This is a genomic window from Shinella sumterensis (genome assembly GCF_004514425.2).
Lineage (GTDB): Bacteria > Pseudomonadota > Alphaproteobacteria > Rhizobiales > Rhizobiaceae > Shinella > Shinella sumterensis.
On sequence record NZ_MYFN02000001.1, the window covers coordinates 566,963 to 622,783 of the forward strand.

Annotated in this window: 55 protein-coding genes and 2 pseudogenes (2 of these 57 only partly in view); 27 read left to right on the forward strand and 30 right to left on the reverse strand. The window is 62.9% G+C overall.

Annotated features, from left to right (window positions below; translation table 11 throughout):
* Nucleotides 1–122, forward strand: partial view of a four-carbon acid sugar kinase family protein gene (locus B5M41_RS02725; RefSeq protein WP_134648650.1) — the final stretch only. 1,192 nt of this gene lie to the left of the window's left edge; only the last 122 of its 1,314 coding nucleotides appear in the window; the start codon falls outside the window, past its left edge; it ends in the stop codon at nt 120–122.
* Nucleotides 123–161: 39 nt separating this feature from the next.
* Here the strand turns inward: B5M41_RS02725 and B5M41_RS02730 are convergent, their stop codons facing one another.
* From B5M41_RS02730 to B5M41_RS02750, 5 genes are read right to left on the reverse strand one after another with little or no spacing between them, the layout of a single operon-like run.
* Complete coding sequence (locus B5M41_RS02730; RefSeq protein ID WP_134648651.1) at nt 162–974, reverse strand: ABC transporter permease; 813 nt, start codon at nt 972–974, stop codon at nt 162–164.
* Entirely contained in the window at nt 967–1,755 is a 789-nt protein-coding gene (locus B5M41_RS02735) for an ABC transporter ATP-binding protein (RefSeq protein ID WP_134648652.1), read from the reverse strand. The genes B5M41_RS02730 and B5M41_RS02735 overlap by 8 nt, the downstream gene beginning before the upstream one ends.
* A gap of 21 nt (nt 1,756–1,776) precedes the next feature.
* Nucleotides 1,777–2,493 carry a M24 family metallopeptidase gene (locus tag B5M41_RS02740; protein ID WP_134648653.1) on the reverse strand — a complete coding sequence of 239 codons (717 nt, stop codon included), beginning with the start codon at nt 2,491–2,493 and terminating at the stop codon, nt 1,777–1,779.
* Nucleotides 2,494–2,509: 16 nt separating this feature from the next.
* Entirely contained in the window at nt 2,510–3,505 is a 996-nt protein-coding gene (locus B5M41_RS02745) for an ABC transporter substrate-binding protein (RefSeq protein ID WP_134648654.1), read from the reverse strand.
* The gene (locus B5M41_RS02750) at nt 3,502–4,815 is read right to left on the reverse strand and encodes a Zn-dependent hydrolase (RefSeq protein ID WP_134648655.1); all 1,314 of its coding nucleotides are present in this window, start codon (nt 4,813–4,815) and stop codon (nt 3,502–3,504) included. Before B5M41_RS02750 ends, B5M41_RS02745 begins: the two co-directional genes overlap by 4 nt.
* Nucleotides 4,816–4,985: 170 nt before the next feature.
* Between B5M41_RS02750 and B5M41_RS02755 the strand changes: the two genes are divergently transcribed.
* The 3 genes from B5M41_RS02755 (at nt 4,986) to B5M41_RS02765 (ending at nt 7,368) form a co-directional block, all read left to right on the forward strand.
* Nucleotides 4,986–5,594, forward strand: a complete 609-nt coding sequence (locus B5M41_RS02755) for a cupin domain-containing protein (protein WP_134648656.1) — start codon at nt 4,986–4,988, stop codon at nt 5,592–5,594.
* Between the two features lie 97 nt (nt 5,595–5,691).
* Nucleotides 5,692–6,462, forward strand: coding sequence for a glutamine amidotransferase (locus B5M41_RS02760; protein WP_134648657.1), 771 nt, complete (start codon nt 5,692–5,694; stop codon nt 6,460–6,462).
* 27 nt (nt 6,463–6,489) lie between these two features.
* Nucleotides 6,490–7,368, forward strand: a complete 879-nt coding sequence (locus tag B5M41_RS02765) for a nitrilase family protein (protein WP_134648658.1) — start codon at nt 6,490–6,492, stop codon at nt 7,366–7,368.
* 25 nt (nt 7,369–7,393) lie between these two features.
* On the opposite strand, the gene B5M41_RS02770 is transcribed toward B5M41_RS02765, so the two are convergent.
* The 7 genes and pseudogenes from B5M41_RS02770 to B5M41_RS02800 form a co-directional block, all read right to left on the reverse strand.
* Nucleotides 7,394–8,263 carry a shikimate dehydrogenase family protein gene (locus B5M41_RS02770; protein ID WP_134648659.1) on the reverse strand — a complete coding sequence of 290 codons (870 nt, stop codon included), beginning with the start codon at nt 8,261–8,263 and terminating at the stop codon, nt 7,394–7,396.
* A gap of 1 nt (nt 8,264) precedes the next feature.
* Entirely contained in the window at nt 8,265–9,488 is a 1,224-nt protein-coding gene (locus B5M41_RS02775; protein ID WP_134648660.1) for a M20 aminoacylase family protein, read from the reverse strand.
* A 98-nt stretch (nt 9,489–9,586) separates the two neighbouring features.
* Nucleotides 9,587–10,414: pseudogene (locus tag B5M41_RS02780) on the reverse strand (ATP-binding cassette domain-containing protein); the annotation flags it as partial.
* Nucleotides 10,411–11,391, reverse strand: coding sequence for an ABC transporter ATP-binding protein (locus tag B5M41_RS02785; RefSeq protein WP_134648662.1), 981 nt, complete (start codon nt 11,389–11,391; stop codon nt 10,411–10,413). The pseudogene B5M41_RS02780 and the gene B5M41_RS02785, both read right to left, overlap by 4 nt.
* An 11-nt stretch (nt 11,392–11,402) precedes the next feature.
* Nucleotides 11,403–12,353, reverse strand: coding sequence for an ABC transporter permease (locus tag B5M41_RS02790; RefSeq protein WP_134648663.1), 951 nt, complete (start codon nt 12,351–12,353; stop codon nt 11,403–11,405).
* On the reverse strand, nt 12,353–13,327 hold the full coding sequence (locus tag B5M41_RS02795) for an ABC transporter permease (RefSeq protein ID WP_134648664.1): 975 nt from the start codon (nt 13,325–13,327) through the stop codon (nt 12,353–12,355). The genes B5M41_RS02790 and B5M41_RS02795 overlap by 1 nt, the downstream gene beginning before the upstream one ends.
* An 89-nt stretch (nt 13,328–13,416) precedes the next feature.
* Nucleotides 13,417–15,027, reverse strand: coding sequence for an ABC transporter substrate-binding protein (locus tag B5M41_RS02800; RefSeq protein ID WP_230639958.1), 1,611 nt, complete (start codon nt 15,025–15,027; stop codon nt 13,417–13,419).
* A 160-nt stretch (nt 15,028–15,187) separates the two neighbouring features.
* Here B5M41_RS02800 and B5M41_RS02805 point away from each other — a divergent pair, with 160 nt between their 5' ends.
* On the forward strand, nt 15,188–16,087 hold the full coding sequence (locus B5M41_RS02805) for a LysR family transcriptional regulator (RefSeq protein ID WP_167718968.1): 900 nt from the start codon (nt 15,188–15,190) through the stop codon (nt 16,085–16,087).
* Nucleotides 16,088–16,128: 41 nt separating this feature from the next.
* Here B5M41_RS02805 and B5M41_RS02810 read toward each other — a convergent pair whose 3' ends face one another.
* Nucleotides 16,129–17,334, reverse strand: a complete 1,206-nt coding sequence (locus B5M41_RS02810) for an ROK family transcriptional regulator (protein ID WP_134648667.1) — start codon at nt 17,332–17,334, stop codon at nt 16,129–16,131.
* Between the two features lie 197 nt (nt 17,335–17,531).
* Between B5M41_RS02810 and B5M41_RS02815 the strand changes: the two genes are divergently transcribed.
* The 6 genes from B5M41_RS02815 (at nt 17,532) to B5M41_RS02840 (ending at nt 23,571) form a co-directional block, all read left to right on the forward strand.
* A complete protein-coding gene (locus B5M41_RS02815) occupies nt 17,532–18,770 on the forward strand; it encodes an extracellular solute-binding protein (protein WP_134648668.1) in 1,239 nt (412 codons plus the stop codon).
* Nucleotides 18,771–18,837: 67 nt separating this feature from the next.
* Nucleotides 18,838–19,722: a carbohydrate ABC transporter permease gene (locus B5M41_RS02820; protein WP_134648669.1), complete on the forward strand. Its 885-nt coding sequence runs from the start codon at nt 18,838–18,840 to the stop codon at nt 19,720–19,722.
* Complete coding sequence (locus B5M41_RS02825; RefSeq protein WP_134648670.1) at nt 19,722–20,567, forward strand: carbohydrate ABC transporter permease; 846 nt, start codon at nt 19,722–19,724, stop codon at nt 20,565–20,567. The genes B5M41_RS02820 and B5M41_RS02825 overlap by 1 nt, the downstream gene beginning before the upstream one ends.
* Before the next feature lie 2 nt (nt 20,568–20,569).
* Nucleotides 20,570–21,586 (forward strand): SIS domain-containing protein, encoded by a 1,017-nt coding sequence (locus B5M41_RS02830; RefSeq protein WP_134648671.1) that lies wholly within the window; start codon nt 20,570–20,572, stop codon nt 21,584–21,586.
* On the forward strand, nt 21,587–22,510 hold the full coding sequence (locus tag B5M41_RS02835; protein ID WP_134648672.1) for a PfkB family carbohydrate kinase: 924 nt from the start codon (nt 21,587–21,589) through the stop codon (nt 22,508–22,510).
* Nucleotides 22,507–23,571, forward strand: coding sequence for an ABC transporter ATP-binding protein (locus B5M41_RS02840; protein WP_134648673.1), 1,065 nt, complete (start codon nt 22,507–22,509; stop codon nt 23,569–23,571). The genes B5M41_RS02835 and B5M41_RS02840 overlap by 4 nt, the downstream gene beginning before the upstream one ends.
* Before the next feature lie 15 nt (nt 23,572–23,586).
* On the opposite strand, the gene B5M41_RS02845 is transcribed toward B5M41_RS02840, so the two are convergent.
* Genes B5M41_RS02845 through coxB form a run of 3 tightly spaced genes read right to left on the reverse strand, consistent with a single transcriptional unit; the run spans nt 23,587 to nt 27,052 of the window.
* On the reverse strand, nt 23,587–23,904 hold the full coding sequence (locus tag B5M41_RS02845; protein ID WP_134648674.1) for a hypothetical protein: 318 nt from the start codon (nt 23,902–23,904) through the stop codon (nt 23,587–23,589).
* Entirely contained in the window at nt 23,901–26,402 is a 2,502-nt protein-coding gene (gene ctaD, locus B5M41_RS02850; RefSeq protein WP_134648675.1) for a cytochrome c oxidase subunit I, read from the reverse strand. The genes B5M41_RS02845 and ctaD overlap by 4 nt, the downstream gene beginning before the upstream one ends.
* Nucleotides 26,399–27,052: a cytochrome c oxidase subunit II gene (coxB, locus tag B5M41_RS02855; protein WP_134648676.1), complete on the reverse strand. Its 654-nt coding sequence runs from the start codon at nt 27,050–27,052 to the stop codon at nt 26,399–26,401. Before coxB ends, ctaD begins: the two co-directional genes overlap by 4 nt.
* A 78-nt stretch (nt 27,053–27,130) precedes the next feature.
* Here coxB and B5M41_RS02860 point away from each other — a divergent pair, with 78 nt between their 5' ends.
* The gene (locus tag B5M41_RS02860; protein ID WP_370340779.1) at nt 27,131–27,631 is read left to right on the forward strand and encodes a DUF2231 domain-containing protein; all 501 of its coding nucleotides are present in this window, start codon (nt 27,131–27,133) and stop codon (nt 27,629–27,631) included.
* On the opposite strand, the gene B5M41_RS02865 is transcribed toward B5M41_RS02860, so the two are convergent.
* From B5M41_RS02865 to B5M41_RS02900, 8 genes are all read right to left on the reverse strand, one after another.
* Complete coding sequence (locus tag B5M41_RS02865; protein ID WP_134648678.1) at nt 27,609–28,109, reverse strand: CopD family protein; 501 nt, start codon at nt 28,107–28,109, stop codon at nt 27,609–27,611. The two genes, B5M41_RS02860 and B5M41_RS02865, sit on opposite strands and share 23 nt — an antisense overlap.
* Complete coding sequence (locus B5M41_RS02870) at nt 28,106–28,843, reverse strand: cytochrome c oxidase assembly protein (protein ID WP_134648679.1); 738 nt, start codon at nt 28,841–28,843, stop codon at nt 28,106–28,108. The genes B5M41_RS02865 and B5M41_RS02870 overlap by 4 nt, the downstream gene beginning before the upstream one ends.
* Before the next feature lie 192 nt (nt 28,844–29,035).
* Nucleotides 29,036–30,109 (reverse strand): AI-2E family transporter, encoded by a 1,074-nt coding sequence (locus B5M41_RS02875; RefSeq protein ID WP_134648680.1) that lies wholly within the window; start codon nt 30,107–30,109, stop codon nt 29,036–29,038.
* A 112-nt stretch (nt 30,110–30,221) separates the two neighbouring features.
* The gene (locus B5M41_RS02880) at nt 30,222–31,031 is read right to left on the reverse strand and encodes a transglutaminase-like domain-containing protein (protein WP_134648681.1); all 810 of its coding nucleotides are present in this window, start codon (nt 31,029–31,031) and stop codon (nt 30,222–30,224) included.
* Between the two features lie 76 nt (nt 31,032–31,107).
* Entirely contained in the window at nt 31,108–31,488 is a 381-nt protein-coding gene (locus B5M41_RS02885) for a DUF6481 family protein (protein ID WP_134648682.1), read from the reverse strand.
* Between the two features lie 36 nt (nt 31,489–31,524).
* Nucleotides 31,525–31,749, reverse strand: a complete 225-nt coding sequence (locus B5M41_RS02890) for a hypothetical protein (RefSeq protein WP_134648683.1) — start codon at nt 31,747–31,749, stop codon at nt 31,525–31,527.
* A 130-nt stretch (nt 31,750–31,879) separates the two neighbouring features.
* Nucleotides 31,880–32,089 carry a cold-shock protein gene (locus B5M41_RS02895; protein ID WP_134648684.1) on the reverse strand — a complete coding sequence of 70 codons (210 nt, stop codon included), beginning with the start codon at nt 32,087–32,089 and terminating at the stop codon, nt 31,880–31,882.
* 171 nt (nt 32,090–32,260) lie between these two features.
* On the reverse strand, nt 32,261–32,512 hold the full coding sequence (locus B5M41_RS02900) for a hypothetical protein (protein WP_134648685.1): 252 nt from the start codon (nt 32,510–32,512) through the stop codon (nt 32,261–32,263).
* Nucleotides 32,513–32,563: 51 nt separating this feature from the next.
* Between B5M41_RS02900 and B5M41_RS02905 the strand changes: the two genes are divergently transcribed.
* The 4 genes from B5M41_RS02905 (at nt 32,564) to B5M41_RS02920 (ending at nt 36,472) form a co-directional block, all read left to right on the forward strand.
* A complete protein-coding gene (locus B5M41_RS02905; RefSeq protein WP_167718971.1) occupies nt 32,564–33,640 on the forward strand; it encodes an MraY family glycosyltransferase in 1,077 nt (358 codons plus the stop codon).
* Between the two features lie 10 nt (nt 33,641–33,650).
* Nucleotides 33,651–34,484: a glycosyltransferase family 2 protein gene (locus tag B5M41_RS02910; protein WP_134648687.1), complete on the forward strand. Its 834-nt coding sequence runs from the start codon at nt 33,651–33,653 to the stop codon at nt 34,482–34,484.
* A gap of 117 nt (nt 34,485–34,601) precedes the next feature.
* The gene (locus B5M41_RS02915) at nt 34,602–35,882 is read left to right on the forward strand and encodes a hypothetical protein (protein ID WP_167718974.1); all 1,281 of its coding nucleotides are present in this window, start codon (nt 34,602–34,604) and stop codon (nt 35,880–35,882) included.
* Nucleotides 35,879–36,472: an LbetaH domain-containing protein gene (locus B5M41_RS02920; RefSeq protein WP_134648688.1), complete on the forward strand. Its 594-nt coding sequence runs from the start codon at nt 35,879–35,881 to the stop codon at nt 36,470–36,472. The genes B5M41_RS02915 and B5M41_RS02920 overlap by 4 nt, the downstream gene beginning before the upstream one ends.
* 13 nt (nt 36,473–36,485) lie before the next feature.
* Here B5M41_RS02920 and B5M41_RS02925 read toward each other — a convergent pair whose 3' ends face one another.
* From B5M41_RS02925 to B5M41_RS02935, 3 genes are read right to left on the reverse strand one after another with little or no spacing between them, the layout of a single operon-like run.
* Nucleotides 36,486–37,682, reverse strand: a complete 1,197-nt coding sequence (locus B5M41_RS02925; RefSeq protein ID WP_134648689.1) for a glycosyltransferase — start codon at nt 37,680–37,682, stop codon at nt 36,486–36,488.
* On the reverse strand, nt 37,679–38,911 hold the full coding sequence (locus tag B5M41_RS02930; protein WP_134648690.1) for a glycosyltransferase family 4 protein: 1,233 nt from the start codon (nt 38,909–38,911) through the stop codon (nt 37,679–37,681). The genes B5M41_RS02925 and B5M41_RS02930 overlap by 4 nt, the downstream gene beginning before the upstream one ends.
* Nucleotides 38,908–40,170 carry a glycosyltransferase family 4 protein gene (locus tag B5M41_RS02935; protein WP_134648691.1) on the reverse strand — a complete coding sequence of 421 codons (1,263 nt, stop codon included), beginning with the start codon at nt 40,168–40,170 and terminating at the stop codon, nt 38,908–38,910. The genes B5M41_RS02930 and B5M41_RS02935 overlap by 4 nt, the downstream gene beginning before the upstream one ends.
* A 272-nt stretch (nt 40,171–40,442) precedes the next feature.
* Between B5M41_RS02935 and gmd the strand changes: the two genes are divergently transcribed.
* Both gmd and B5M41_RS02945 read left to right on the forward strand, forming a co-directional pair.
* Nucleotides 40,443–41,513, forward strand: a complete 1,071-nt coding sequence (gene gmd, locus B5M41_RS02940) for a GDP-mannose 4,6-dehydratase (protein WP_134648692.1) — start codon at nt 40,443–40,445, stop codon at nt 41,511–41,513.
* Entirely contained in the window at nt 41,497–42,486 is a 990-nt protein-coding gene (locus tag B5M41_RS02945; protein WP_134648693.1) for a GDP-L-fucose synthase family protein, read from the forward strand. The genes gmd and B5M41_RS02945 overlap by 17 nt, the downstream gene beginning before the upstream one ends.
* On the opposite strand, the gene B5M41_RS02950 is transcribed toward B5M41_RS02945, so the two are convergent.
* Entirely contained in the window at nt 42,477–45,152 is a 2,676-nt protein-coding gene (locus B5M41_RS02950) for a response regulator (RefSeq protein ID WP_230639959.1), read from the reverse strand. The genes B5M41_RS02945 and B5M41_RS02950 overlap by 10 nt on opposite strands.
* A 30-nt stretch (nt 45,153–45,182) precedes the next feature.
* Nucleotides 45,183–45,725: pseudogene (locus B5M41_RS27125) on the reverse strand (chemotaxis protein CheB); the annotation flags it as partial.
* Nucleotides 45,726–46,131: 406 nt separating this feature from the next.
* Between B5M41_RS27125 and B5M41_RS02960 the strand changes: the two are divergent.
* The 4 genes from B5M41_RS02960 (at nt 46,132) to B5M41_RS02975 (ending at nt 50,791) form a co-directional block, all read left to right on the forward strand.
* The gene (locus B5M41_RS02960; protein WP_230639961.1) at nt 46,132–46,779 is read left to right on the forward strand and encodes a LuxR family transcriptional regulator; all 648 of its coding nucleotides are present in this window, start codon (nt 46,132–46,134) and stop codon (nt 46,777–46,779) included.
* Between the two features lie 104 nt (nt 46,780–46,883).
* Nucleotides 46,884–48,260 carry a glutamate-1-semialdehyde 2,1-aminomutase gene (locus tag B5M41_RS02965; protein ID WP_134648696.1) on the forward strand — a complete coding sequence of 459 codons (1,377 nt, stop codon included), beginning with the start codon at nt 46,884–46,886 and terminating at the stop codon, nt 48,258–48,260.
* 131 nt (nt 48,261–48,391) lie between these two features.
* Nucleotides 48,392–49,462, forward strand: coding sequence for an NAD-dependent epimerase/dehydratase family protein (locus tag B5M41_RS02970; protein ID WP_134648697.1), 1,071 nt, complete (start codon nt 48,392–48,394; stop codon nt 49,460–49,462).
* 9 nt (nt 49,463–49,471) lie between these two features.
* Entirely contained in the window at nt 49,472–50,791 is a 1,320-nt protein-coding gene (locus tag B5M41_RS02975; protein ID WP_134648698.1) for a DUF4910 domain-containing protein, read from the forward strand.
* Here B5M41_RS02975 and rfbC read toward each other — a convergent pair.
* Nucleotides 50,782–51,327: a dTDP-4-dehydrorhamnose 3,5-epimerase gene (rfbC, locus tag B5M41_RS02980; protein WP_134648699.1), complete on the reverse strand. Its 546-nt coding sequence runs from the start codon at nt 51,325–51,327 to the stop codon at nt 50,782–50,784. The two genes, B5M41_RS02975 and rfbC, sit on opposite strands and share 10 nt — an antisense overlap.
* Before the next feature lie 288 nt (nt 51,328–51,615).
* On the opposite strand from rfbC, the gene B5M41_RS02985 reads away from it, so the two are divergent.
* The 5 genes from B5M41_RS02985 to B5M41_RS26985 all read left to right on the forward strand — a co-directional run.
* The gene (locus B5M41_RS02985; protein WP_134648700.1) at nt 51,616–52,911 is read left to right on the forward strand and encodes a class I SAM-dependent methyltransferase; all 1,296 of its coding nucleotides are present in this window, start codon (nt 51,616–51,618) and stop codon (nt 52,909–52,911) included.
* Nucleotides 52,908–53,720 (forward strand): glucose-1-phosphate cytidylyltransferase, encoded by an 813-nt coding sequence (locus tag B5M41_RS02990; protein WP_134648701.1) that lies wholly within the window; start codon nt 52,908–52,910, stop codon nt 53,718–53,720. The genes B5M41_RS02985 and B5M41_RS02990 overlap by 4 nt, the downstream gene beginning before the upstream one ends.
* Complete coding sequence (locus tag B5M41_RS02995) at nt 53,717–54,370, forward strand: PIG-L deacetylase family protein (protein ID WP_134648702.1); 654 nt, start codon at nt 53,717–53,719, stop codon at nt 54,368–54,370. The genes B5M41_RS02990 and B5M41_RS02995 overlap by 4 nt, the downstream gene beginning before the upstream one ends.
* Before the next feature lie 67 nt (nt 54,371–54,437).
* Nucleotides 54,438–55,238, forward strand: a complete 801-nt coding sequence (locus B5M41_RS03000) for a response regulator transcription factor (protein WP_134648703.1) — start codon at nt 54,438–54,440, stop codon at nt 55,236–55,238.
* Nucleotides 55,239–55,264: 26 nt separating this feature from the next.
* Nucleotides 55,265–55,821 carry the start of a GumC family protein gene (locus B5M41_RS26985; RefSeq protein WP_134648704.1) on the forward strand. Its footprint extends 1,627 nt past the window's final position, so 557 of the gene's 2,184 nt are visible here — the first part of the coding sequence; it begins with the start codon at nt 55,265–55,267; its stop codon lies beyond the right edge, outside the window.

Genomic DNA, 55,821 nt, shown 5'->3' on the forward strand with positions numbered 1-55,821 from the left:
CGCTCTGCATTGCGCATGGCGGCGCCGCAGACGGCCTGCAGATCGCCCTGAAGGGCGGCCAGGTCGGGGGCGACGACTATTTCAGCATGATCAGGGCCGGTGGGGCAGGCGGGCAGATGTGACAGGGCCCACGCGGGATCGCGCACGCCGCATCCGCCCGTTTACTCCTGCCAGTACGATCGCGACCACCGGCGGGCCTTGTGGCCGCTTTTCCAGGGTGTCAGCAGATATTCCACCGCGACCACCAGCAGGAAGCTCACGATACCGAGCGCGGCGAGGAAGGTGATCGCCGAAAAGGTGCCGGCCGTATTCAGGCGGGAATTCGCCTGCAGCAGATAGGCGCCGATGCCGCCGCTGGTCGAGGCCGTCCATTCCGCGATGACCGCGCCGGTAACGCTGAAGGTGGCAGAGAGTTTGAGGGCGGAGAACAGCGGCGAGTAGGTCGCGGGCAGTTTGACGTGGCGGAATGTGCTGAACTTCGACGCGCCCATGGAGCGCACCAGATTGAGCACGTCCTTGTCGACGGAAGCAAGGCCGTCGAGCACGTTGACGACGACGGGAAAGAAGACGACCAGCGCAACGATGACAAGTTTCGGCGCGAGCCCGAAGCCCAGCCAGATCGTCAGCGCTGCTGAAATCGCGATGATCGGGATGGCCTGGCTGAGGATCAGGATGGGATAGAGGATGCCACGCACCGTCCGCGACATGTCCATCAGCACCGCGAAAACGAAACCGGTCCCGGCGCCCAGCGTGAAGCCGAGCAGGAATTCCAGGAAGGTCACGCCGAAGCCTTTGACCAGTGTCTGCCAATCCTCGGAAATGTGGTTCGCGACGTCCGACGGCGACGGCATCACGTAGCGCGGCACCTCATAGAACCAGACGAGGAAAGCCCAGGCGCCGACGACGAGCACGAGTGCGGCGACCGGATAGAAGATCTTGAGAAGCACGCTTCTGTTTTCCGTCAGATCATGCATGGGGTGCGGCCTCCTCGTTGGCAGGCGATGCATTGTTGTAGATGGTGCCCAAGATGCGCTGCTTGAGCGCAACGAATTCCGGGCGCGTCAGGCTTGAGACGGGCCGCGGCCGTTCGATCGGCACATCGATGATCTCGTGAATGCGGCCCGGCCTGGGCGTCATCACCACGACACGGTCAGCCAGGAAGATCGCTTCGTCGATGTCATGGGTGACGAAGACGATGGTCCGTTTTTCTTTTTCCCACACGCTGAGCAGCCATTGCTGCATGGACAGACGCGTCTGGCTGTCGAGCGCGCCAAAGGGTTCGTCCAGCAGCATCACGTCGTGATGCATGGCGAGCGTCCGCATCAGCGCCACGCGCTGGCGCATGCCGCCGGAAAGGGCGGCCGGATAGTGGTTGATGAAGTCGCCGAGGCCGTAACGCCGGGCGAGGGCCACGCCCTCATCGCGCTCGGCACGCGAAGCGCCGCCCTTGAGCACTGCGCCGAGCACGATGTTGTCCAAGACGGTCCGCCACGGCAGCAGCAGGTCCTTCTGCAACATGTAGCCGACATGGCCGGACTGGTTCGTGACGTCCTTGCCGTCGATCAGCACCTTTCCGGTGCTGGGCTGGAGAACACCTGCGATGATGTTGAACATCGTGCTTTTGCCGCAGCCGGACGGGCCGACAACGGAGATGAACTCTCCGGGCTTGACCGCAAGCTCGGTCGAGGAAAGCGCGGTCAAGTCGCCGAAGGTGCGTGATACGCCCATCAATGCGAGTTTTGGAGCCTGTTCCATGTCGTTCAAGTTCCCGATTCCCTAGAGCGTGATGCAGCGTTCGCGGCCGAACCACACGAGGTCCTCCACCTTTACGGCGATGCCGTCTCGGGCCGCAAAGGGCTCGATCGCCCATGCGCCCCACATCGGCGTCGCATTGCCGGCATCGATGAACTGGTGAAGATAGGCCGCCCCGGCGGTAAGCGAGTGGCCGATATTGCCGAGTTGGTCGAGCAGCACATATCCTTCCGAGACAAGCCGTTCGTGGCTCATGCCGAAAAGTTCGTTCGCCGGCATGCCGGGCCGGCATTTCTCCAGCGTTTCGTAATGGATCGCTTCGAGGTCCGACAGCGCCTTGCGCGCCTCCGGCCAGTCGCCGATCACGCTACAGCGCGTGCAGTCGCCCCAGGAGCCATCGGCAGTTATGGGGTGGACATCGACCATGAGCACATCCCGCTCGGCGGCCTTGAGCGTCGTCGGCGGGTTGGTCGGAAAGCAGACGAGCGTGTTCTCGCCCAGACCGACATTGGTGATCGTCCAGACATGGGCGATGCCCTGGGCGGTGAGATAGTCGCTCACGGCAAGCTCGACATCCTGCTCGCTGATGCCGGCGGCGGCGGCGGCGAGACCTGCCGCCGCCGCGCCCTTTGCGATCCGTTGTGCCGCCACCAGTCCGGGCGGCGGCAGGTCCGAGACGTCGGGACCGGGCCGATAGGTCCAGGCGGGAACGACGCGGCGCGAAGAGGCGGTGGCGGTCATGGCGGTCTCCCGTCGCTTACTGGGCGATGTACTCGTTGGTATAGTAGGCCGAGGGGGCCTCGATCTTCTTCACCACATCGAATTTCTTCAATGCCGCGAGAAGTGCCGTCCAGTCGGCCTCGTCGTTCACCATCAGGCTCGCATCCATCGCGCCGAAGAGCGGGATCGTGTCCTTCCACTGCTGGTCGATGAACTTGCCGTCATAGGCCTTCGCATAGAGTTCGGCGAACGCGGCGATGGCCTCCTCGGGATTAGCGACCGCATATTCGATGCTCTTGCGGGTGGCGCGCAGGAAGGCCTTGGCTTTTTCAGGATTTTCCTTCAGCCACGGCTCGTTGGCGGCAAGCATGAAGATCGGCGTGTTCGGCACGCCGTGCGCGGTGGCGGGCAGGAATTCCGCCTTCTGGCCACCTGTCGTCAACATGCCGGTGCCCTCGGCATTGGTGATACCCGTGATCGCGTCGACCCGGTTCTGCAGAAGCAGCGGTACGGTGTCATCGGAGGCCGCGACGGTCTTGACGTCGTCGATCGTCATGCCACCATCGGAGAGCATTATGGAGAGCTGCGCCAGCGTCCAGGCGTCGTTGTAGATGCCGATGGTCTTGCCCTTGATATCGGCGATCGTCAGCGGCTTGCCCTCCGGGCTGAGGATGCCCCAGTTGTTGCTACGCCCATAACGGCCGATCGCGACGACAGGCGCCTGCTGCTCCTTGGCGAAGATGACATCCATGACGGTGGTGAAGGCGACCTGTGCCTGGCCGGTGCCGAGGAACTTCATCGTGTCGGCGACGGTCGGCGGCGTCACGATCTCGATTTCGAGGCCCTCTTCGGCGTAGAAGCCCTTCTTGGACCCGAGAATCCAAGGGATCCAGAACCCGTCCGGCACGGGCCATTCCTGGATGAAGGTCAGTTTCGTCAGGTCCTGCGCGAATGTCTTCTGCGGCATAGCGATCATCGCCGCCAGCGCCATGGCGGCGGCAGCGAAGCTTCGGCGTGTCAATGTCATGCTCATGTTCCCACTCCTTTATGGTTGTTGGAGATTGCTGTTGTTTTTATGCCTGGTTCGGCCGCTGATACGGTCATCTCGCTCGCGCGCAGGGCCGCGTGGAAGAGAATGTCGGCGCCCATGATGCAGAATTCGGGCTCGACGAATTCGCGTGGATTGTGGCTTATGCCGTCACGACAGGGCACGAAGATCATCGCCGTCGGCGCGACGCGGCTGACGAACAGCGCATCGTGGAAGGCACCGGAGACCATGCGCGTGCTGGCGACGCCGCGCGCTTTCGCCACATCCTCTATGGCGTTGATCAGGGTGTCGTCGAACCGGGCGGGCTCCATGTCGAAGACCCGTTCGATGGCGATCGTGCAACCGGTCCCGGTCGCGGCGTCGCGAAGGGTGCCGGTGATCTGCGCCTCGATCGCATCAAGCTCTTTGAGACCCGGATGGCGGATGTCGATGTAGAAGACGACCGCCGAGGGAATGGCGTTGATGCTGCCGGGCTCCGCCGTCATGCGGCCGACCGTGAAGCGTGCATGCGCGTCGTGCCGCATGATCGTTTCATAGAGGCGGGCAAGGCCCATGCTGGTCGCGTGCATGGGGTCGCGTCTGGCAGAAAGCGGTGTCGTGCCCGCATGTCCTGCCTCGCCGGTAACGCTTACCTGAAGCCAGCGCGTGGCCTGCACGCCCGTCACCACGCCGATCGGTATTCCCGCGCGCTCCAGGTGCTGCGCCTGTTCGATATGCAGTTCGAGATATCCGGCGATCGGCTTGCCAAGCGTGCATGGGCGCGCTTGCGGCAGGGCTTTCAGCGTGGCCGCAAGTTCGTCGGCGAGCCGCAAGCCATCGGTCGATCGGCTTTTAAGCAGCGTATCGGAGAGCGCGCCATCGACAAAGGCCTGCGCGCCCATGCTGCCCGGGGCAAAGCGGCAGCCCTCCTCGTTCGTCCACACCACCAGCTCGATCGGCGCGGCGGTCTGGATATCCGCATCTTCAAGGCTTTCCAGGACCTCAAGGGCGGCAAGAACACCGAGCGCGCCGTCGAAACGGCCGCCTGTCGGCTGGGTATCGAGGTGGCTGCCGATCAGGAGGGGCAGTGTGCCGACGTGCCCGCCTGGCCGATGGATGAAGAGGTTGGCGGCTCCATCCTGGGACACGGCAAATCCGCGCGCGAGGGCGATTTCGGTGATGGCGGCGCGTGCGCGCCGGTCCCCTTCCGTCAATGCCTGCCGGTCGACACCACCGTCAGCCGTCGCGCCGATTGCGGCGAAGGCGTCGAGCCTACCGAGCAACCGGGTGCCGTTGATCGAGGGTGTGATAAGCATGGCATAGTCCCGGCTCGCATCAGGGGCACCAGCGCAATGCCCATTCTCAATATTCAAGAGACTTGAATTCATGTCAATACGTTTGAATTGCATTCCGCTTCGATTTCAGGAATATGGATTCGGTGCGGCTTGTCGTCCGCCTGAACGGACGGCGGGGATGTGAGGACTTGATGAAGCGCAACGACTTGAACGATGGTGACGGCACGGCGCTGCCGACCAATGCGGCCCGTCTCGGCACGCGCCTGCGGCTCGCCCGCCAGACGCGCGGCCTGACGCTCAAGGCGCTGGCAGACGAGGCGCATTGCTCCGAGAGCCTTCTCTCCAAGATCGAGAACGGCAAGGCCTCACCGTCGCTGCCCATGCTGCACAAGCTGGTAAAGGTGCTGGGTACGAATATCGGCTGGATGTTCGAGGAGGCGGATGGTGAAGAGGGCATCGTCTTCCGCGCCGGAACGCGACCGCTGATTTCCCTCGATCCGCTTCGCCGCGGCGAAGGCATCTCGCTCGAGCGGATCATTCCCTATTCTCCGGGCCATCTGCTCCAGTGCAATATCCACCATGTCGAGGAGGATGGCGAAAGTGCCGGGCCGATCGAACATGTGGGCGAGGAGGTCGGTTATGTGATCGCTGGCGAGATCGAGCTCATCGTCGGGGACGAGGTGTTCCGGCTCAATCCGGGCGACGCCTTCGTCTTCAAGTCGGAATTGCCGCATCACTATCGCAACGTGGGAAAGGGGCGGGCCAGCATCTTCTGGGTCAATACACCGCCGACCTTCTGACATTTCATTCAAGTCTCTTGACAAAAATTCAAGCAGCTTGCTTGATGGGCCATGAACCGGCGCTCGCGCCACAAGCAATCCGAATTCGGGGAAAGTCATGTCCGCTCACAAAGTCCTGCTCGCAGGTGAATCCTGGGTTTCGACCTCCACCCATATCAAGGGCTTCGACCAGTTCCCGACAGCGACCTACCACACGGGCGCCGACGAACTTCTCGCGGCGCTGAAGGGCGGGCCGCTCGACGTGCGCTTCATGCCCTCGCATGAGGCCCAGGCCGATTTCCCGCAATCGCTTGAAGCCATGCAGGAATATGACGCCATCGTGCTGTCCGACATCGGCGCCAACACGCTGCTTCTGCATCCCGATACCTGGATCAAGTCGAAGCCGACGCCGAACCGTCTGCGCCTGCTGCGCGATTATGTGCGCGAAGGCGGTGCGCTGCTGATGTTTGGCGGATACTACAGCTTCCAGGGCATCAATGGCGGCGCGCGCTATCATAAGACCGCTATCGAGGAGATACTTCCGGTCTCCTGCCTGCCGGTCGACGACCGCGTCGAGGTGCCGGAAAGCTTCCTGCCTGTCGTCACAGGCTCCTCCGACCACCCGATCCTGGCCGGTCTCGGCACGGAATGGCCGATGCTGCTCGGCTTCAACGAGGTCGTGGTCAAGGACGGCGCCGAGGTGCTGGCCACGGTTTCCACCGATTACGGTTCGCTGCCGCTGCTCGTATCCGGCACATATGGCAAGGGGCGCACGGTCGTCTGGACGTCCGATGTCGGTCCGCACTGGCTGCCGCCGGAATTCATCGCCTGGCAGGGCTACAAGAAACTCTTCGAACAGCAAATTCTCTGGGCGATCGGCCGCGACTGATCTTCAACTCAAGCCGGCAGGTGCGCAATGGCCAAACACGTGAAGGAAGCGGCCCTCAAGGTCGCCAGCATCCAGATGGAACCGGTCTTCGGCGAGACTGCCGGAAACGTTGCGCGCTCCATCTCGCTTCTCGAGGAGGCGGCGGAGAAGGGTGCAAGGCTTGCGGTGCTGCCGGAGCTTTGCAACACCGGTTATGTTTTCGAGAGCCGCTCCGAACTGCGCGCGCTGGCGGAGGAAATCCCGGCTGGCCCGTCGACGGCGGCATGGATCGAAGCCGCCCGCCGCCTCGACATGCACATCGTCGCCGGCATCACCGAACGTGACGGGGAGGTATTCTACAACTCCGCCGTCATCGTCGGGCCGTCCGGATATATCGGGCGTTACCGAAAGGTTCATCTCTGGGGCGAGGAAGCGCTCTACTTCACGCCGGGCGATCTTGGATTTCCTGTTTTCGATACTCCCGTCGGCAAGATCGGCTGCCAGATCTGCTATGATTGCTGGTTCCCGGAAAGCTTTCGCCTGGCGGCGCTTCAGGGGGCCGAACTCATGTGCGTACCAACCAATTGGGTGCCGATCCCCGGACAGGACCCCAAGCGCGAGGCGATGGCGAACATCCTCGTCATGGCGGCCGCGCACAGCAATTCCCTCTTCATCGTGGCGGCCGACCGGGTCGGAACCGAACGCGGCCAGCCCTTCATCGGCCAGAGCCTGATCGTCAGCCACACCGGCTGGCCCGCCGCCGGTCCCGCAAGTTCCGACAGGCAAGAGGTTTTGGTCGCCGAGGTAAACCTTGCCGACGCCCGCCGGAAGCGCAACTGGAACGACTTCAACCAGGTCCTGCGCGACCGGCGCACGGACGTCTACGACCGTATGCTCGGCACAGGCTATAAGCCGGGCTGGTATTGATCGCGTAGCGGCGGGCGAATCCGCTCTAGGCGCGGCCAGCTTCTCTGTGTTCCGGGGCGAGCATAGCGGCACGCAAGGCCGCTTCGTCCGGTTCCTGACCGGTGAACAGCCGGAATGCCTGGACGCCCTGGTGAAAGAACAGTTCGTAGCCTGAGAGGATTTCGGCCTTGGCTGTTCGCGCGGCCGCGAGGAACCGCGTTTCGACGGGCGTATAGACCGCGTCGAATGCCCAGCGGCTATGCCTGAGGTCAAGGCCATCGAACACGTTGCCGTCATGGCCGACCATGCCGATCGGGGTGCAGTTGATCAGTCCGTCCGCACTGTCCACGGCCTCGGCAAGCGTTTCCGGCCGGCTGACCTCAAGGTCCGGAAAATGGGCCGTCAGGGACGTCGCGAGCGCCTCGGATTTCGACTGATCAGGATCGACCAGCGCGAGGTGCGAGGCGCCAAGCCTGCCGAGCGCGAAGGCGATCGCCTTGCCGACCCCGCCAGCGCCGGCCATCGCGACGCGACCAGGCGAAACGTTGCCAAAAGCGGCCAGGAAGGCGCTGGCAAAGCCGCTGCTATCCGTGTTGTGGCCGCGCGCACCATCCGGCTCAAAGAGGATCGTGTTGCAGGCGCCCAGCGCCCGCACCGCGGGCTCGTCCACCTTCACCTTGTCGAGCACGGTTTCCTTGTAGGGATAGGTGATGTTGATACCGCGAAAGCTTTCCGCCCTGCATCGCTCGAAGACCGCGTCGAAGTCCATTTCGAGATCGGCGGGGATGAGGGAGGCATAGCTGACGTCCAGTCCGCACATGCGGCCCGCCAGCCGATGCAGGCGGGGCGATTGGGAACGGGCGATGTTGTCGCCGATCAGGCCGAGCCGGATGCGCGGCGCTTCAGATGCGCGCATGTCACGCGACCTCGCCGTCTTGCGTCGGCGTCTCGTCGGAACGCAGCTCGGTATGAACGAGATTGACCCAATAGGACACGCCATAGGGGATCGATGCATCGTTGAAGTCGAAACGGTCCGTATGGACATCGTGCACCAGACCATCGGGGCCGACGCCGCCGCCCATCCACATATAGGTGCCGGGCACCGTATTGGCGAAGTAGGCGAAATCTTCGCCCCCTGTCGACAGCGGACGTTCACGTTCGACCTTGTCCTTGCCGAAGGTCTTTTCGGCCGCGGCAAGCGCGCTCTCGAACGCCTCGGGGTGGTTCACCAGCGGCGGTGTGCCTTCATTGATCTGGATGTCGACGCTGCAGTTGCTGGCCTTTGCGAAGAGTTCCGCCTGGTCGCGCAGGCCGCGCAGGATGATCTGCTGCACGTCGTCGCGGAAGTAGCGTGCGGTGCCGGAGACCAGCATTTCCGCCGGCATCACATTCGGCGAGCCCTTCGAACCGCCGGAAATGTGCCCGATGGAAATGACCGCGGCATCGATTGCCGCGACCTTGCGGCCGACGATCGACTGGAGCCCCAGAATGAAATGGGCAACGGGGATGGTGCAATCGTCTGCCAGATGCGGGGCGGCGCCGCCATGGCCGGCCGTGCCCTTGAAGGTAACGTGGAACGACATCGAGCCGGCGAGCGCCGGTCCGATGCGCGAGGCGATTTCGCCGACGGGGCGACCCGGCTCCGTATGCAGGCCATAGACGGCATCGCAAGGGAAGCGGTCGAACAGGCCATCCTTCATCATGGCCGGTGCGCCGCCGGCGCTTTCTTCTGCCGGCTGGAAGATGAAGTGCACGGTGCCGGCGAAATCCGGATCCTGCGCGAGATAGCGGGCCGCGCCGAGAAGCATGGTCGTGTGGCCGTCATGGCCGCAGGCATGCATCTTTCCTTCGACGGTAGAGGCATAGTCGAACGCGTTGCGTTCGAAGATGTGCAGGGCGTCGATATCGGCGCGCAGGCCGATGCGCCGCTGGCCGGGGCGCAACCCCTTGAGGACGCCGACCACGCCGGTCCGGCCGATGCCCTCGTGAACCTCGATGCCCCATTCCCTAAGTTTCTCGGCAACCAGTGCAGAGGTGCGCACCTCCTCGAAAGCCGTCTCTGGATGGGCGTGGATGTCGTGGCGCAGGGCGATCAGGTCCGGCATGTAGGCGTCGAGCTTGCTGCGGTCGATGGAGGACATGGAAGGTCATTTCCTTGAATTGGAGGACGACAAGGTCTTGCGCCGTGGCGAGACGGCGAGAGGCAGGATTGTTTTGCGGGTCACCGGTTGCGCGGTTATCTGCGGGTTGCCGCAGAAATGTCCGGTACCGCGTCGATCAGCATGCGCGTGTAGGATTGGCGGGGATTCTTGAACAGGGCCCGGGATTCCTCCACTTCCACCAGTTTGCCGAAGTGCATGACGCCGATGCGCGAGGACATGTGGCGCACGACCGCAAGGTTGTGGCTGATCAAAAGATAGGTCAGGCCGAACTGCTCCTGCAGGTCGCGCATGAGGTTGAGGATCTGCGCCTGGACCGACACATCGAGCGCCGAGGTCGGCTCGTCGCAAACGATGAATTCCGCTTTGGCCGCAAGGGCACGTGCGATCGCGATGCGCTGCCGCTGGCCGCCGGAGAATTCGTGCGGGTATTTGCGCCCGTCGAGCGGATTGAGGCCGACGACCTTGAGAAGTTCGCCCGCTTCGTGCTGTGCCTCGGCCTTCGATTTCGCGATGCCGAGGGCAAGCATCGGCTCGGCGATGATGCTGGCGACGCGCCAGCGGGGATTGAGGCTGGCATAGGGATCCTGGAAGATCATCTGGATACGGCGGCGCAGCGCGCGCATCTGTGCCCGGTCATGCTTGCCGGTGATCGAAACGCCGTCGATTTCCACGGTGCCGGACGTGGCCGGCAGGAGCCCCACGACCATCTTTGCCACCGTCGACTTGCCCGAACCGGACTCGCCGACAAGCGCGAAGGTCTCTCCCTTGGCGATCGAGAAGCTGACATCGGTCGCGGCATGGACGAAGCGCTTGGGTTGGCGCTCGATGATGCGATTCAGAAGCGGCTTCGATACGTCGAAGACCCGGTTGAGCTTCTCGACCCTGACGAATTCGCTGTTGCTCATGCTGCCACCTCTTCGCGCTCGTAAAGATGGCAGGCGACCTTGTGGTCGATGGCGCCAAGAAGGGCGGGTGCGCGCTGGCGGCAGATATCCATGGCGCGCTCGCAACGCGGATGGAACGAGCAGCCGTCCGGCAGCGCCGTCAGTGATGGCATGGAGCCGGGAATCTGGCGAAGCCGCGGCTCCTCGTTGTCGAGCGAGGGAATGGCGCCCATCAGGCCCTGCGCATAGGGATGGAGCGGCGCGCCAACGACCTGGCTGACCTTTCCGATCTCTGCGACCTTGCCCGCATACATGACGGCCACGCGATCGGCCGTCTCCGCGATCATGCCCATGTCATGCGTGATGAGCATGAAGGCGGTGCCGCGCGTGGAGCACAGCTTGCGGATCAGCTTGATGATCTGCGCCTGAACCGAAACGTCGAGCGCCGTCGTCGGCTCGTCGGCGATGACCAGTTCCGGCTCGGCGCAAAGCGCCAGCGCGATGACCACCCGTTGCCGCTGTCCGCCGGAAAACTCGTGCGGGTAGGAATCGATGCGCACCGCCGGGTCGGGAATGCCCACTTCCTCGAGCAGTTCGATCGCGCGGGCGCGTGCCTGACGCCGGTTGAGCGGCAGATGCACCCGGATCGTCTCGGTCAGGTGATCGCCGACGGTCATCAGCGGGTTGAGGCTGGTCAGCGGGTCCTGGAAGATCATGCCGATGCGCCGGCCGCGAATGGCTTCGATGCCCGTTCGGTCCAGGTTGTCGATCCGCTGGTCGCCCAGCAGAATGCGGCCGCCGGCGATGCGGCCCGGGCGCGGTATGAGATGCATGATCGCAGCACCCGTCATCGATTTGCCCGCACCGGACTCACCGACGACGCCAAGAACCTCGCCCTTGGCGATGGAGAAGCTGATGTCGTCGAGGGCGACGAGCGTTCCGCGGCGCGTCTCGAATTCGACGCGCAGGTTTTCGACCGAAAGAATCGTCTCGGACATGGTTCTCCTCCTTACCGCAGCCGGGGATTGAGCGCGTCGCGCAGCCAATCGCCCAGGAGATTGATGGTCAGGACCAGTGCCGCCAGCGCGATGCCGGGGAAGGCGACGATCCACCATTCGCCGGAGAACAGGAACTCCTGGCCGATCCGGATGAGCGTGCCGAGCGAAGGCTGCATCGGGGGCAGGCCGACGCCCAGATAGGACAGCGTCGCTTCGGTGATGATCGCCAGCCCGAAATTGATGGTCAGGATTACGAGGACCGGTCCCATCACGTTCGGCAGGATGTGGCGCGCCATGATGGCGACGGGCGGCAGGCCGAAGAGACGGGCGGCGTTCACATAATCCTTCTTGCGCTCCACCATGGTCGAGGAGCGGATCGTTCGCGCATATTGCACCCAGAAGGACAGGCCGATCGATATGATGATCACCCAGGACGCACTGCTCTCACGCGTCAGCGACGGCAGCATGCCATGCAGCAGGCCATCGATCAGGAGCGCGATCAGGATGGCGGGGAAGGTGAGCTGGATATCGGCGACGCGCATGATGAAAGCATCAAGGAAGCCGCCGAAATAGCCGGCGAGCACGCCGAGACAGATGCCGATGGCTGCGGCGAGAAACACACCGAGCGCGCTGATGATGATCGAGACGCGCAGGCCGTAGAGCACGGCCGACAGCATGTCGCGACCCTGGTCGTCGGTTCCAAGCAGGAAAGGCCATTGCCCGTCGGCCTGCCAGACCGGCGGCAGGTTCGAGTTCATGATGTCGAGCGATAGCGGGTCGAACGGGTCCGTCGGTGCGATCCATGGGGCGAGAAGCGATGCGCCCAGGATGACCACCAGCAGCGCCGTGGCGAACATGACAAGCCGGTTGCGCCTGAAGTCGATGAAGATGTCGTTGTCAGCGATCCGCGCGCGCAGGCTCTGCTCGGCGGGCTTTGTCGTATCGGAAGAGGCCTCTGCCATCAGCTTGCAGCGTCCTTGAGGCGCGGATCGATGAAGTTGTAGATCAGGTCGACGATGAGATTGACCGTGACGAAGAGCAGCGCGATCAGGAGCAGGTAGGTGGAGATGATGGGGATATCGACATTCTGCACGGCTTGCAGGAACAGGAGCCCCATGCCCGGCCACTGGAACACGGTCTCCGTGATGATCGAAAACGCGATGATCGAGCCGATCTGAAGGCCGACGACGGTGATGACGGGCACCAGCGTATTCTTGAGCGCGTGACGGAAGTAGAGCCGGGCGCGCGGCAGGCCGCGGGCGACGCCGAACTTGATGAAATCAGTGCGCAGAACTTCCAGCATTTCGGAGCGCACGAGGCGCATGATCAGCGTCATTTGGAACAGCCCGAGCGTGATCGCCGGCAGGAACAGCGATTTCCAGCCTTCGATCGTCAGAAGGCCTGTCGACCAGTTTTCGGTCACGGGGATGAGACCGTTGCGGCCGAAGGCGGGCAGCCAGCCAAGCGAGACGGAAAAGATGTAGATCAGCAGGATGCCGATCAGGAATGTCGGCAGGCTCACGCCGACCAGCGACACGCTCTGCAGCAGCGACGAGATGCGGCCGCGCGGATTGAGCGCGCTGTAGACACCGAGCACGATGCCGGCAAAGAGCGAGATCAGCGCGGCAACGAAGGAGAGTTCCAGGGTGGCGGAAAGCCGCTCGGCGAGCAGTTTCGTCACCGGCTGGCGGAACTGGTAGGAAACGCCGAAATCCAGCGTGACGACGCGGCCGACATAGCGGGCGAACTGCACGAGGGTCGGCTGGTCGAGGCCGAGGCTTTCACGCACGGCCTGTCGTTCCGCCGCCGTGGTCTCCGCGCCGACCATCTGGTTGACGGGATCGCCGGCATAGCGAAACATCACGAAGGCCAGCAGCGAGACGACCAGCATCACGGCAAGCGATTGCAGAAGCCGTCGGATGACAAGGGCAATCATTCAATTCATCCTGTTATGCGCCGGGCAAGACTGCCCCAGGCGCCCGATCGGATCGACCGGCGGCCGGAAAGCCGCCGGCGAACGGCGCGTCACTCGCCCTTCGTGACCCAGTAGAAGCGGAAGTCGTTGTCGGCGCGCTGCACGACCTTGACCTTGTTCGAGACACCCCAGGACAGGGACTGCTGGTGCAGCGGCAGATAGGCCGTCTCCTTGTTCTGGGCGATGTCGTAGGCCTGGCGAATGAGTTCGTTGCGCTTGGCCTCGTCGGGCTCATGCCCGATCTTGGTGATCAGCGCATCGACCTCTTCATTGCAGTAGCCGCCGACATTCGAGCCGCCGCCATTGCCGGCATCGTCGCGGCAACGATAGAGGTCCTGGAGAACGCCGAGGCTGCCCGAGCCGTTCGTCTGCCAGCCGAGCAGGTAGAACGAGGTGCGGTAACCGCCGCTGGCGAAGATGCGGCCGAAATAGGTGGCCTTCGGCTCGGCGTTCAGGTTCACCTTGATGCCGATGCGGGCCAGCATGGGAACGACCGACTGGCAGATGCGCTCGTCGTTGACGTAGCGATCGTTCGGGCAGTCCAGCGTGATTTCGAAGCCGTCGCCATAGCCTGCCTCGGCCAGCAGCGCGCGGGCCGCATCCGGGTCATAGGCGGGGCGTTCGAACTGGTCGGCCAGCGGGAACAGTTCCTTGGCGACGACGAGCGCCGTCGGCACGGACGCGCCGCGCATGACGCGCTTGTGGATCGCCTCGATGTCGATGGCCTGATAGACGGCACGGCGCACGCGGGCGTCCTTGAAGGGGTTCTTGCCCTTCACCGACGAGAACAGCAGTTCATCGCGGCGCTGGTCGAAGCCGAAATAGATCGTGCGGACTTCCGGTCCCTGGAGAACCGATGCATTGCCGCTCGCGTTGATGCGGTCGACATCCTGCAGCGGGGCCGGGTCGATCATGTCGACCTCACCGGAGAGCAACGCCGCGACACGGGTCGCGCCGGATGCGATCGGCGTCAGCACCACCTCGTCGAGATTGTGCTTGGGCGTGCCCCACCATTGCGGGTTGGGGACCCATGTCGTGCGAACGCCGGGCTGATGCTGCTGGAGCTTGAAAGGTCCCGTGCCGTTGGCATTCAGAGAGATATAGGACGGTGCCGCCGACGCGCTCGCGACTTCCGCCGCGCCGTGTTCCTCGGCCCAGGACTTGGAGACGATGTACCACGTGTCCCACACGGCATGCAGCAGCGGAGAGGGCTCAGGCGTCGTGACTTCGACCGTGTAGTCGTCGATCTTCTTGAACACCGCATTGGCTGGAACGCGGGTCTTGAGATCCGAGCCTGCCGAGCGGACGCGGTCGGCGGAGAAGATGACGTCGTCGGCGGTGAAATCCTGACCGCCCTGGAACTTCACGCCCTTGCGCAGATGGAAGGTCCAGGTGCGGGCATCCTCGGAGACATCCCAGCTTTCGGCAAGCGCCGGCACGAGCTTGAGATTTTCGTCACGGGCCACAAGGCCCTCGTAGACGCCGCCGATCATGGCCAGCGAAAAGGTCTCGGCGAGCGCGTGCGGATCGAGCGACTTCAGATCGCCCTGGGAGGCGAAGCGGAAGGTTTCGGCCTGGGCTGTGCCCACCGTGCCGCCGAGAGCCGAAACCGACGTAGCGAGCGCCAGTGCCGCCGCCGCCAAAATTCTTCTGATACGCAAAGCTATCTCCCAATCGCTGATGGTCGTGTTGGACGCGACGTGACCTTCATCGCATTCGTCGCCAGCCATAAAAGGAAATTCTGTTGCGAACAATTGCCAAGCGGCATATTGCATGTTGCGCAAAAGGCAACGATTGCGCAACAGTCGACCTGGAGAAACAATGCTCGACCCCACCCGCCTGCGCTATCTGTTCTACACCGATGCCTGTGGCGGTATCCGCCAGGCAGCGGAGGAGCTGAAGGTCAATCCGTCGTCGATCAGCCGCCAGATCGCAGTCCTGGAAGGGGAACTCCAGCTTACTCTCCTTGAAAAACATGGCCGCAAGGTGAAGGTGACCGAGACCGGCAGCGCGCTGTGCGAGTACTACCGTACGCAGCGATCCGCCGACATCCAGTTGCGGGCGCGCCTCGACGAGTTTCGCAACATCAAGCGCGGCCTCATCCGCCTCTCGATGGGGGAGGGCTTCGGTGAGTGGGTGGTGAATGGACCGCTTAGGGCCTTCCAGACGCAGTATCCCGGTATCGACCTCGATATCCGCATTCATCCGACGGACGAGACCGTCCGCGCCATTCTGGAGGATGAGGCCGATATCGGCGTCACCTACTTTGCGCCGAACGACCGGGATCTGAAGTTCCATGCGCGGTCCGATGTGCCGATCTGTGTCGTCGTGCATCGGGACCATCCGCTGACACGTCTCGGACGTGACCCCAGGCTGACGGACGTGGTGGACTATCCGATCGGCATGCTGCACCCCGAATTCGGCGGCCGGCAGGTCACGGACCTAATCGCGCGCTCCGAAAACGTGGTGCTCCGGCCGTCGCTGACGGCGAATTCCTACGCGATCGTGCGGAAGTTCGTGCTGCTCGGCGAAGGTGTCTTCCTGATGCCGTTTCGCCCATCGCCGCAGCGGGAACTGGACGACGAACTCGTGCCGCTGCCGCTCGACTACGCATCGAAAGTCACATCGCAAACGCAGGTGATCACGCGAAGCGAACGCCATTTGACGAATGCGATGCGCATGCTGATCAAGTCCCTGATCGAGAGCGGCCAGTTCGGGTAGGCGGCACCGATATCACGTATGTCCGGGACGTCTGGCAATGTCTAGGGAGCTTCTTTCAGGATCGCGGAAAAGAGCGGGTCGAATGCGCGGCGAATGGGGTCCGCGGCGGCGCCGAGTGCGACGGCCCAGGGATCGATCATTCCGAGCTGGACGCGCGGAATGGTGCGGCCGGGACGTTCGGCGATCGACGGCAGCGGCGGGTGCATCGCCTCGAACAGCCTTCTTGAGAGGGCAGGGGGCGCACTGCCGTTGAGGATGACGGTTTCGGGGTCGAAGATCGTCTCGACCATATGAACCGCCTGCCGGAAATCGGCGCCGGCGCCTTCCAGCCATTGGCGGATGCGCGGATCGTCCGCGAGCGTCAGCCGCTCGACCTCTTCATAAGCATCGGTCGTTGCGGTGCCGAGGCCGAGATGCTGGAGCAACGAGGCGAACGAGGACCGATGTTCGAAGGGCGCAACCGTGCCGCCCCGCGAGAAGAGGACCATGCCGATCTCGCCCGCATTGCGGTTGCTGCCGGTATAAATCTCGCCGCCGAGAATGAGGCCCGCGCCAATGCCATAGCCGAAGTAGAGGCAGACGGCATGGTCGATGCCGTCCGCCACACCGTTCATGCGTTCGGCTGTCGCGCAGGCAGTGGCGTCGTTCTGCAGGGTTGTCTCAAGGCCGGTGCCCGCGGCCAGCGTTTCCACAAGCGGAAACGACTGCCATTTGGCCATCATCCAGGGATCGTCGCCGGAAGGCTTCAGCCCATAGGGGCCGGGCATGGCGATGCCGAGCCCGGTCAGGCGCTGCGTGGACATCGGCACACGATCGGCAAGTTCGCGCCGCACGTTTCCGATGTGGTGGAGGATGACCTTGCTGCCTTCCTCAGGCTCGCCCGGCGGAAGGTCCGTAACGGCACGCGCTACTTCCCGCCCCAGAAAGTCCACGGCGACGATGCGTGTCAGTTCCCGGTCGATCTGCACGCCGAGTGCAAAGGCGCCTTCGGGAACGAGCCTGTAGGGTGTGGAAGGCTGGCCGCGCCCGCCGCGCACAACGTCTTCGGACGCGACGAGCCCGTCGGCTTCCAGGCTTTCGATGAGATTGGAGACTGTCTGCTTGGTCAGGTGCGTGGCGCGGGCGAGGGCGGCGCGCGAGAGCGGGCCATTGACGCGGATGGCCTCGATGAGCACGCGCCGGTTATGCGCGCTCGTGCCCTCCTGATTGGTCCCGCTCCTGGCGCGGATCGTCCGCAATTCGTTCATCGACAATTCCCTCTTGACACCATTTGGATATTACACAAGACTTAAGTCAATACATTTGACTTAATAAGGAACCAGAGAGTTCCGGGGAACAAGGGCGAGGCGAAGCCAAGCCCAGAGCGATCCGGCGGAAGCCATAAGGCGCAACGATCACGAGTGTCCACAAGACATTCCGGATTCAAACCAAACTGGAGGCAGGCATGTTGAAATCGATGAAGAAGACCCTGTTGTACGCAGCGCTGGTCGCGGCCGTTTCGGCTCCGCACGCGTTCGCCGAAACCACGCTCAATGCTCTGTTCATGGCGCAGGCTGCCTATAGCGAGGCCGATGTGCGCGCCATGACGGATGCCTTCACGAAGGCGAACCCCGATATCAAGGTGAACCTCGAATTCGTTCCCTATGAGGGCCTGCACGACAAGACCGTGCTGGCACAGGGGTCCGGCAGCGGTTACGACGTCGTTCTGTTCGACGTGATCTGGCCGGCCGAATATGCCGCCAACAACGTTCTGGTCGATGTGACCGGCCGCGTTACCGATGACATGAAGAAGGGTGTGCTGCCGGGCGCCTGGACGACCGTCAACTATGATGGAAAATCCTACGGCATGCCGTGGATCCTCGACACCAAATACCTGTTCTACAACAAGGAAATCCTGGAGAAGGCCGGCATCAAGACGCCGCCGAAGACCTGGGCAGAGCTGTCCGATCAGGCGAAGATCATCAAGGACAAGGGCCTGCTGGCAACGCCCATTGCCTGGAGCTGGGCGCAGGCCGAGGCGGTGATCTGCGACTACACCACGCTGGTCAGCGCCTATGGCGGTGAATTCCTGAAGGACGGCAAGCCGGCCTTCGCTGAAGGCGGCGGTCTCGACGCGCTGAAATATATGGTCGAAAGCTACAAGTCCGGCCTCACCAATCCGAACTCCAAGGAGTTCCTGGAGGAGGACGTGCGCAACGTCTTCCAGAACGGCGAGGCGGCATTCGCGCTCAACTGGACCTACATGTACAACATGGCCAATAGCGGCAAGGACAGCAAGGTTGCCGGCAAGGTGGGCATCGTTCCCGCCCCCGGCGTCGAGGGCAAGAGCGAGGTTTCGGCCGTCAATGGCTCGATGGGCCTCGGCATCACCTCCACGAGCCAGCATCAGGAAGAAGCCTGGAAGTACATCGTGCACATGACGTCGCAGGAAACGCAGAACGCCTATGCGAAGCTGAGCCTGCCGATCTGGGCCTCTTCCTATGAGGATCCCGCCGTGACGGCTGGCCAGGAAGAGTTGATCGCTGCCGCCAAGCTCGGCCTTGCGGCCATGTATCCGCGGCCGACGACGCCGAAATACCAGGAGCTTTCCACGGCCCTGCAGCAGGGCATTCAGGAAGCGCTGCTCGATCAGGCGACGCCTGAAGACGCGCTGAAGTCCGCCGCGGAAAACAGCGGGCTCTGATCTTGAGCGCTTGCGGGTGGCTTCGGCCACCCGCACGATATTACCCGACAAGCGACGAAGAGACGTGATGTCCAGCACCTGGATGACGACCCGGGCGTGGCTTCTCATGCTGCCCCTTCTGATCATCATGACCGCCGTCATCGGCTGGCCGATGATCGATACCGTCAGGCTTTCCTTCACCGACGCCAAGCTCGTCGGGACCGGCGGCGCCTTCGTCGGATTCGACAACTATGTGAAGATGTTGTCGAGCAGCAACTTCCAGCGTGCGCTCTTTGCCACGACATGGTTTGCCGTCATCTCCGTCACCGCGGAAATGGTGATCGGCGTTCTGGCCGCTCTTCTCCTGAGCCAGCAGTTCTACGGCCGCGCCGTGCTGCGCGCCCTGCTGATCCTGCCCTGGGCGTTGCCGACCGTGGTCAACGCAACTTTGTGGCGGCTGATCTACAATCCCGAATACGGCGCGCTGAATTCCGCGCTCACGCAGATCGGATTGCTCGACAGCTATCGTTCATGGCTGGGCGAGCCGGGCACGGCCATGACCGCGCTCATCGTCGCGGACTGCTGGAAGAATTTTCCGCTCGTGGCGCTCATCGCACTTGCCGCGCTCCAGGCAGTGCCGCGCGATATCACGGCCGCATCGCTCGTCGATGGCGCAGGCCCCTTCGCGCGTTTCCGCTTCGTCATCCTGCCCTATCTCGCCGGCCCGTTGATGGTTGCGCTGGTGCTGCGCACCATCGAGGCGTTCAAGGTGTTCGACATTATCTGGGTGATGACGCGCGGCGGTCCGGCCAATTCGACGCGGACCTTGTCGATCCTCGTCTACCAGGAGGCGTTCTCCTTCCAGCGCGCGGGCTCCGGGGCGTCGCTTGCCCTGGTCGTCACGCTCATCGTGACGGTGCTTGCCGTCGGCTACGGCATGCTGGTGCGCCGCACGGCGGGGAGTGCCACCTGATGGAACGCCGCAGCCTTCTCGCTTCCATCCTCATTCATACCGCGGCGCTGCTTCTCACCGTCGTCATCGTCGCGCCGGTCTTCTGGCTCTTCGTGATGAGCATCTCGCCGGCCGCCGATCTCGTTGCCCGACCGCTGAATTGGTGGCCGAGCGCGATGGATTTCTCGCGCTACGCGACATTGCTTTCGAGCATACCCAACAGTGCGGGCGCCAACTTCGTTGCTTCGCTGGTCAACAGCGTCCTCGTTGCCGGCATGGCGACGCTTGCTGCCATTGCGCTTGCGGTGCCGGCCGGGTGGGCCGTCTCGCGCACCCCCGCCATCAGCTGGTCCCTGTCGCTCGTGATCGCCACCTACATGCTGCCGCCGGTCGCGCTTGCCGTGCCGCTCTATATGGCGCTCGCGTCCTTCGGACTGCTCAACTCCGTCTTCGGGCTGGCATTGGTCTATCTGACCATTCTGGCACCCTTCACGACGTGGCTCATGAAGTCCGGCTTCGACGGTATTCCGCGTGAGATAGAGCAGGCGGCGATGATGGATGGCGCGAGCCTGTTTGCGACCCTGCGCATCATTACCCTGCCGCTCGCCATGCCCATCGTCGCGACCTCGGCGCTCTTCGCCTTCCTGCTGGCCTGGGACGAGTTCTTTTATGCGCTGCTGTTCACTTCGGATCAGCGCGCCCGAACCCTCACGGTTGCGATCGCCGAACTCGCGGGCGGCAGGGTTTCCGATTACGGGCTGATCGCGACGGCTGGCGTGCTTGCCGCGCTGCCGCCGGTACTGGTCGGCCTCATCATGCAACGGGCCCTGATTTCGGGCCTCACCAGCGGCGGTGTGAAAGGATGACCATGACCGAGACGACAAACCGGCCGGAGGGGCTTCAGGCAATCGATCGCGAGATGGCACGCCAGCATGCCGATGCCATCGCATCCTTCCGCAGCAGCGCCGAGGTGGCCGGAAAGGCCGCTGCCAGCCTGAAGCGGACCGGCAAGCTTCTGCTGCTCGGCATGGGCGGTTCGCACGCCGTCGGACGGGCCGTCGAGCCGCTCTACCGCGCCCTTGGCATCGATGCCATCGCCGTGCCCCTGTCGGAACAGCTTTTCGCACCGCTTTCCCTGGAGGGGCGGACGGTCTTCATCACCTCGCAGTCCGGCGAAAGCGCGGAAGTGTTGCGCTGGTTTGCGGAGACGGGCGGCAATGCCGATACCTTCGGCCTTACGCTCGAGAGCGGCTCCTTCCTCGGCCGCAGTGCTCCCTGCCTCGTGGGTGCGGGGGGCACCGAGCAGGCTTTCGCCGCGACGCGCAGCCTCACCATCAGTTTTGCGTTGCATCTGGCCATTTTCGCAGCACTGGGCGAGGACATGTCAACGGCGCTCGCAGCCCTGGAGACGCCCCTGGCGCCGTCGATCGACGAGGCTGTCGCCACCCTTTCGGACGTGCAATCGGTCGTGACGTCCGGGCGCCGATTGCAGGGCATGGCCGAAGCCATCGCGCTTGGCTTTGCGGAACTCTCCCGGATACCAAGCTTCTCGCTGGAGGGCGGGCAGTTGCGCCACGGGCCGATGGAAATGCTTTCTCCCCAGATGGGCGTCATCCTCTTTCGCGGTGACGACGAGACCGCCGATCTGGTGACCGCGATGGCGGTTTCCGTTGCCGGTACCGGCGCCAAACTCGTGATGTTCGACTGCTCCGGCCGGCCTCCGGTTGCGGGCGCCTCGACGATCGCCTTTCCGGCATCGAACGGCCTTGCCGCGATCTTCGCGATGTTGCCGACGGCGCAGCGCCTGATGATCGCGTTCGCCGAAGCACGCGTTCCCGACGCGGGAACGCCGGTGCGGTCGACCAAGATTACCCGGAGCGAATGAGTGAGACCGCTCGCCGTCATCGGAAACGTCAATGTCGACCTCATCATGGGACCGGCCGCGCCCTGGCCGCAGCCGGGAACCGAAATTATCGTCGATCACGACGAACTGCGGGTCGGCGGGTCGGCGGGCAATACGGCGCTGGCGTGGATGGCGCTCGGCACACCCTTCGAGATCGCCGCGAGCATCGGCCGGGATCAGTTCGGCACATGGCTTGCCGCAAGCTTCGGCGACCACGCACGACATTGGCCCGTGCACGGCGAAAGCACTACGCTGTCCGTCGGCATCACCCATCCGGATGGCGAACGAACCTTCTTCACGACGCGTGGCCATCTGCCGCTGTTCAGCCTGGAGGATGTCTTCGCGGTGCTCGACGGCGAACGCCTTCGCGGCGGTATTGCCCTTCTTTGCGGCTCCTTCCTCACCGACAAGCTGGTGGAGGACTATTTCGCCCTGTTCGATTGGGCGGATCGCCATCACATCTGCGTCGCACTCGATACGGGTTGGCCGCTGGAGGGATGGACCGACGGCAACAGGCGTGCCGCCGCGTCGTGGCTGTCACGTTGCCGGATCGCGCTGCTCAACGAAGTGGAAACGACGAACCTCGCCGGCGTTTCCGATCCCGTCGAGGCCGGTCGTATCCTGCAGCAGGGAATGCCGGCCGATAGTCTCGTGGTTGTGAAGTGCGGGCCAAAGGGGGCGATTGCCATCGAAGGCAATGGTGCCGTGACCCATGTGGACGCGCCGCGGGTCGCCGTGGTCGATACGATCGGCGCCGGCGATGTGTTCAATGCGGCCTTTCTTGCGGCCTATGCGGACGGCAAGGGCGTGAAGGCGAGCCTTGAAGCAGGAACAGGCGTTGCCTCGCGCGCCATTTCGACCCATCCGCGACGTTACGAAGCCACCCAGCAGAAAGCCCTGGCATGAGCACCCTGACCATCGATGCAATCCGCAAGAGCTACGGTCCGGTCGAGACGCTGAAGGGCATCGACATCGCCCTGCAAAGCGGCGAATTCCTTGTTCTGCTCGGCGCTTCCGGTTGCGGCAAGTCCACCCTGCTCAACATCATCGCAGGCCTCGGCGAACCGACCAGCGGCGACGTGCGTATCGATGAGCGCTCGATCATCGGCGTGCATCCGAAGGACCGGGACATCGCCATGGTCTTCCAGTCCTACGCGCTCTATCCCAATCTCACCGTGCATCGAAACATCGGCTTCGGGCTGGAAATGCGCAAGGTAGAAAAGGCCGAGCGGGACAGAGCGGTGCTGGAGACGGCACGCCTGTTGCAGATCGAAAACCTGCTGGATCGCAAGCCGGCCCAGCTTTCAGGCGGCCAGCGCCAGCGGGTCGCCATCGGCCGCGCGCTGGTGCGCAATCCGAAGGTCTTCCTGTTCGACGAACCGCTGTCCAACCTCGACGCGAAGCTTCGCCTGGAAATGCGCACCGAGCTGAAGCGCCTGCACCAGCTGACCAAGACGACGGTCGTCTATGTGACGCATGACCAGATCGAGGCAATGACGCTTGCGACGCGCATCGCTGTCATGCGTAACGGACGCATCGAGCAACTCGACACACCTGAAAACATCTATAATCGTCCGGCGACGCTCTATGTCGCGACCTTTGTCGGCGCGCTGCCCATGAACCTGCTTGCCGGAACGATGGGAGACAGTGGCGTGACGATCGACGGGACGACGGCGACGGTAGCCGTTGCGGGGCTGGAAGCCATTGCGCCGGGCCGTCGCGTCACACTCGGCATCCGCCCGGAAGCGATCGGCAAATCGCGCGAGCCCTTGTTCCGCGACGCGCGCTGCGAGGTTGCCGAGCTGACCGGACCGGAGCTCGTCGTCACCGCGCGGATCGGCGATCAGCGTGTCGTGGCGGCCATGCCGGCGGACGCGGGCATAAAGGCCGGGGATGAGATCACCATCAATGCCGATGCCACGGCCTTTCATGTCTTCGACGCCGAAACCGAGCAGCGTCTCAACTGACCGTTTTCTGTCACCTCACGCGCAGAGCCGCAGCCAAATCACGCCGGTAAAACACAGGGCGGCGAGGATTGCCGCGCTGTTTGCCAGGACACCGATCCTCGCCAACGAAGACGTCGAGCCATGCCGGTTTGCCTTCACGGTGACCCAGATCAGCACAAGGACGATTGCCACCGTCGTGATGATCAGCAACAGGCGCAGCGCAGAGATCGGGCCGAGCAGATGCCCGTCCCACCCGGCCCGGCACCCTGTCGCCTGGAGGACATAAAGAAGCAAGAACCCGCCCGCCCAGCCGATCCAGCCGATGAGAATGCCAAACACCGCGCGTCCGCTCATGGGCCTGTCCCTCCGGCGAGGAGGTTGATGACGAACGGGAATGCCAGGGCGATCAAGCCCGTGGTGAGCGTGAACAGGTGCCATTGGCGGCCAAGACGCAAATCGAGGTCCCTGCGGGCGGAGACATATCCGCGTCTGACACGCCACAGACAGAACAGCGACAGGATGAGGCCGATGAAGACATGCAGGACCGCATAGGCCTTGACGGCAAAGATGCTGGCCACCGCCGCGTGCCGTGTCGCCTCGGCGTGGATCTCGATGAGGACATAGCCGAGAGCCAGGAGCGCGACGGCATAGGCGACCGCGACGATGCAGAGATTTCCTACGGTTCGGCTCGTGAAGGTTCCACGCCCCAAGCCTGCGGCCACGATGAGGGCGACCGCCGAAATCACCGATGTCGTGGCATCTATGGGGATAACGCTTTCGGGCGGCCAGTTCGGGGCCGACAGCCAGAGAAACAGCGAGCCGAACAACAACGACGCGAAGAGCGTGGCGTCAGCGGTAAGGGTGAAGACCATTGCCCAATAGGATGGAGGCCGCGCTGTCTGGTAGTGATGCGGGAGGTCGGTGCCGTGGCCGACAGCGAGAGCGGCAAGATCCGATTTCAGGCCGCAATCGCGGGTCCAGAGCAGGAACAGCGCCGTGACGATCAGGAGTGCGAGGGGCGCGAGCCAGTAGAGCTTCACGAGGAGAAGCGCAAAGAAGCTGCCGGTCGCGATCGCCGTCAGCAAGGGCAGACAGGTTCTCTTTGGCAGGACGACGACCTGTTCGGGCTTTCCCGTCACCATGTCGACGCCGATAATCTCCATCCAGCCGTGCCGCGTCGCGCCAAGATATCCTTGTCCCGAAGCCAGCACCGGCCCGAGCCTGTCCGGATCGAGCTGGTCGGCGCGGGCCGAGATTTCGGGAAGCGACGCGAAGGCATAGGCGGGCGGCGGTGTCGGCATGGCCCATTCCAGCGTGCCGGCCTGCCACGGATTGCGGCGGAAGGGCTTTCCGAAAACGGCGAGCAGCAGCAGGTCCAGTGCGACGAGGGCAAAGCCCGTCGTCATGATGAAGCCGCCCATCGAGGAGACGAAATTGAGCGTTTCCCAGCCTGCCTCCGGCGGATAGATCGAGATGCGCCGCGGCATGCCGCGCAGTCCCGTCAGGTGCATGGCGAAAAAGGTCAGGTTGAAGCCGATGAAGATCATCCAGAAGGCGGCGTGCGAAAGATGCTGCACGGCCTGCCGGCCGAAGATGTGCGGCAGCCAGTAATAGGCGGCGGCAAGCATGGGAAAGACGAAGCCGCCGACCAGCACGTAATGCAGATGTGCGACGACGAAATGCGTATCATGCGCCTGCCAGTCGAAGGGCACCATGGCAAGCATGACGCCAGTCAGCCCACCCAGGACGAAGACGAACATGAAGCCGAATATGTGAAGCATGGGCACCGACATGCGCGGCTTTCCGTGAGCGAGCGTGGCAAGCCAGGCGAAGATCTGAACGCCGGTCGGAACCGCCGCCAGCCCGCTGGCGGCCGAGAAGAAGGAAAGCGCGACATGGGGAATGCCGACCGTGTACATGTGGTGGACCCAAAGTCCGAAGGAGAGGAATGCGAGGGCGATGACCGCCGCCACGACGATTTCGTAACCTTCGAGCGGGCGACGCGCGAGCGTCGGAATGATCGTCGAGAGCGCGCCGGCCGCCGGCAAGAAGATGATATAGACTTCGGGATGGCCGAACAGCCAGAAAAGGTGTTGCCACAGCAGCGGATCGCCACCGCGGGTCGGATCGAAGAAGGGCAGGCCGAAGGCTCGCTCTGCCTCCAGCAGGATCGACCCCAGAATGAGCGGCGGAAAGCCGATCAGCATCATGCCGGCCACGATGAGCATGTACCAGGCGAAGATCGGCATCCGCGTGAGCGACATGCCGGGCGCGCGAAGCTTCAGCACCGACACGAGGATCTCGACTGCGGCGGACAGCGCCGAGATTTCGACGAAGGTAATGCCGAGCAGCCAGACATCGGCATTGACGCCGGGCGAATAGGTCGATGACGATAGCGGCGTGTACATGAACCAGCCGCCATCGGGCGCGACGCCCGCAACGAGCGCACCGACGAGAAACGTGCCGCCGAAAAGGTAGCACCAGTAGCCGTAGGCCGACATGCGCGGGAACGCGAGGTCGCGGCTGCCCAGCATCTTCGGCAGCAGATACATCGCCAACCCCTCGAAGAAGGGAATGGCGAAGAGGAACATCATCACCACGCCATGCATGGTGAAGACCTGCGCGTAGCTGGCTGCGTCGAGAAACGCGCTCTGCGTCGTGGCGAGTTGCGTGCGGATCAACATGGCCAGGATGCCGCCGATGGCAAAGAAGACCAGGGCCGTCATCATGAAGCGCTTGCCGATGATGGTATGGTTGACCGCCTGGAGGCGGCCCCATCCCGGCGGCGTGCCCCAGATGGCCGTCAATTCACGATGGAGGCGCAGCGCCGATTTGCGGGGGGATTGCGTCATCGGGCTGGCTCCTGCGCTTCGGGCAGACCGGCCAGAACGGCCGCGAAGTCCTCGGGTGCATGCGCATGCACTTCGAACACCATCCCGTCGTGACCGGTTCCGCAATATTCCGAACAGATGCCGCCATAGATGCCGGGACGGTCCGCGAGGATGCGCACCGTGGCGGCGTGACCCGGGATCGCGTCGATCTTGCCCCCAAGCCGCGGCACCCAGAAGCTGTGGATCACGTCATCGCTGGTCGCCGTCACCACGACCGTCCTGCCCGTCGGAATGTGAAGGATGGCTTCGCTCGTCCGCACACCCTCGGCATAGCGGAAGTCCCAGCGCCACCTGCTGCCGCGCGCCTCCACCTCGAACGGTGCGCCGCCGATCCCCAGGTTGAGGATATACTCCCCACGCATCAGTCCGTGGCCGATCAGAGCGATCAGTGTGACGAGCGGAAAGGCGATCCCTCCCATCCAGATCCAGCGGGAAGGCGATACCCGCCGTCCGCTCCCCGGCCGGAAAATGACAAGCAGGAAAAGCCCGAGGACAAGCAGGAAGATCGCCGCCGCGCCAGCCAGCATCAGCCACCAGAGGTTCGCGATGGCGCCGGCAAAGGGGCCGGCCGGATCGAGCGCGGAAAGATCGCCCGTGCAGCCGGCGAGCATGAGGGGGAACGAAAAGGCAAGGACGGTACGGAACCCGATTGCTTGTCGTACGGTTATCGGCGGGAAGGGAGAATGCGCATGGAAGAAACGCAGGACAAGGACAATCCCGTCATCCAGAAGGTCGAGGAGAAGGACGCCAGTTCGCTGGTCGCCATCAGCGGGCATCCGCTGCATGCCATGAGCGTGCACTTTCCCATCGCTTTCGTCTTCGCCACGCTTGGCGTCGACATGCTCTACTGGTGGACGGGCGATACGTTCTGGCTTCGTGTCGGGCTGTGGTCTTCCGGCGGCGCATTTTTCCTTGGCATGGCGGCCGGCCTCGTCGGCACGGTCGAATTGCTGCTGGTGCCCGGCATTCGCGCGCGCGCGGCCAGTTGGGCCCATGCCATTTCCGCCATGACCCTCATTGCCGTGATGGGCGCCAACTGGGGCACGCGCGTCATGAACCCACTCGACGTTCTCCCGCAGGGCCTTCTTCTTTCCGGCCTGGCGGCAGTCCTGACGGGAATGGCGGGTTGGCATGGCGGCAAGCTCATCTTCGATCACGGCGTCGGCCTCATGGTTTCCGCAAAGGATTGAATTCATCGTAGAGACGCTTCAGGCCGCCCGGTTCGGAGAGTACGTCGAAAAGCGCGAGATCCATCGCCGGCTTGGCCAGAACGATAAAGAAGATCGCGATGACGACCCCGCCGCTGAGGATGGTGGCCGTGATGAAGCGCCAGGTCGGATAGATTTCGCCATCGCGGAAAAGCCTGATGACGACGAGGCCCGTCAGCACATGCAGGATGGCGAGGAGGCCCACGAGCGCGAGCTTGACGGAGAACCAGGGCTCGAAGGTCTGGCGCAGGAAGATCAGCATCGTTCCGGTCAGAACGGCCACGAACGCTGCCGGCGAGATGATGCCGATATAGGCAAACCGCACCAGCCGCTGCAAACGCAAGAGCGCGTCCTCATCCTTTGCGTGGGCGCGCTGCACATAAAGTCCCGGCAGACTGACGATGCCGGCCGCCCAGATTGCGATGGCGGCGATATGCACGAATTTGGCAAGCGCGATCACGACGCCGGCCTATCAAGGCTGTTCTGCGAAAGCAGAATGCGGATGCGCCACAGCATGGCGACCAGATAGGGACCGGCGGCCGGAACCCACATCAGAACACCCGCCAATTGCTGGTCTTCGAGCGGTGAAAGGCCGAAAGCCGCGGTCGTCGACACGTGCGCGTCATAGAGCGGACCGCGTGAAAAGGTGAGCAGGGCGGCCAGCATGCCCATCTGCAGGACCGTGCCGAACAAAAGCGCGCAGGCATTGCCGGCCGACGTGCGCTGATCGAGTGCGACCATCCAGAGCCAGACCGCCGAGCCGAGCAGCGAAAGCTGCATCAGCCAGTAGGCGGCATGGGAGGAGAGCGCGAACTGATAGGCAACCGGAGAGTGCCAGAGCCAGAACAGCAGTGTATGGGCGGCAAACGCCACGTGCGGCGCGCGAGGGCGCCACGGCCGTCGGCCCAGAGCAAGGACCAGAAGAGGCGCTGCGACAGCGACGAGCAGAATGTGGTGAAGCACCCTGGCGGAGAACAGCGCGGACGCCAGCGCGCAGAGCGGCGACACGAAGGCGATGAGCAGTACCGCCATGGCGGCGGCGGCATAGCTGCGATGAACCCCGTCGCGGCTATGTCGATAAAGGGCGAACGAGAGCAGCGCCAGCGCAGCAAGCAGAACGGGATCGAAGTTCCAGCGCCAGGGCAGCGACAGAAGATCCGGCGCCGGTCCGCAATAGATTTCGTCGTTCGGCATCGTTCTCTCCGCTCGGTGCTTCACGCCTGGGCGTCGTCACAAGCGGGCCGACTGGCCCGCGTGCTTCGGCCGGCGTCGCCGCGCCGCCCGAATTGCCCCTGTCCGAAGCGACATAGGTCGCTGCTGCGGCAAGTCCATCAATTGGCTGCTTTTTTCGGCCGACGATGCGGATAGCTGGATTATGCGAGAAATCTACGGGGCGGTGATATCCGTGGGCCTTGCTTTCTGAGCGTTCTGCTCCTCGGTAAAGAGTGACCACGCGGAGATGAAGAGGGCGGCGATCAGGGGACCGATCACGAAGCCATTGATGCCGAACAGTGAAATGCCCCCGACCGTCGAGATCAGCACGACATAATCGGGCAGCCGTGTTCCTTTGCCCACAAGCGGCGGACGCAGCAGGTTGTCGATCAGCCCGATCACGAACACGCCGATGAGAACCAGGATCACGCCCTTCAGCCAGGCGCCCGCGAGAAAGAGCCAGATCGCGGCCGGAATCCAGACCAGCGCCGCACCGACGGCGGGCAACATCGACAGGAACGTCATGACGACGCCCCATAAGAGCGCGCCCTCGATACCCAGGGCCCAGAAGCTGACGCCGCCAATGGTGCCCTGGACGATCGCGATGATGATGTTGCCTTTGACCGTCGCGCGCACGACATCCGCGACCTTGTCGACGAATTTGCGGCTGTAGTCGTCACTCAGCGGTATCGCCTTGCGGATCGTCACGCCCAGCGCGGCGCCATCCCTGAACAGGAAGAACAGCAGATAGAGCAGGATGCCGAAGCTGACGAAAAACTGCAGGGTGTTCTGGCCGAAGCTCAAAATGGTTCCTGCAATGGACTGACCCGCCTGCATGAAGGCCGATGAGATCTGCTCGCGCAGTTCCGCGAAGCCGCCGAGCCGCATCGAATTCAGCCAGTTTTCGACGCTTGCCGGCAACGCATTCTGAATGCCCGTGAGATAGGCGTTCAGGTCGATTTCCTTGTTGCTGATCTTCTCATAGAGGCTTGTACCTTCCTGGATGAGAGAGCCGAGTATGACCATGGCGGGCACGATGACGAGGCAGACGCACAACAGCACCGTTAGCAAGGCCGCGATGCTGCTGCGGCCGTGCAGTCGCCGTTCCAGTTTCGCGTGAACCGGAAAGAAGATGATGGCGAGAATGAGTGCCCAGAAAATCGCGGTGTAATAGGGCAGGAGGAGCCAGACGAACGCCACCGTCAGAAGCGTCAGAAGAATGTAGAAGCTGGTACGTTGAACAGACATGGTTGCCTTGCTGGCTGAGCGGTTCACCCTGCGGATGCAGGACGTCGCGGGTGAACAATAAAGACAGATTCAAGCAAAGGACAATGGGAAACCGCCCTTGCGAGGGCGGCAGCTACCCTGCCGCTTCCTCCGTCACGACCTCGAAGCGGGTCAGGCGGGCGGGACCGAACGCCGTCGAAAGCGCGACGTCTGTCGCATCGCGTCCCGTCGCCATCAATATGCGACCGATGCGGGGCGTGTTGTGGCGGGCATCGAGCGTGTACCAGCGACCGCTGAGATACACTTCGAACCAGGCGCTGAAATCCATGGGGTGCGGATCGCTTGGGACACCGATATCGCCGAGATAGCCGGTGCAATAGCGGGCGGGAATGTTCATGCAGCGGCAAAGCGTGATCGCCAGATGCGCAAAATCGCGGCACACGCCGGTTCGGTCGTTGAACCCGCCATAGGCGGTTCGTAGCGGATCGGCCTTCTCGTAATCGAATTCTATGCGTTCGTGCACGAAGTCCACGATGGCCTGCACACGCGGCCAGCCGAGCGGCATGGCGGAAAACCGCTTCCAGGCGAAATCCGACAGCCGATCCGTATCGCAGTACCGGCTGCCGAGCAGGAAGACCAGCACGTCGTCGGGCAGGTCCTTGATGTCATGCTGGACGGCGTTTTCCGGTACGGGATCCGGCAGGCCGCTGTCGTAGATCTCGAAGCGGGTGGAGATCGTCGTCAGGCCGGCCGGCGCAACGATGCGGCTGCAGGCATTGCCGAACCCGTCGAGATACTCCCATGCCTCGATCGGACGGTCGAAGGTCAGGACCTGCTCCGTCAGCAGATCGGCGCGCCGGCTCGGATGGATGTTGAGAACCAACAGCATGGCCGTGTCGTTCTCGCATTCGTAACCGATATCGAAGCCGGCGCGTATTTTCATTGGTATGCCCCTGGAACAGCAGTAATGACCCGCAACGCTCTCGCATGCTTGGCGTTCCATTCAGGGTGCAGGAGACCTATGCGCGCCGAGCCTTGCGGTTTGCGTAGCGCAGGTCACGCGCTGCTTTTCGCGCCGCCTCGTCTTCGATCACGCGTGCGACACGCGCTTTTTCGGCGCTCTCGCGGGCGTGCGTCTCGGCAAGCGCGGCTGCTTGTGCCTCGGCCTGCAAAGTGGCCTCTTCGGCGGCGATCCGGGCCTGCTCTTCCGTTTTGACGCGTTCGCGCTCGATGCGGCGCTCCTCGCGTGCGGCGGCGATGAGCGCACGTTCAGCCTGGCGTTCCGCTCTGGCGGGCGCCGCGGTCACCTGGGCCGCGCGATAGGCTTTCAGCAGGGCCGACTTCGCATCGGCAGATGCCGTGCGGCGGTCGGAAAGCTGGTTGTCTCTGGCGTTCTTCAAACTTTCGTCCTGTCTATCTTGATTGGAAGGGAGGTGTCATCGCGCAGCGGCGCGCTTTGCGAGGAGAGCGGAAGTGGCGGACGCGCTGTCCTCCATCTTCTTGGCAAGGCGCGCTTCGCGAAGCCGTTGCGTCTTGGCATCGCGGGACTCGTTGATGGCGGCCAGCTCCTCAACCGCCTCGGCCTTGGAGAAGAAGGGTGTCTGGATCGCATTGAACGCGATCTCGGCCTTCTGGCGTGACAGGCTATATTTCTCTGTCATGGGATTTCCTTTGGTGATGCTCGACAGTCGAGCTGAAAACAAAAGGCCAGGCGATTTGCCTGGCCTTGTTTGGGTGGTGCGCTTCCGGCAGTGCCAGTACATCCGTGGTCAAGGCGAAGCGCTACCCTGATCAGGCGGCCTGGAGATTGCAGGCCGACATTTTGCCCGACTTGTTGTCGCGCTCCAGCTCATAGCCGATCTTCTGGCCTTCGACGAGTTCGCGCATGCCGGCGCGCTCGACGGCAGAGATGTGAACGAACGCGTCGGCGTCGCCGTTATCAGGCTGAATGAAGCCGAAGCCCTTGGTGGAATTGAACCATTTAACTGTGCCAGTGGTCATGATGAACCCTTTCGTAGCAACATTGAGAAACCGATGCGCCGAGGCGCGCCGGAGGATGATAGCGATTTTGAAAGGAAGTTCGTTCAGGGCGCGGTGCCAGACGCGCAACAAGCAAAGCTCAAAGCAAATTCGATGTGCACTTGTACCTGCGCAAGACAGGCGCGTCAACCATTAGTTTTTTCGCCATTCCATCTCGTCATTTGGTTGTGATGTGGTGACGTACACGCGCCGACCCGTCCAGCCACCGCTTTGATTATTGGCCGACATCCCGGCGACCTCAACCAAAGGGAGGATATAGGGGGTGGAAAGGGCGTAGGCAGGGATGGCCACGCCGTTGAATTCACCCTTCGCGTCGCTCGCCTCGGCCTTTTGCTCGAATGGTGTGACCGGCGAATCAAACGCTATGCTTGCATCGTCGCCCATGCGACCTCACCGCTTATGGTCAGGGCATCGGCGCGATTGCAGGGGCGTCAGATGGTCTTCTTGCTGCTCGAAAGCTCGGCATCTCTCGTGCTGAGCACGGTTTTCGTGGTTCTGTTACGCTGGTTGTCGGTGCCGCTTCATCTCATCGATCTGCCGGACCACCGGAAAATCCATGAGGGCGCCGTGCCGCTGTGCGGCGGGATCGCGATCTTCATGGCTTTTGCCGGTATGAACCTCATCACGGCCAATGGAATGGACGTCGGGCCGGGTTTCTGGTCGGGGACCATGCTTGTCGTCGCGCTCGGAGTGCTGGATGATCGCTTCACCCTGCCGGCGCGTCTCCGGTTCGCGGCGCAGGTCCTGATTGCGCTGGCGCTGATCGCCGCCGAGGGCCTCGGACGGATTTCGCTCGGTGACCTGTTGCCGATGGCCGGTCCCGCGGCCTACGGCTTGCTCTTCGTCATCTCTGTCGTCTTCGTCGTCGGGCTGATCAATGCCTGGAACATGGCTGATGGCGTCGATGGGCTTGCCGGCGGGATTGCCGCGTCCACTCTCGTCTGGATCCTTGCGCTTGTGCTCCTGACCGGGGAGGAGGGGCTTGTCTTTCCGGTTGCCGCTCTGCTTGCGGCGGTCGGCGGCTTTCTCGTCTTCAACCTGCGCAGCCCGTGGCGCGCACGCGCCTGCGTCTATCTCGGCGATGCCGGCAGCACCGGCCTGGGCGCAATCATCGCCTATCTGATCCTGCGCCTGTCGGATGGCGCGGACGGACTGCCGTTTCCATCCCTGTTGTGGCTGGTGATCCTTCCTGTCATCGATACGCTGAGCCTCATGGTGCGTCGCCTTCTCGATCACCGCAGCCCCATGTCGGCGGACCGTCGGCACCTGCACCATCTCATGATCGATTCCGGTCTGTCCCCGGCCGCGACCAGCTACATCATCATTCTCGTCTCCTTCCTGTGTGGAGGCATCGGTTATCTCGGCCTGCTGTTTACGGTGCCGCAGCAGGTGATGGTGGGCGGCCTGCTCCTCGTTGCGGTTACGCACAGTGCCTTCGTGCTCGCCGTCGAAACCGCCACGCACCGGCGTGCCGACCGGGCCGCCAGCCCATCCATCAAGCTGCAGATATAGGAGGAGCCCGATGTCGATCTCCGTGCTGATCATGACGCTGAACGAGGAGAAGAACCTGCCCGCCTGCCTCGCCTCGCTGGACTGGTGCGATGATATCGTCGTGCTCGATTCCTATTCGACCGATGCGACGGTGGAGATCGCGCGGGCTGCCGGCGCCCGCGTCTACCAACGGGTGCACGACACGGAATCGAACCAGCGCACCTACGGGCTGAAGGAGATCGAGTACAAGTATCCCTGGGTCTACACGCCCGATGCCGACGAAGTGACGCCGCCGGATCTGCGCGACGAGATGCTGGCGATCGCGCGTGATCAGAAGCGGCCCGAAAGCGCCTTCCGCATCCGCTACAAGAACATGTTCATGGGGCGATGGATCAAGCACAGCAGCCTCTACCCGACCTGGATCACGCGGCTGGTCCGGCCCGATCGCGTGCGCTATGAGCGCGACGCCCATTCCCGCTGTCTGACCGAAGGACCGGAAGGCCGGCTCAATGCGCATTTCATCCACTACAGCTTCAACAAGGGCATGAATGCCTGGTACGACAAGCACAACCGCTACTCCTCGTCGGAAGCGCGCGAGACCGTCGTCAGCCTGCGCGAGAAGCGCGTGCCGTGGCACGATGTCCTGAGCGGCGTGCCGGAGGTGCGACGACGGGCGCTCAAGGAATTAGCCATGCGTCTGCCGTTCCGGCCGACGGCGCGCTTTCTCTACATGTATGTTCTGCGCGGCGGTTTTCTCGATGGCAAGGAAGGCTACCACTATTGCCGGCTGCTCGCCGCTTACGAATACATGATCGTCATCAAGACCGAAGAGTTGCGGCGCCGGGAAGAAGGTTTGCCGGTCTGATCGATTGTCGCTGCCGGCGCGAGCCGTGTTGCCGCCGCCGCCGGGAGAAGAAGACACGAGGCTCCCCTTCCGGCGGTTGAGTTTTGCGATCCCGCGCATCCGGGAAGGAGGCCGCCCGTGACCCTGCTATTGACCTGCCTTCTTTGCCTGACGGTCGCCCTGCTCTTGGTGTGGGGCATGCTGGCGCCGGGCCGCATCTACCAGCTTCCCTTCCTCGTCGGTGTGATGGCCGTGAGTTTTCTTCTGCCGCAGCTTCCCGGCCTGATGGATGACCGCTTCCTGCCGCGCGGTGCCTACGACCGGATGGTGGCGTTCACGATCTTGTGCCTGGCGGCGGCCTGGCTCGGCTGGATTTCGACACGCAAGCCGGTCGCCTTCCTGCGCGGGAATTTCAGCGAGGGACGGCTTCTGATCGTTTCGGCCGGGCTTTCCGTCATCGGCGCCTACTTCTATTTCAAGCTGAGCCGCCTGCCGGGCGACATGGTGGTCGGCGTGCAGATGAGTGGCGTGCCGGTGATCTATCTCTTCGTGGCCCGTCTCATGACCTACGGGCTTGCAATCGGCGTCCTGTGCCTTGCGAGACGGACATCGCTCTTCGCCCTGTCGATTGTCGTTTTCGATCTCGTCTTCTATCTCGACCGCATCGTCGTCACGGGCAAACGTGCGGAAGCCGTCGAGCTTTTCGCAATCTTTGCCGTCGCGTTCTGGTTCCATCGCGGGTGGCTCGCGCCGCGGACGATCATACTTGCGGGTGTCCTGCTGGGCACGTTCCTGATGAACAGCATGGGCGATTACCGCGCGATCACGCGGGAGAACGCCAGTCCGATCTGGCAGGACATCAGCCAGATCGACGTCACCGCGAATTTCAGGGCAACCCTCAAAGAGGGCGGGCTGGAAGTGCGCAATGCGATCCTGCGCATCGACCATGCCGCCGAGACGCTCGAATTCGATTACGGCAAGTTCCACTGGAACCGGCTGGTGTTCAACTATGTCCCCTCCCAGCTCGTCGGTGAGGCAATGAAGCGGTCGCTGATGCTGAGAACGCCCGCCATGGCGCGTGACTACAACGCGCTGACCGGCACGACGGAGACCGGCATGGCCGATGCATTTCAGTCCTTCTGGTATTTCGGCGCGCTGAAGTTCTTCCTCATCGCCTATCTCCTGGCGCGGCTCTGGGCGAGCGCCAAGGAAGGGCAGGCGGCAGGGCAGATCGTCTACATGCTGTCGATCGTGCCGGCGATGCATGTTGTGTCACACCAGACCGACTGGGTCATCATGGCCTGGGTGCATATGGTGCTGTTTCTTGTCCCGTCGCTGGCGCTGGCGGCCGTTCCCGCAAGACGAGGCCGCAGCGGACATGCTGACCCGTTCGTATCAAGGAGGCTCGTTCATTCATGAAATCGCGCTATGACGATCCCGCCTTCGATGCGGGCGGCCGAGCCACACCGCTTCTCGGTGGACCGACTTTTGCGCTGCGCTTCCGCTTGATGCGGCTTGCGTGGCTGGTTGCGTGGCGCTGCCTTGCGGCCTGGACGCCGTCGCCCTTCCATCCCTGGCGAAATCTCCTGCTGCGACTATTCGGTGCGAAGGTTCACCCGACCGCGATCGTGCATGGCAGCACGGTCATCTGGTGGCCGGGCAATCTCACGATGGGACGCAACGCCTCGATGGGGCCGGGTGTCATCTGCTACAATGTGGCGCCGGTGACGCTCGAGGCGCTCGCCGTCGTCTCGCAACGCGCGCATCTGTGCACGGGCACCCACGACATCCACAAGGCTTCCTTTCCGCTGATGGCGCGGCCCATCATGTTGCGTCACAAGGCATGGGTGGCCGCCGAAGCCTTCGTCGGACCGGGAACGGACGTGGGTGAGGGCGCGGTGCTGGGTGCGCGGGGCGTGGCGGTGAAGTCACTGGAGCCCTGGACGGTTTATGCCGGCAATCCGGCAAAGGCTGTCGCCAGCCGCCGGCGGAGCGCAGACGACATCTGACCCAAGTCCTGCCCTATCGTGTTGCTGCCGTCAGGCCGGGGTTTTCCGTCTTTGGGCTGTAGGCGTCGTAGAGGTTGATAGTCCGACGCGCGATCTGCGGCCAGGTATAGTTCTCGAACACCAGTCGGCGGCCCTTGTATCCCATGGCTGTCGCCGCGAGAGGATGGGAAAGCACATCGATCAAGGCGGTGGCGATCTCCATCGGATCGAGGCTGACGACAGCGCCCGCGCCTGCCGCGGCGACCTCCGGAAAATGGCAGGCATCGGTGATGACGACGGGCGTGCCGCAGGCAAGCGCCTCGGTAATGGCGATGCTGAATCCCTCCTGGCGGCTGGGCAGGCAGAAGCAGGCGGCCGCCGCGAAGGCTTTCAGTTTGGTGTCCCCATAGATCGGGCCGACCATGAACACCCGATGTTCCAGACCAAAGCGGCGCACGAGGTCGCGGAAGTCGTCCTCGGCGCCGCCATCGGGGCCGGCGACGACGAGATCGACATCGGGGCATTGCCGTGCCACCAGCTGGAAGGCACTTGCGAGGAGATCGAGCCCCTTCTTGTAATGCAGCCGCGACAGGAAGAGCACGAAGCGCCGCCCGGCGGGCAAGCCGATCAGCGCGGGAAAGTCAGCCGCAGCCGGCAAGGTTTCGAATTCCTCGGTGAAGACACCGTTGGGAATGATCTCGGCCGGCGCCTTCAGGTGGAGGGGCCGCATGAGCTTCACTTCGTCGCGGTTCAGCGCATGGAGAAAGGCAGCACCGTCGAGCATGCGCCGGAAGGCAACGGCAAGGGCGAGACGTTTTTTCCAGGGCTTCTGGGAAAGGCTCCAGCTATCGAGCATTCCCGCAGGACAGACGCAATAGGGAATGCCGTTGCGCGTGGCGATGGCTGCCGCGCAGGCGAGGATGGGTTCCCATATGCCGTGCAGATGCACCTGCGCGCTGTCGGCGAGAACGCGGGCGAGGAAGGGGCGTGCCTTCAGGCACAGGATCGCCTCGATCGTGCCCGGCGGCGGCAGGATGTGCCAGACGACCCGCTGGAAGCCGGGAATGGCCGCCCCGAGCCGCGCGACGCTGGCGAGGGTCCGGTCGTCCGCCTGGCTGATCACGCGGACATCGTGCCCGAGGCTTGCCTGCGCTGCGGCGAGCCGCATCACCACGGCCTGCGGCCCGCCGCTGTCAGGGTCGATCGAAGTGATGACATGGACGATCTTCATGCAGTGGATCCGTTGAGTGAGGACAGCACGCCGAGAAGGCGCGCGCCGTATTGTTCGACGGTGTACTCCTTTGCGCGAAGCCGGGCGTTCGCGGCCATGGTCGCGCGCACATCTTCGTTGTCGGCAAGGTAGCGCACCGCATCGACGATGGCTTGCGGATCCCGCTCCGGCACGATCAACCCTTCCACGCCATCGCGCACGACGCTTCCGGTGCTGTAGGTGGTGATGACGGGAAGCCCGCAGGCCAGTGCTTCATAGACGACGGTCGCCGATCCCTCGCAAAGCGAAGGCAACAGGAAGACGTCCGCCCAGCGATACTCGTCTGCGATCGCTGCACGCGGGACGATTCCCCTCAGCTCGATCGACCGGCTCAGCCGGCGGCGGACCGGTTCAGGCAATCGGTCGGGGCCTGCCATGCGCATGCGCACGGCGGCGCCAAGGCGTTCGGCGGCTTGCAGCACATAGGGCGAGCCCTTGCGCAGGCCGACCTCGCCGATCGTCAATATGCGCAACGGTCCCGGTGCGCGAACCCTAGCGCTTGAATGATCCGTCGCATCGACGCCGTAGGGGACGACCACGCAGCGCTCTGCCGGAACGCCCTCGACAACGACATGGTCGCGCACGAATTCCGAAGGGCAAACGATACGGTCGGCCAGCGCCCATTCGGCGCGCTCGCGCGCCGCGAAGGCCTCGGCATGGGGATTGGTTTGCACCGGCCCAGCCCATTCCGGGAAGCGGCGCATCTCCTCCGCGAGAATATTTTCCACGACGGCGCGCGGCGCGATCATCTGCTCCACGGCCACCCAAAGGCCCTGCCGCTTCGCCGCCTGCATCTGCTCCAGTGCGTCGCCGCTATAGGCGTAGAGGCCTGCGGCATTGTGAAAGCCGTGCGTTGCGACGAGGGTCGAGAACCGGCTGCCGGCCCAGACGGCGTGCGACGCTTCTTCCGCCGCATCCTCGATGCGCAGGCGGCGGATGGCGGAGCGGACGCCGAACAGGGGGAAATCCGTAATCAGCTCCGGCGGCACGCCATTCGGGACCCGCCCGACCAACCGCTGTACCGAACGGGGCAGCAGGGCAGGTGGCAGGAGGCGCAGCAGCGCCGGCCAACTTTTCGTGCCGCAGATATCGGTGAAGAAATGGCCAAGTCGCCCTTCCTTCGCCAGGATGCGGGCGACGGCATAATGCATGCGGGCACCGAGTTGGCTGACGACGACGGTCTGGGTCATGACGGTCGGTGCTCCAGCATGATGGTGCCTGCCGGAACGGGTTCCTTTTCGGCGATCTCGGCGAGAAGAGCGCTCCAGGTGGTCAAAGCGCGGTCATAGGCATAGTCGGCTTCCAGCACGGCTCGCGCGGTTGCACCCATTGCCGCAACCCTTTCGGGGTCGGCGGCGAGATCGGATATGGTTTCGGCCAGCGTTTCCGCTTCGCCGATTTCGATATTGACGCCGCACCGCTCGGCGGCCACCACAGCCGCGACACTACCCCTGGGATCGCCGATGAAAAGAGTGGGTTTTCCGGCGGCCAGGATGCCGTAGAACTTGCTGGGAATGATGCAGTGCTCAAGGCAGGGCAGCAGGGAGACGACGTGGAGGTCCGGCACGCCGAGGCTTTCGGACAACTGCCTCGCCGGTTGCAACGGCTTGAACTCGACATTGGCAAGGCCGCGCGCGCGGACGGCTTCCATGACGGATTGCAGCTTGTGGCCGCCCCCGACCATGAGGAAGCGGACGTTCGGATGGTCCTTCAAAAGCGTTGCTGCTTCGATCAGCGTCTCGAATTCGTGGGCGCGGCCGAAATTGCCGGAATAGCCGACGACGAACTTTCCCGCATAGCCCCAGGCGGCGCGCAACGGGTTATCTTCCTTCGCGACGGGGTGGATTTCGGCGGCGTCGGACCAATGGTGCAGCACGCGGATCCGTTTCGCGGGCAGGCCGCGCGCCACGAGATAGTCCGCCATCCGCTCCGTCGGGCAGATCGTCAACCGCGAATGTGTGATCGACCGGTCGCGCAGCCATGCCGCAAACCGGCCGAGGATCGGTGCCGTGCGCAGAAGACCGAGTTCGATTGCCGTTTCCGGAAAGAGGTCCATGACCCAGTTCACCATCCGGCCGCCGCGCAGCCAGATGGGCAGTGCGCAGGCAAGCGAGATCAGCGGCGGATCGGTGCACACGACGACGACATCGCCGCGCCTGATGTTGCGGGAGAGCCAGGCGAAGGCCGAAAGATGGAAAGACAGGTAATCGGCCGCCCGGCCGGGCAAGCTGCCCCGACCGAAGCGCGAGGTGGGTAGCCGCACGACGTCGACGCCCGAACAGGTTTCGCGCCCGGCTAGTGTGGCACCGGCGTCGTCGTGCAGCGTACGGCTGGCAAGAACGGTGATCCTGCCGCCCTGCCGCGCAAGGCCGAATGCCAGCGCGGATACCATTCGGCTCGTCGCCGACTGGTCCGGCTGGAAGTACCGGTTTACGAAGATCGTCCTCATGGAGCCGCCCCGCATGTTCTCCTGCGAGCCGTGATCTTGGCAGCGGAGCCGCGGGCGACAAGTTCTCCAATGGCGCTAGCGGATATGTTGTCCTCCCACCCGGTCTACGCCTTCCGGCGTATCGGGCGGTGACATCACCCATCCGACGGTCGGCGAACCGTCGTCCATCCCCCGAACGGTCACCTTGTCGGTCAAACTATCCTGGCGCTAACTCAGCCGACGGTGTGCGGAGGATCGTGCACGGCATTTCCTCGTGTGAAAGCTGGTGGCGCATGTCTGAAAAGAAAGCCTTGATCATCGGCGTGACGGGCCAGGACGGCTCCTATCTCACCGAACTCCTTCTGGAAAAAGGATACCGGGTGCACGGTCTCAAGCGGCGCTCATCCTCCTTCAACACGGCCCGCGTCGATCACCTCTATGTCGACCCACGTTCGCCCGACGTGCGTTTCCACATGCATTTCGGCGACCTGACGGATGCGACGAACCTCTGCCGGGTCATCCAGGAGGTGTGCCCGGACGAAATCTATAATCTCGGCGCGCAGAGCCACGTGCAGGTGAGCTTCGAGACACCGGAATACACCGCCAATACCGACGCGCTCGGCACGCTGCGTCTGCTGGAGGCCATGCGCCTGTTGAAGGTAGGAGATCATTGCCGCTTCTACCAGGCGTCGACCTCCGAACTCTTCGGCGGCCTCGGTGAGACGCCGCAGCGGGAGGGTACGCCCTTCCATCCGCGCAGCCCCTATGCCGCGGCCAAGCTCTACGCGTACTGGATGACGGTCAACTATCGCGAGGCTTACGGCTTCCATGCCTCGAACGGCATTCTCTTCAACCATGAAAGCCCGCGTCGCGGGGAAACCTTCGTCACACGCAAGATCACCCGGGCGGTCGCCGCGATCGAATGGGGGCTGCAGGACAAGCTCTTCCTCGGCAATCTCGACGCCAAGCGCGACTGGGGCCATGCGCGTGACTATGTCGAGGGCATGTGGCGCATCGTTCAGCAGGACGTTCCCGACGATTATGTACTTGCGACCGGCACCACCCATACCGTGCGGGAATTCGTCGAGCGTGCCTTCGAAGTCGTCGGGAAGTCCATCGAATGGGATGGCGTCGGCGTCGACGAGATCGGTTACGACCGCCGCAGCGGCCGCACCCTGATACAGATCGACCCGCGCTACTTCCGGCCGGCTGAGGTGGATATTCTGCTCGGCGATGCCAGCAAGGCGCGCGACAGGCTGGGCTGGCAGCAGACCGTGTCCTTCGAGGATCTCATCTCGGAAATGGTGGAATCGGATCTGCGCGTCATCACGAGGGAGGAAGGCCGCAATGATCTCCACGGATGACAAGACGGCGCTATCGTACGATCTGCGCGGCAAGCGGGTCTGGGTCGCCGGTCATTCGGGAATGGTCGGCTCCGCCCTTCTGCGACGGCTCAAGCGGGAGCGGTGTGATATCCAGACCGTCTCGCATGCCGAGGTGGACCTGACGCGCCAGTCCGAGACCGAAAACTGGATGCGCAAGGCGCGCCCCGAAGCAATCTTTATTGCATCCGCGCGCGTCGGCGGCATCGGGGCGAATGCGCGCTATCCCGCGGAATTCCTGTCGGAAAACGTGCTCATCCTCGTCAATGTCATCAGGACGGCGTCGGAACTTGGCGTCGAGAAACTGATGTGCCTGGGATCGAGCTGCATCTATCCCAAACATGCCGAGCAGCCCATCCACGAGGATGCGCTTTTGACGGGCAGCCTGGAGCCGACGAATGAAGCCTACGCGCTTGCCAAGATCACCGGTCTGAAGCTCGCCGCCGCCTATGCGGAGCAATATGGCCGCCGCTTCATCTCAATCATGCCGACCAACCTTTACGGCCAGAACGACAATTTCGATCTCGACCATTCCCATGTGATCCCCGCGCTGATCCGCAAGATGCATGATGCGAAGGTGGCCCACCGCGACAGCGTCGTTGTCTGGGGAACGGGCACGCCGAAGCGGGAATTCCTGCATGTCGACGACCTTGCGGATGCCTGCGTTTTCCTGATGAAGGCATATGAGAGCCCGAAGCCGATCAATGTCGGATCGGGGGAGGAGATTTCCATCGGCGAACTGGCGTTCCTGATCGCCGACATCGTCGATTATCGCGGCCACATCGTCTTCGATGCCTTCAAGCCGGACGGCGCGCCCCGCAAGCTTCTGGACACGTCCCGGCTCCGCGCGCTCGGTTGGTCGCATGAGACGCAGCTTCGCACCGGCATCCGCGACCTGTATCAGCGATGGAGAGAAAGCGACCGCAAGCCCGCCGCGCGACAGGATTATCCCTGATCGGTCTGCGCCAGCATGACCAGCCGTGCGAGCGCCGGAAGGGATCTGACCTGCATGCGCCGCATGATCGCCGCACGATGGGCTTCGACCGTGCGCTGGCTGAGGTCCAGATCCTGGGCGATGATCTTGCTGGGCTGGCCGGCAAGCACCCGGTCGAGGATTTCCCGCTGGCGATCCGTCAGGTGTGCCAGCCGGGACTTCGCTTCCAACTGTCTTTTGTTCTCGGCGCCTGTGTTGGAGCTGCGCGAAAGAGCCTCGGTGATGCTCGCGAGCAGATCGGCGGGGCTGACCGGCTTCTCGATGAAATCGGATGCCCCTGCCTTCATCGCCGCGACTGCGGTTGCGACATCGCCCGCGCCGGTGATCATGACGATCGGCAGCTTCACCCCGCGCCCGCGCAGTGTGCGTAGAACGTCCAGTCCGCTCATGCCCGGGAGCCTCATGTCGATCACGAGGCATCCCAAGGCCGCGCTGTCGAGTGTCGCAAGAATGGTCTCGCCATTGGGAAATGTCTGTACACGATGCCCCTCCGCTTCGAAGAACTCCTGCAAGGATTCTCTCGTGTCGCGGTTGTCCTCGACGACGAAGATCGTCGGTGTATCGGGCGAAGGAGCCCGGATGTCCGGCGGCGGCGCTGCGGTGTGCTCGATCCTGCTCGCCTGCAGCAGGAGCTGGATCGCCTTGAGGAGATCGCCGAGGCTCACCGGCTTGGGCATGTACAGGCAATCCTCGGACGACAGAATGCGCAGGGCTTCTGCCGTGATATCTCCGGTAAGGATGATCGTGGGGATGCTGCGGCCCAGGATCGAGCGAATCCTCCTGGCGACATCTATGCCGTTCGCCCCGTCTGGAAGATTGTAGTCGGCCAGGATCAGCGTGGGAGCCACGGTGCCCTTGGCAACGAGGTCCATTGCGGTTGCGCCATCGTCTGCGGCATAGACAAGGTGCTGTTCGTCGCGCAGCCCGATCTCGATCAGGCTGCGGACCTTCCTGTCATCTTCAACCACGAGAATGGTGCCATGCAGAGCCGGCCCCGGCTGGTTGCGTCTCTTCATCGGTGGTGGTGCGTGCTGTACGTCTTCCCGGCCAAGCGCGACATGGACGGAGAAGACCGAACCCTTGCCCGGCACGGAGCGAACCTGAATGCGGTGGCCGAGCAGCGTGCTCAGGCGCTTGACGATGGAAAGGCCGAGGCCGAGGCCGAGATCGGTTTGGGCTGCCATGTCGGTTCCATCGCCGATTGCCTGATGGTACTCGTCGAAAATGGTCTGGAGTTCATGGGCCGCAATGCCGACGCCGCTGTCCCAGATTTCAATGGTGAGCGCGTCCTCGTGCCTGCGACACCCTAGCAGGATCTTGCCCCGCCGCGTGTACTTGAGCGCGTTCGACATCAGATTGCGGATCATCTGTTCGAGAAGCCGCGGATCGGTCCGAACCAGCAGGCTCGACGGTACAAAGCGGAGAGAGAGCCCCTTTTCCATGGCGCCGTAGCTGAATTCGTCGTTCAGGCGTTGCAGAACGTCGTTGACCCTGCATGTCATGATGCGCGGATAGACCGTGCCCGCCTCGATCTTGTTTATGTCCAGCAGGGCGTTCAGCATGCCGGACATCGATATGAGTGTATCGCGGAAGCTACGAACGAGCTTCTGGGAGCGTTCCCCCTCTACCGATTTCTCCAAGAGGCCTTGCAGGAGCGCGAGCGACTGAAGCGGTTGGCGCAGGTCGTGGCTTGCCGTGGCGAGGAAGCGGGACTTTGCCGCATTGGCGCGTTCCGCCGCCCGCTTTGCCCGCGTGAGCGCTTCATGGGCACGGTGTTGCGCGGATACGTCCGAAAAGGTGATGACGACACCTTCCGTGCCGCCTTCACGGGTTCTGTACGGCACGACGCGGCGCATATGCCAGGCGCCGTTCGCCATGCGGATTTCGCGCTCCCTGGCGACGCCGTCGTTCAGAACCGCCGCAGCGTCGCCGAGCAGGGTCGGATCCGGCGCGCGCGCGTTGATGTCCGCCAAATGCCGGCCGACATCGCCCATCGTGACATCGAAAACCGAGCGTGTTGCCGGCGTGAAATAGCGGATGTTCAGGTGGCGATCGAGGAAGACGGTGGCGACGTCAGTGCTGTACAGCATGTTCTCGATGACGCTCGCTGTTGCGCCCTGAAGCGGTTCATCGCTCTGCTCTTCGTGAAAAGGCAGGGCGGCGGCCACCGGACTTGGCCCGGCCGTATCGAGAAAGCTGACGAGAAAAAGATCCTCGCCACCGCTCGTCATCGGCTGCACGGCGATATCGTAGCGCAGTCGTGCGTCAGGAATGCCTTGGTGCAGGCCGACCGCCATCGTGCGTCCCTTTTCCTCATCGGCCCGATGCAGTGCGGAGCGGAGTTCGGCGTGCAGGCTGCGCGGAATGATGGCGAAAAGGTTCTGTTTTGGATTGTCGGGTAAGGCGCGCAGATAGCGTTGCACCGGACCGAGCCAATAGAGGCATTGGTGCTTCCGGTTGATCAATACCGTGGCCGGGGCGTAGCCCTCCAGGATCGCGCGGCGACAGAGGTCGGCTAGCTCCGACTGCTCCGATAAAGGCGTCCGTTCCGTTTGTACGACGATATTGGGACCAATTGCCTCAGTGCCCTGCGGGTGCAGGGCCTGCGCGATCGCCGATAGCGGCATGAGATGTTCCGCAAAGTCCGGATCGATCGTGTTTTCGGAAACGCGTTCATCGTCGATTTCGGCTGGATCCCGTACATAGATGCGCCCGCCGGCTTCTCGAAGAAGACGGATGCCGATGTTTGCGCGAACGCCGGTGGCGGAAAGGGCAACAGCCGTGGCGCGCGCGCCGTACTCGTCGGCGAGAGAACGCAGCAGGATATCGTAAGACGTCTGCATGCCTTGGGAAAAAGGCGGTTTGATGAGACGGATCGTGTCGTTCTTCAGAACGATGTACCCGCCGGGCGGAACGATGAAGAGATGTTCCGGCGCCAGCGCAAGGCCATCCGCCGCGTGGGCGACCGTCCTGTTCATATCGCTCGAAAAGAACTCGACCAACCGGGTTTGGGGAGCGCCGTCCTCATGTTGCACGAGGACAAAGGCGTTGCCACCACCCAATGGCACGGCCCTCAGCAGGGTCCGGCAGGCATCGAGTTCGCCGGCTGACGCGCTGATCGCGACGACGCCAGCGACAGGGTCTCCGGGGGCAGAGTTGCCTCCAGACGAAGTTCCCGGAAAAGGTCGAACTAAACCCATGGGTGCAATCTCAATAAAAATGCACGCAAAGTGAGAATTCACCAGGCTTATATTGAGCTCATCATAGTATAGGCGTCGTTATCCTGATTGCATACCCGCGGACATACGTATTTTCCGAATCTGTTCGCGGGAATCCCATTTTGATATGGATTTAAAATTGTAAAAGGCAATGAAGAAAAGAATAAAATTTATTCCATATACGTTTATCTGATGTGCCGTCCTGGGAGAATTTTATCCCGCTGGGGGCTTGTTTATTAGAGAGCGATTCTCTTGATTTATTTTCCCAATCGCTGGGGGTGACACGATGGTTGAAATTGGGGGTGCCAACGGATTAAGTCATCGGCCCGTAGCAAACGGGGCTGTCCGGTTACCGGCTCTCAAACTTGCCGATACTGCGAAAAACGCTTTGACGGACCTGCGTGTCCTGGACGTGATCGACGAACGGGCGCTGGATCGCGAGTGTCTTTCTCAAAGCCTCGTATCGCACGGCCTTGACATGACCATCGTGCTTTTCAACTCCATCGAAGCATGGATGTCCAAATACGCAGAGGCGTCGAGCGGCGTTCTGATCAATATCGGCAGTCGCGATTGTACCGAGCCGCGCATCGAAAACAACATTCGCATGCTGGTATCGCGGTTCCCGAATCTGCCGGTCATCATCCTCTCCGACAATCATGATTTGCGCCAGGTTCTGACGGCGCTCGATCTCGGGGTCAAAGGGTTCATTCCCTCGGCGGTCGGTATTTCCGTGTGCGTGAAGGCGATCTCGCTTGCGCTGTCGGGGGGCGTCTTCATCTCCACCGAGAGCCTGCCTGAACTGCGCAGACTGATGTCGGCAGCCGACCAGCAGGAGCGCAGGCGGGCCGAGATTTTCACCTGCCGGGAAGAGAATGTCATCGCCATGCTCAAGCTCGGCAAGGCAAACAAGATCATCGCTTATGAGCTCGGCCTGCGTGAAAGCACGGTCAAGGTCCACATCCGCAACATCATGAAGAAGCTCAAGGTTCGCAACCGGACGGAAGTTATCTTCAAGCTCAACGATCTCTACGGCTGATCCCTACGCCTATCGGCCATGCCCTATCCACCAAGAGCGCGGATGCGCCTGCCACGCATGGCGCGATAGTGCCCGGACGGGCTGGCGGGGCAGAGGAGACTGCGATGGATGCCTTCATTCACGACTTCGAGAATTCGGATCGGCTTCGCCAGCGCGCGCATCGGCTCATCCCGGGCGGCGCGCATACTTATGCCAAGGGCGATGACCAGTATCCCATCCTGTCGCCCGGCTTCATCGTCAGCGGATACGGCTGCCATGTGTGGGATGTCGACGGCAACGCCTATATCGAATACGGCATGGGCAACCGTGCAGTCGGTCTCGGTCACGCCTATCGCCATGTCGTGGAGGCCGTCGCGCGGCAGCTGGAATTCGGCTGCAATTTCACGCGGCCTGCGAGCATTGAGGTCGAATGTGCCTCGACCTTCCTCCAGATGGTTCCCGGCGCGGACATGGTGAAGTTCTGCAAGGACGGCTCTGACGCGACCTCTGCGGCGGTGCGCCTTGCGCGGGCCGCAACGGGCCGGGATCTTATTGCGCGTTGCCGGGACCATCCGTTCTTCTCGACCGACGACTGGTTCATCGGCACGACGGAGATGAATGCCGGCATTCCCGAAGTTGTCAGGGATCTCACGCTCGGCTTCTGCTACAACGATCTCGATGACGCGCGCTACCTCTTCGCCCGGCACCCCGGCAGGATAGCCGCCCTCATTCTGGAGGCCTCGCGCGGCGACGATCCTGCCGAAGGCTATTTGCAGGACCTGCAAGCACTTTGTCATGCCAATGGCGCGCTCCTTATTCTCGACGAGATGATCACCGGCTTCCGCTGGGCGCGCGGCGGCGCGCAGGAATATTACCGTTTTCGGCCGGACCTTTCCTGTTTCGGCAAGGCGCTCGGCAACGGCTTCGCAATCTCCGCGCTCGCCGGCAAGCGTGAATTCATGGCGCTCGGCGGCATCGAACAGACCGAGAAGCCGCGCGTCTTCCTGTTGTCCACCACCCATGGTGCCGAAACCCACGCCATGGCGGCCGCGATCGCGACCATGCACGTCTATGCGCAGGAGCCCGTCATCCCGCATCTGCGCAGCCAGGGAACGCGGCTCAAGGCGGGCATCGAGCAGGCGGTCGCCCGGCATGGTCTGGCAGGCTTCGTCGGTGTCACCGGTCATCCCGCCTGTCTCAGCTACGTCACGAAGGACGGGAGCGGAACGCCTTCCCAGGCCTTCAGGACGCTGCTGCTGCAGGAAACCATCCGCCGCGGCGTCCTCGCGCCGTCGCTCGTGGTGAGCTATACGCACGGAAACGACGAGATAGACCAGACGATCGAGGCCTTCGACGGCGCGCTCGGCGTCTATCGTGCTGCACTTGATCACGGCGTCGAGAACTATCTGGTCGGCCGGCCCTCGGACGTCGTTTTCCGTCGCTTCAACATTGCGCCACGGCCTCACAGCATTGGGCCGGTCGCGAGGGCACAGACGGCCTGACCTGCCCGAAAGCGGTAGGAAGAACTGCCGATACGCCATTCGGGTGCGTGCCGCCGTCATTGTCGTCAATCGTGGTCCGCATCGCGCCGACGTAGCATCTCCCTTGGCAAAGAAGTTGGGGAGACACGGACATGAAAGTGCTTGTAACGGGACATCAGGGTTACATCGGCTCCGTCATGGTGCCGACCCTCCTGGCGGCGGGGCATGAGGTGCATGGCTATGACAGCAGGCTCTACCGGCGATGCACCTATGCGCCCGGCGGGCCCATGACGGAGGTTCCCGCCACGCTGAAAGATGTCAGGGATGTAACGCCTTACGACCTCGAAGGCTTCGACGCGGTGATCCATCTCGCGGCCCTGTCGAATGACCCGCTAAGCAATCTGGATCCCGATGTCACCTATGACATCAACCACAAAGGCAGCGTGCGCGTTGCGCGTGCAGCAAGGCAGGCCGGCGTCCCACGCTTTCTCTTCGCCTCGTCGTGCAGCAACTACGGCCTTGCCGGCGAGGCTCTTGTCGACGAAGACGCGCCGCTCAATCCGGTCTCGGCCTATGGTCGCTCCAAGGTGATGGCAGAAGCCGACATCGCGGAGCTGGCCGATACCGGTTTCTGCCCGGTCTTCCTGCGGCCGGCGACGGCCTATGGCCTGTCACCCATGCTGCGCTTCGATATCGTGCTCAACAATCTGGTCGCGTGGGCGGTCACGCGGGGCGTTATCCTGCTCAAGTCGGACGGTACGCCGTGGCGGCCGATCGTGCATATCGAGGATATCTCGGGGGCATTTCTTGCGGCACTCGAGGCGCCGAGGGATGCGGTCTTTGCAGAAGCGTTCAATGTCGGCCGCACGGAGCACAATTATCAGGTCAGGGATATCGCGGATGTGGTGGCGCGGACCGTGCCGGGGTGCCGGTTGGATTATGCCAGCGAAGCCGGGCCCGACCCGCGCTCCTACCGCGTCGATTTCGGCAAGATCGCACGCACCTTGCCGGCCTTCCGCCCGAAGTGGGACGTGGTGTCAGGGGCGCAGCAGCTCTACGGCGCCTATCGGGCTTCCGGCCTGACGCTCGAGGAATTCGAGGGGCCGCGCTATCAGCGTATCGGCCATATCCGCTCGCTTCTTGCCAGCAATACGCTCGACCGGAACCTGAGATGGCGCGCGCCGGCGAAGGTGCTCGCGGACAGGATGGCAATGCGTGCCTGAGGGACGGCGATGAACGAGGCGGCGCGGTTCGCTCCATCCGCAGAGGCCACGGCCGATATCGGCGGGGAGATCCACGCGCTGGTCTCCCGCCTTTTCCCGATCTGCCGCAGTATCACGGGTGAAGGCGTACGCCGCACGCTCGCGATCCTGTCGGAGCATGTCGACGTTGCGGTCCGTGAGGTGCCTTCTGGCACCCGGGTCTTCGACTGGACCGTGCCGCAGGAATGGAATGTCCGTGCGGCCTCCATCCGCGATGCGAGCGGCAAGGCCGTGGTCGATATCGCGGACTCCAATCTCCACCTTGTCGGTTACAGCGAGCCTGTGGCCCGCCGTATGCCGCTTTCGGAGCTTCGGCCCCATATCCACACGTTGCCGGACCAGCCTGAAGTCATCCCTTACCGCACGAGCTACTACAGCCGCGACTGGGGCTTTTGCATGGCGCATCGGGAGTATCTGGCGCTCGAGGATGGAGACTACGACGTCGTCATAGACACCACCTTTTCTGACGGTTCGCTGACCTATGGAGAAGTCTTCCTGCCGGGCGAGACCGATGGCGAGGTGCTCCTGAGTGCGCATATCTGCCACCCTTCGCTCGCCAACGACAATTGCTCCGGGCTCGCGGTTTTAGCCTTCCTGGCGCGGGCGCTGACCGGACGGCGCAGGCGGTTCGGCTACCGTTTTCTCTTTGCGCCGGGCACGATCGGGGCGCTCTGCTGGCTCGCGGCAAACGAGGAGCGGCTTTCGCGGATCGATCTTGGCCTCGTGGTTTCCTGCATCGGCGACGGCGGCGGGCCTGTCTACAAGCGCAGCAGGCGCGGCGATGCGATGATCGACCGGGTGATGGAGGTCATCCGGTGTGATGGCCGGAAGATCGCGATGATCGATTTCAGTCCCTTCGGTTATGACGAGCGGCAATTTTGTTCGCCGGGTTTCGACCTGCCTGTCGGCCTCCTGCAACGCAGCGCCTTCGGCACCTTTCCCGAATATCACACATCGGCGGACGATCTGGACTTCGTGCGCCCGGAGCATCTTGCCTCCTCCTTTCGCATGATCATGGACATTATCGAGGTCATCGAAACCGACAGGATACCGCTGAACCTGTCACCGAAGGGTGAGCCGCAGCTTGGAAAGCGCGGGCTGTACGCGACGACCGGCGGCCACAAGACGACGCCTGACGTTACCATGGCATACCTCTGGGTGCTGAATCTCGCCGATGGCAGGCATTCCCTGCTCGACATTGCCTGCCGATCCGGGCTTCCTTTCTCGGCGATCGCCGCAGCGGCAACGCGACTGGAGGCGTGCGGGCTGGTCGGAGATGCTCAGGCGTGATGTCCGTTGTCCGCAAGCAGCGGCCAGTTCCTGTCTTTCTCCGACATCACGGCCGGTTCTGCCGGCCAGTCGATCGCAAGGGCAGGATCATCGTAGCGCAGGCCGGCGGCGGCGGATGGATCGTAACGCGTCGATATGAGATAGCCGACCACCGCATCCTCCGTCAGCGACAGGAAACCGTGGGCACACCCCTTGGGAATATAGAGCTGGCGCATGTTGTCGGCGCTGAGTTCCGCTGCCGTCCAGCGGCGATAGGTCGGCGATTGCGGGCGAAGGTCGACGGCGACGTCCCAGATCGCGCCGTTCAGGCAGGACACTACCTTTACCTCTGCATGCGGCGCGCGCTGGAAATGCAGGCCACGCAGCGTGTGCTTGGCGGTCGAGCGCGAAAGGCTGTGCTGGACGAAGCGGTGTTCGAGCCCACGGACGTTCATCTCGTCGATGCAGAAGGTCCTGGCGAAGGAGCCTCGCTCGTCACGGATCGGCGATGCTTCGATCAGCCATACGCCTTCCAGGTCGGTTCTGGTGAACAGCATCGGTTCGTCCTCTCCCGTTTTCCTGAGTGTGACGACCGCAGCCAGACTGCCAAGTGCGGTTTCCGACGTATCTTTCGAGCGTAGCGGGTAGGATGGTCAATGTTCGTTTAAGTGCGTTTCATGTTGCTACGCCTTTCGGACAGTTGCGGTATTCGCAAGGTAGTATGGCCGGCTTCGTCCGCCATGCCTAATCTGGCACCACGTCGAGAAACGGTCCCTTCGCGGTTAGGCTAGCTTCGATCGCCTCCCATGTCGGTCCCGACCGGATATCTCCATGGAGGCATTGTCATGAATTTTCAGGCCAGCCATTCGCTTGATCCGTCTCCCAGCCTGTCGCTTCGGCCGCCGTGCCGCCTGTGCGGCAGGACCTTGAGACATACCGTCGTCGATCTCGGCATGTCGCCGCCGTGCGAAAGCTTTCGTCAGGAAAGCGAACTCGGCCTGATGGAGGCCTACTATCCCCTGCATGTGCGTGTGTGCGAAGAATGCTTGCTGGTGCAGCTGGAGGAGTATGTCAGTCCCGAAAGCATCTTCGAGGAGTATGCGTACTTCTCCTCCTACTCCACCAGCTGGGTCGCACATGCGGAGCGCTACTGCGAGAAGATGATCGATCGCTTCGGTCTCGATGCACGCAGCTTCGTCGTCGAGCTCGCCAGCAACGACGGTTATCTGCTGCAGCATTTCGTGGCGCGAGGCATTCCCGTTCTCGGCATCGAGCCTGCGATCAACGTGGCCGAGGTGGCGATCTCCCGCAGCATACCCACGAAGATCGCGTTCTTCGGCAAACGGCTTGCGGGCGACATGGCAGCGGTCGGCCAGACGGCGGACCTGATCGTCGCCAACAACGTGCTGGCGCAGGTGCCTGATATCAACGATTTCCTGGGCGGCATGAAGCAGATTCTCAAGCCACAGGGCGTGATCACGCTGGAGTTCCCGCATGTCGCGACGCTGATCGCGCAGAACCAGTTCGATACGATCTACCACGAGCACTTCTCCTATTTCTCGTTGTTCACGGTGCAGGTTGCCGCCCGCATGCATGGACTGGAGATCTTCGATGTCGAGGAATTGCCGACCCACGGCGGCTCGCTCAGGGTCTATCTCGGCCATGCCGGACGGTCCGGTGTGATCAGCGCGAATGTCGCGGCGCTCCTGCTACGCGAGCAGCAGGCGGGCCTGCATGGCGTTGCGGCCTACACGTCCTTTGCCGACCGTGCACGACAGGCCAAGCGCAACCTCCTCTATTTCCTGATCAGCGTGAAGGAGAGGGGAGCGCGCATCTGCGGCTACGGCGCGCCCGGCAAGGGCAACACGCTTCTCAACTATTGCGGTATCGGCACGGACTTCCTTGATTTCACCGTCGACCGCAATCCCTACAAGCACGGCCGCTTTACGCCGGGCATGCATATTCCGATCCTGCCCGTCGAGGCGATCGATCGCCACCGCCCGGATTACATCCTGATCCTGCCCTGGAACCTGAAGGCCGAGATCGTCGATCAGATGCGCCATGTCGGCGAATGGGGCGCGAAGTTCATCGTTCCCATTCCCGAGGTCTCCGTCATCGATCCGCTGGAGGATCTGTCATGAAGGTCGTTCTTTTCTGCGGCGGGCGCGGAACACGCATCCGCGAATATTCCGAGGCCATTCCCAAGCCGATGATCCCGCTCGGCGCGCAACCGATCCTGCGCCATGTCATGCAGTATTACGCGTCCTACGGCCACGACGACTTCACCCTATGCCTCGGCTACAAGGCGAATGTCATCAAGGACTTTTTCCTGACGTGCCGGCCGCAGACATTTTCGGACTGCATCGTGTCTGGTGAGGGACGGGTCGAACTCCTCGGGGATGCACAGGAACACTGGCGCATCGCGCTGATCGATACCGGAATCTGGCGCAATATCGGCGAACGCCTGTGGGCCGTGCGCGAGCAGGTGCGCGGCGAGCGGATGTTTTTGGCCAATTACAGCGACGGCCTCACCGATGTTGATCTCGACGACATGATCGCCCGCTTCGAGGCAAGCGGCAAGATCGCCTGCTTCCTCGCGGTGCGGCCGCCGCTCACCTACCATCTTGCCGATATCGATGAGGCGGGCCAGGTGCGGGAATTCCGTTCGTCCGACCGGTCGGAGATATGGATCAACGGCGGCTATTTCCTGATGCGTCAAGAGATCTTCGACTACATGCGCGAAGGTGAGGAACTGGTTCTCGAACCCTTCGAGCGGCTGATCCGGGACGACATGCTGATGGCGTACAAGCACGAGGGCTTCTGGCGCTCGATGGACACGCTACGCGACTGGCAGATGCTCGAGGAAATGGTGGAGCGCGGCGAGATGCCGTGGGTGCGTCAGACGGAAGGGGAGCGTGTTTCCCGGCTGCGCAAGGTGGGTCGATCATGAAAATGCTGCCCCTTGCCTCCGCCGGGCACCGGCTACGGGTCCTCTGCCTCGGCGCGCATGCCGACGATATCGAGATCGGAGCCGGCGGCACGATCCTCGGTCTGATCGCTGCCGGCGTGGAGCTGGAGGTCTTTTGGTGCGTGATGAGTGCAACGCCGGAGCGAGCGACCGAAACGCGGCTCGCCGCGGCCGCCTTCCTTGAGGGCGCAGCCTCGGCGACGGTGGAGGTCTGCGGCTTCGAGGACAGCTATTTCCCAAGCCAGAGCCGCGAGATCAAGACATTCATGCTGTCCTTGCGCGACAGGGCAGAGCCGGACGTCATTTTCACCCACAGCCGCCATGACGCACATCAAGATCATCGAGAGCTAAATAAGTTAACAATGAATATATTCAGGGACCATTTCGTCTTAGAATATGAGATCCCGAAATGGGACGGGGATATCACGCAGCGTAATGCCTACGTGCCTCTCCAGCCCGGCGTGATCGATCGCAAGATCGATCTGCTCATGGCGCATTTCGCGACGCAACGGTCCAAGGACTGGTTCGACGCGGACGTCTTTCGGGGTTTGGCCCGCATGCGCGGGATGGAGTGCAGATCGCCCTCGCTTTTCGCGGAGGCTTTCACAATACGCAAGATGGCCCTGGCATAGGACCGACAACACATTCGAACGCAGGCCCGGACTCGTAATTCTGACCAGGAAATTAGTGAGGGGTACCATGGCGAGAAGTGACAGAGCGGATTTCGACGACCAGTCGATCGATATTTTCCGGGCAAGGAACGCGGTCGACAGCGATCAGGAGACGGAAATCAGGGTGCCGGTCGACCGGCGGCCTCAGCAATATGCCGCAAGCGACTATGTCGCGATCTTCGACAAGCGCAATCTCGATCGGGAATGTCTGGCAAACAGCCTGCATTCTCACCGTATCGGCATCAATGTCTTCACCTTTTCAGGGCTGGCCGCCTGGCAGCAGAGCAAGGCAAATCTCGGTACCCTTCGCGCCAGTCTCGTCAATATCGGCAGCAAGAGTGTTTCGGATCCCGGCCTGAGGGATGAGATCACGCAGCTTCTGACGACACTGGAACCGGTGCCGGTCGTGGTGCTGTCGGACAACCAGACGCTTGAGCATGTGCTTGATGTCATCGATCTCGGGGTGCACGGCTTCATTCCGAGTTCGGTCGATATCGATGTCTGCATCGAGGCGATCGGGCTCGCCATTGCCGGCGGGCAGTTCGTGCCGGCCAGCAGCATATTGGCGATGCGCGGCCTGCTCGGCAGCTATCCGCAGAAATTCTGCAGCCGGGATGCCTTCACCGTGCGACAGGCGGCCATCGCCGAAGCGTTGCGGCGGGGCAAGGCCAACAAGATGATCGCCCGGGAACTCAATCTGTGTGAAAGCACGGTCAAGGTTCACATCCGCAACATCATGAAGAAGCTCGGTGCGACCAATCGCACGGAGGTTGCCTGCAAGTTCGGCGAGATCATGTCGGACGATGCCTATCAGAACAGCCGGATGTAACCGGTTCCTATAACGGGAATAAAGCCATGATCTGGTCGATGAAGCCGGCCGACCCGGAGGAACTTGTCCTTCCCCGGGTCCTGACAGTTGTTGTCGAACGGCGGCGGGCGATCCTCGCCTGCCTTGCCGGCGGTGTAGCTCTTGCTTTGGTCGGTTATCTCGACCAGCCGTCGCGCTACGGCGCCGAGGCGGTGCTGGCGCTCGATATGCGCAAGTTCCAGGCCTTGCCGACGGAATCCGTCGTTTCGCCGCTGCCGCAGGAAAGTCCGGTGCTGCGCACCGAGGTCGACATCATCAGTTCCCGCTCCATGGCCGAGCGGGTTCTGGCGCTTCTGCAGGCGCAAGGCATCGATGCCGCCAAGGGTTTCGGCCTCACGAAGGAGAACGCAACCGGCCAGCCGGCCTCCGGCCGCGTGAACCGTGTCGCGTCCGACCGGCGCGCCCTTCTCGACAGCCTCATGTCGGGGGTGCGCGTTACCAATGACGGCCGCTCCTATACGATCTATGTCGCGTTCACCGGCATGGAGCCGGAGTTCACGGCTGCGGTGGCCAATGCCTATGCGGAGGCCTACATCAACTACCA

What these genes read in the sequence shown, in the direction of transcription:
- B5M41_RS02730 (WP_134648651.1), bottom strand. Translation starts at nt 974, where the DNA reads ATGCATGATCTGACGGAAAACAGAAGCGTGCTTCTCAAGATCTTCTAT.
- B5M41_RS02735 (WP_134648652.1), bottom strand. Translation starts at nt 1,755, where the DNA reads ATGGAACAGGCTCCAAAACTCGCATTGATGGGCGTATCACGCACCTTC.
- B5M41_RS02740 (WP_134648653.1), bottom strand. Translation starts at nt 2,493, where the DNA reads ATGACCGCCACCGCCTCTTCGCGCCGCGTCGTTCCCGCCTGGACCTAT.
- B5M41_RS02745 (WP_134648654.1), bottom strand. Translation starts at nt 3,505, where the DNA reads ATGAGCATGACATTGACACGCCGAAGCTTCGCTGCCGCCGCCATGGCG.
- B5M41_RS02750 (WP_134648655.1), bottom strand. Translation starts at nt 4,815, where the DNA reads ATGCTTATCACACCCTCGATCAACGGCACCCGGTTGCTCGGTAGGCTC.
- B5M41_RS02755 (WP_134648656.1), top strand. Translation starts at nt 4,986, where the DNA reads ATGAAGCGCAACGACTTGAACGATGGTGACGGCACGGCGCTGCCGACC.
- B5M41_RS02760 (WP_134648657.1), top strand. Translation starts at nt 5,692, where the DNA reads ATGTCCGCTCACAAAGTCCTGCTCGCAGGTGAATCCTGGGTTTCGACC.
- B5M41_RS02765 (WP_134648658.1), top strand. Translation starts at nt 6,490, where the DNA reads ATGGCCAAACACGTGAAGGAAGCGGCCCTCAAGGTCGCCAGCATCCAG.
- B5M41_RS02770 (WP_134648659.1), bottom strand. Translation starts at nt 8,263, where the DNA reads ATGCGCGCATCTGAAGCGCCGCGCATCCGGCTCGGCCTGATCGGCGAC.
- B5M41_RS02775 (WP_134648660.1), bottom strand. Translation starts at nt 9,488, where the DNA reads ATGTCCTCCATCGACCGCAGCAAGCTCGACGCCTACATGCCGGACCTG.
- B5M41_RS02785 (WP_134648662.1), bottom strand. Translation starts at nt 11,391, where the DNA reads ATGTCCGAGACGATTCTTTCGGTCGAAAACCTGCGCGTCGAATTCGAG.
- B5M41_RS02790 (WP_134648663.1), bottom strand. Translation starts at nt 12,353, where the DNA reads ATGGCAGAGGCCTCTTCCGATACGACAAAGCCCGCCGAGCAGAGCCTG.
- B5M41_RS02795 (WP_134648664.1), bottom strand. Translation starts at nt 13,327, where the DNA reads ATGATTGCCCTTGTCATCCGACGGCTTCTGCAATCGCTTGCCGTGATG.
- B5M41_RS02805 (WP_167718968.1), top strand. Translation starts at nt 15,188, where the DNA reads ATGCTCGACCCCACCCGCCTGCGCTATCTGTTCTACACCGATGCCTGT.
- B5M41_RS02810 (WP_134648667.1), bottom strand. Translation starts at nt 17,334, where the DNA reads ATGAACGAATTGCGGACGATCCGCGCCAGGAGCGGGACCAATCAGGAG.
- B5M41_RS02815 (WP_134648668.1), top strand. Translation starts at nt 17,532, where the DNA reads ATGTTGAAATCGATGAAGAAGACCCTGTTGTACGCAGCGCTGGTCGCG.
- B5M41_RS02820 (WP_134648669.1), top strand. Translation starts at nt 18,838, where the DNA reads ATGTCCAGCACCTGGATGACGACCCGGGCGTGGCTTCTCATGCTGCCC.
- B5M41_RS02825 (WP_134648670.1), top strand. Translation starts at nt 19,722, where the DNA reads ATGGAACGCCGCAGCCTTCTCGCTTCCATCCTCATTCATACCGCGGCG.
- B5M41_RS02830 (WP_134648671.1), top strand. Translation starts at nt 20,570, where the DNA reads ATGACCGAGACGACAAACCGGCCGGAGGGGCTTCAGGCAATCGATCGC.
- B5M41_RS02840 (WP_134648673.1), top strand. Translation starts at nt 22,507, where the DNA reads ATGAGCACCCTGACCATCGATGCAATCCGCAAGAGCTACGGTCCGGTC.
- B5M41_RS02845 (WP_134648674.1), bottom strand. Translation starts at nt 23,904, where the DNA reads ATGAGCGGACGCGCGGTGTTTGGCATTCTCATCGGCTGGATCGGCTGG.
- ctaD (WP_134648675.1), bottom strand. Translation starts at nt 26,402, where the DNA reads ATGACGCAATCCCCCCGCAAATCGGCGCTGCGCCTCCATCGTGAATTG.
- coxB (WP_134648676.1), bottom strand. Translation starts at nt 27,052, where the DNA reads ATGCTCGCCGGCTGCACGGGCGATCTTTCCGCGCTCGATCCGGCCGGC.
- B5M41_RS02860 (WP_370340779.1), top strand. Translation starts at nt 27,131, where the DNA reads ATGGAAGAAACGCAGGACAAGGACAATCCCGTCATCCAGAAGGTCGAG.
- B5M41_RS02870 (WP_134648679.1), bottom strand. Translation starts at nt 28,843, where the DNA reads ATGCCGAACGACGAAATCTATTGCGGACCGGCGCCGGATCTTCTGTCG.
- B5M41_RS02875 (WP_134648680.1), bottom strand. Translation starts at nt 30,109, where the DNA reads ATGTCTGTTCAACGTACCAGCTTCTACATTCTTCTGACGCTTCTGACG.
- B5M41_RS02880 (WP_134648681.1), bottom strand. Translation starts at nt 31,031, where the DNA reads ATGAAAATACGCGCCGGCTTCGATATCGGTTACGAATGCGAGAACGAC.
- B5M41_RS02890 (WP_134648683.1), bottom strand. Translation starts at nt 31,749, where the DNA reads ATGACAGAGAAATATAGCCTGTCACGCCAGAAGGCCGAGATCGCGTTC.
- B5M41_RS02895 (WP_134648684.1), bottom strand. Translation starts at nt 32,089, where the DNA reads ATGACCACTGGCACAGTTAAATGGTTCAATTCCACCAAGGGCTTCGGC.
- B5M41_RS02900 (WP_134648685.1), bottom strand. Translation starts at nt 32,512, where the DNA reads ATGGGCGACGATGCAAGCATAGCGTTTGATTCGCCGGTCACACCATTC.
- B5M41_RS02905 (WP_167718971.1), top strand. Translation starts at nt 32,564, where the DNA reads ATGGTCTTCTTGCTGCTCGAAAGCTCGGCATCTCTCGTGCTGAGCACG.
- B5M41_RS02910 (WP_134648687.1), top strand. Translation starts at nt 33,651, where the DNA reads ATGTCGATCTCCGTGCTGATCATGACGCTGAACGAGGAGAAGAACCTG.
- B5M41_RS02920 (WP_134648688.1), top strand. Translation starts at nt 35,879, where the DNA reads ATGAAATCGCGCTATGACGATCCCGCCTTCGATGCGGGCGGCCGAGCC.
- B5M41_RS02925 (WP_134648689.1), bottom strand. Translation starts at nt 37,682, where the DNA reads ATGAAGATCGTCCATGTCATCACTTCGATCGACCCTGACAGCGGCGGG.
- B5M41_RS02930 (WP_134648690.1), bottom strand. Translation starts at nt 38,911, where the DNA reads ATGACCCAGACCGTCGTCGTCAGCCAACTCGGTGCCCGCATGCATTAT.
- B5M41_RS02935 (WP_134648691.1), bottom strand. Translation starts at nt 40,170, where the DNA reads ATGAGGACGATCTTCGTAAACCGGTACTTCCAGCCGGACCAGTCGGCG.
- gmd (WP_134648692.1), top strand. Translation starts at nt 40,443, where the DNA reads ATGTCTGAAAAGAAAGCCTTGATCATCGGCGTGACGGGCCAGGACGGC.
- B5M41_RS02945 (WP_134648693.1), top strand. Translation starts at nt 41,497, where the DNA reads ATGATCTCCACGGATGACAAGACGGCGCTATCGTACGATCTGCGCGGC.
- B5M41_RS02950 (WP_230639959.1), bottom strand. Translation starts at nt 45,152, where the DNA reads ATGCCGCTATCGGCGATCGCGCAGGCCCTGCACCCGCAGGGCACTGAG.
- B5M41_RS02965 (WP_134648696.1), top strand. Translation starts at nt 46,884, where the DNA reads ATGGATGCCTTCATTCACGACTTCGAGAATTCGGATCGGCTTCGCCAG.
- B5M41_RS02970 (WP_134648697.1), top strand. Translation starts at nt 48,392, where the DNA reads ATGAAAGTGCTTGTAACGGGACATCAGGGTTACATCGGCTCCGTCATG.
- B5M41_RS02975 (WP_134648698.1), top strand. Translation starts at nt 49,472, where the DNA reads ATGAACGAGGCGGCGCGGTTCGCTCCATCCGCAGAGGCCACGGCCGAT.
- rfbC (WP_134648699.1), bottom strand. Translation starts at nt 51,327, where the DNA reads ATGCTGTTCACCAGAACCGACCTGGAAGGCGTATGGCTGATCGAAGCA.
- B5M41_RS02985 (WP_134648700.1), top strand. Translation starts at nt 51,616, where the DNA reads ATGAATTTTCAGGCCAGCCATTCGCTTGATCCGTCTCCCAGCCTGTCG.
- B5M41_RS02990 (WP_134648701.1), top strand. Translation starts at nt 52,908, where the DNA reads ATGAAGGTCGTTCTTTTCTGCGGCGGGCGCGGAACACGCATCCGCGAA.
- B5M41_RS02995 (WP_134648702.1), top strand. Translation starts at nt 53,717, where the DNA reads ATGAAAATGCTGCCCCTTGCCTCCGCCGGGCACCGGCTACGGGTCCTC.
- B5M41_RS03000 (WP_134648703.1), top strand. Translation starts at nt 54,438, where the DNA reads ATGGCGAGAAGTGACAGAGCGGATTTCGACGACCAGTCGATCGATATT.